Origin of the sequence: Cupriavidus sp. SK-4 (assembly GCF_000611125.1) — a bacterium.
Classification (GTDB): Bacteria; Pseudomonadota; Gammaproteobacteria; order Burkholderiales; family Burkholderiaceae; genus Cupriavidus; species Cupriavidus necator.
Window position 1 is genome coordinate 110,499 of sequence record NZ_JFJW01000057.1, and the last position, 56,660, is coordinate 167,158.

The 56,660-nt window shown below is 64.2% G+C and carries 52 protein-coding genes and 1 pseudogene (1 of these 53 only partly in view); 23 read left to right on the top strand and 30 right to left on the bottom strand.

Annotation, left to right across the window (positions count from 1 at the left end; genetic code table 11):
• Positions 1-33: 33 nt before the first annotated feature.
• From CF68_RS11770 to CF68_RS11780, 3 genes are read right to left on the bottom strand one after another with little or no spacing between them, the layout of a single operon-like run.
• Positions 34-1,971 (bottom strand): acyl-CoA synthetase, encoded by a 1,938-nt coding sequence (locus CF68_RS11770; RefSeq protein ID WP_051591500.1) that lies wholly within the window; start codon positions 1,969-1,971, stop codon positions 34-36.
• A 2-nt stretch (positions 1,972-1,973) separates the two neighbouring features.
• Entirely contained in the window at positions 1,974-2,765 is a 792-nt protein-coding gene (locus tag CF68_RS11775) for an enoyl-CoA hydratase/isomerase family protein (protein WP_035818772.1), read from the bottom strand.
• A 28-nt stretch (positions 2,766-2,793) separates the two neighbouring features.
• Positions 2,794-3,978 (bottom strand): acetyl-CoA C-acyltransferase, encoded by a 1,185-nt coding sequence (locus CF68_RS11780; protein ID WP_035818774.1) that lies wholly within the window; start codon positions 3,976-3,978, stop codon positions 2,794-2,796.
• A gap of 474 nt (positions 3,979-4,452) precedes the next feature.
• On the opposite strand from CF68_RS11780, the gene CF68_RS11785 reads away from it, so the two are divergent.
• From CF68_RS11785 to CF68_RS11800, 4 genes are all read left to right on the top strand, one after another.
• Positions 4,453-4,932: a carbon monoxide dehydrogenase subunit G gene (locus CF68_RS11785; RefSeq protein ID WP_035818777.1), complete on the top strand. Its 480-nt coding sequence runs from the start codon at positions 4,453-4,455 to the stop codon at positions 4,930-4,932.
• A gap of 119 nt (positions 4,933-5,051) precedes the next feature.
• The gene (locus CF68_RS11790; protein ID WP_035818780.1) at positions 5,052-5,543 is read left to right on the top strand and encodes a (2Fe-2S)-binding protein; all 492 of its coding nucleotides are present in this window, start codon (positions 5,052-5,054) and stop codon (positions 5,541-5,543) included.
• Between the two features lies 1 nt (position 5,544).
• On the top strand, positions 5,545-7,917 hold the full coding sequence (locus CF68_RS11795; protein ID WP_035818782.1) for a xanthine dehydrogenase family protein molybdopterin-binding subunit: 2,373 nt from the start codon (positions 5,545-5,547) through the stop codon (positions 7,915-7,917).
• Positions 7,914-8,780, top strand: coding sequence for a xanthine dehydrogenase family protein subunit M (locus CF68_RS11800; RefSeq protein ID WP_035818784.1), 867 nt, complete (start codon positions 7,914-7,916; stop codon positions 8,778-8,780). The genes CF68_RS11795 and CF68_RS11800 overlap by 4 nt, the downstream gene beginning before the upstream one ends.
• 17 nt (positions 8,781-8,797) lie before the next feature.
• On the opposite strand, the gene CF68_RS11805 is transcribed toward CF68_RS11800, so the two are convergent.
• From CF68_RS11805 to CF68_RS11815, 3 genes are all read right to left on the bottom strand, one after another.
• Entirely contained in the window at positions 8,798-9,505 is a 708-nt protein-coding gene (locus CF68_RS11805) for a TetR/AcrR family transcriptional regulator (RefSeq protein ID WP_035818786.1), read from the bottom strand.
• A 65-nt stretch (positions 9,506-9,570) separates the two neighbouring features.
• Positions 9,571-10,017, bottom strand: a complete 447-nt coding sequence (locus CF68_RS11810; RefSeq protein ID WP_051591501.1) for a helix-turn-helix domain-containing protein — start codon at positions 10,015-10,017, stop codon at positions 9,571-9,573.
• A gap of 33 nt (positions 10,018-10,050) precedes the next feature.
• On the bottom strand, positions 10,051-10,602 hold the full coding sequence (locus CF68_RS11815; protein ID WP_035818789.1) for a TetR/AcrR family transcriptional regulator: 552 nt from the start codon (positions 10,600-10,602) through the stop codon (positions 10,051-10,053).
• Positions 10,603-11,030: 428 nt separating this feature from the next.
• On the opposite strand from CF68_RS11815, the gene CF68_RS11820 reads away from it, so the two are divergent.
• Entirely contained in the window at positions 11,031-12,398 is a 1,368-nt protein-coding gene (locus CF68_RS11820) for an MFS transporter (RefSeq protein ID WP_035818792.1), read from the top strand.
• 157 nt (positions 12,399-12,555) lie between these two features.
• Positions 12,556-13,521: an XdhC family protein gene (locus CF68_RS11825; RefSeq protein ID WP_235205745.1), complete on the top strand. Its 966-nt coding sequence runs from the start codon at positions 12,556-12,558 to the stop codon at positions 13,519-13,521.
• Positions 13,522-13,608: 87 nt separating this feature from the next.
• On the opposite strand, the gene CF68_RS11830 is transcribed toward CF68_RS11825, so the two are convergent.
• From CF68_RS11830 to CF68_RS11840, 3 genes are all read right to left on the bottom strand, one after another.
• Complete coding sequence (locus CF68_RS11830; protein ID WP_035818794.1) at positions 13,609-16,728, bottom strand: efflux RND transporter permease subunit; 3,120 nt, start codon at positions 16,726-16,728, stop codon at positions 13,609-13,611.
• Positions 16,725-17,849, bottom strand: coding sequence for an efflux RND transporter periplasmic adaptor subunit (locus CF68_RS11835; protein WP_035818796.1), 1,125 nt, complete (start codon positions 17,847-17,849; stop codon positions 16,725-16,727). The genes CF68_RS11830 and CF68_RS11835 overlap by 4 nt, the downstream gene beginning before the upstream one ends.
• 93 nt (positions 17,850-17,942) lie before the next feature.
• Complete coding sequence (locus CF68_RS11840) at positions 17,943-18,560, bottom strand: TetR/AcrR family transcriptional regulator (protein ID WP_035818798.1); 618 nt, start codon at positions 18,558-18,560, stop codon at positions 17,943-17,945.
• Between the two features lie 94 nt (positions 18,561-18,654).
• Between CF68_RS11840 and CF68_RS11845 the strand changes: the two genes are divergently transcribed.
• On the top strand, positions 18,655-20,100 hold the full coding sequence (locus CF68_RS11845; RefSeq protein ID WP_035818800.1) for an efflux transporter outer membrane subunit: 1,446 nt from the start codon (positions 18,655-18,657) through the stop codon (positions 20,098-20,100).
• Between the two features lie 12 nt (positions 20,101-20,112).
• Here CF68_RS11845 and CF68_RS11850 read toward each other — a convergent pair whose 3' ends face one another.
• A complete protein-coding gene (locus CF68_RS11850) occupies positions 20,113-20,436 on the bottom strand; it encodes a putative quinol monooxygenase (protein ID WP_035818803.1) in 324 nt (107 codons plus the stop codon).
• Between the two features lie 72 nt (positions 20,437-20,508).
• Positions 20,509-21,258, bottom strand: a complete 750-nt coding sequence (locus CF68_RS11855; protein ID WP_035818805.1) for an SDR family oxidoreductase — start codon at positions 21,256-21,258, stop codon at positions 20,509-20,511.
• Positions 21,259-21,371: 113 nt separating this feature from the next.
• On the opposite strand from CF68_RS11855, the gene CF68_RS11860 reads away from it, so the two are divergent.
• Together CF68_RS11860 and CF68_RS11865 are read left to right on the top strand one after the other, a co-directional pair.
• Positions 21,372-22,289 carry a LysR family transcriptional regulator gene (locus tag CF68_RS11860; protein ID WP_035818807.1) on the top strand — a complete coding sequence of 306 codons (918 nt, stop codon included), beginning with the start codon at positions 21,372-21,374 and terminating at the stop codon, positions 22,287-22,289.
• A gap of 68 nt (positions 22,290-22,357) precedes the next feature.
• Complete coding sequence (locus CF68_RS11865) at positions 22,358-23,737, top strand: FAD-containing oxidoreductase (RefSeq protein ID WP_035818809.1); 1,380 nt, start codon at positions 22,358-22,360, stop codon at positions 23,735-23,737.
• A 12-nt stretch (positions 23,738-23,749) separates the two neighbouring features.
• On the opposite strand, the gene CF68_RS11870 is transcribed toward CF68_RS11865, so the two are convergent.
• Entirely contained in the window at positions 23,750-24,382 is a 633-nt protein-coding gene (locus CF68_RS11870) for a malonic semialdehyde reductase (RefSeq protein ID WP_035818811.1), read from the bottom strand.
• Between the two features lie 443 nt (positions 24,383-24,825).
• Here CF68_RS11870 and CF68_RS11875 point away from each other — a divergent pair, with 443 nt between their 5' ends.
• Positions 24,826-25,764 carry a S1C family serine protease gene (locus CF68_RS11875; RefSeq protein ID WP_051591502.1) on the top strand — a complete coding sequence of 313 codons (939 nt, stop codon included), beginning with the start codon at positions 24,826-24,828 and terminating at the stop codon, positions 25,762-25,764.
• 43 nt (positions 25,765-25,807) lie between these two features.
• Positions 25,808-26,452: a response regulator transcription factor gene (locus CF68_RS11880; protein ID WP_084187193.1), complete on the top strand. Its 645-nt coding sequence runs from the start codon at positions 25,808-25,810 to the stop codon at positions 26,450-26,452.
• Positions 26,453-26,484: 32 nt separating this feature from the next.
• On the opposite strand, the gene CF68_RS11885 is transcribed toward CF68_RS11880, so the two are convergent.
• Positions 26,485-27,081 carry a DJ-1/PfpI family protein gene (locus CF68_RS11885; protein ID WP_035818817.1) on the bottom strand — a complete coding sequence of 199 codons (597 nt, stop codon included), beginning with the start codon at positions 27,079-27,081 and terminating at the stop codon, positions 26,485-26,487.
• A gap of 82 nt (positions 27,082-27,163) precedes the next feature.
• Positions 27,164-28,288 carry a nitronate monooxygenase family protein gene (locus CF68_RS11890; protein ID WP_035818819.1) on the bottom strand — a complete coding sequence of 375 codons (1,125 nt, stop codon included), beginning with the start codon at positions 28,286-28,288 and terminating at the stop codon, positions 27,164-27,166.
• Positions 28,289-28,554: 266 nt separating this feature from the next.
• On the opposite strand from CF68_RS11890, the gene CF68_RS11895 reads away from it, so the two are divergent.
• Complete coding sequence (locus tag CF68_RS11895; RefSeq protein WP_051591508.1) at positions 28,555-29,454, top strand: hypothetical protein; 900 nt, start codon at positions 28,555-28,557, stop codon at positions 29,452-29,454.
• Positions 29,455-29,559: 105 nt separating this feature from the next.
• Here the strand turns inward: CF68_RS11895 and CF68_RS11900 are convergent, their stop codons facing one another.
• Positions 29,560-30,228 (bottom strand): GntR family transcriptional regulator, encoded by a 669-nt coding sequence (locus CF68_RS11900; protein ID WP_035818821.1) that lies wholly within the window; start codon positions 30,226-30,228, stop codon positions 29,560-29,562.
• Positions 30,229-30,562: 334 nt separating this feature from the next.
• Between CF68_RS11900 and CF68_RS11905 the strand changes: the two genes are divergently transcribed.
• Genes CF68_RS11905 through CF68_RS11920 form a run of 4 tightly spaced genes read left to right on the top strand, consistent with a single transcriptional unit; the run spans position 30,563 to position 36,077 of the window.
• On the top strand, positions 30,563-31,822 hold the full coding sequence (locus tag CF68_RS11905) for an MFS transporter (RefSeq protein ID WP_035818824.1): 1,260 nt from the start codon (positions 30,563-30,565) through the stop codon (positions 31,820-31,822).
• A gap of 28 nt (positions 31,823-31,850) precedes the next feature.
• Entirely contained in the window at positions 31,851-32,663 is an 813-nt protein-coding gene (locus CF68_RS11910) for a putative hydro-lyase (RefSeq protein ID WP_035818827.1), read from the top strand.
• Between the two features lie 27 nt (positions 32,664-32,690).
• Positions 32,691-34,319, top strand: coding sequence for a 5-oxoprolinase subunit PxpB (gene pxpB / locus CF68_RS11915; protein WP_035818829.1), 1,629 nt, complete (start codon positions 32,691-32,693; stop codon positions 34,317-34,319).
• Between the two features lie 27 nt (positions 34,320-34,346).
• Positions 34,347-36,077, top strand: a complete 1,731-nt coding sequence (locus tag CF68_RS11920; RefSeq protein ID WP_035818831.1) for a biotin carboxylase N-terminal domain-containing protein — start codon at positions 34,347-34,349, stop codon at positions 36,075-36,077.
• A 39-nt stretch (positions 36,078-36,116) separates the two neighbouring features.
• Here CF68_RS11920 and CF68_RS11925 read toward each other — a convergent pair whose 3' ends face one another.
• The 11 genes and pseudogenes from CF68_RS11925 to CF68_RS11970 all read right to left on the bottom strand — a co-directional run bounded on the left by CF68_RS11925 (position 36,117) and on the right by CF68_RS11970 (position 44,192).
• Positions 36,117-36,920 (bottom strand): BPL-N domain-containing protein, encoded by an 804-nt coding sequence (locus CF68_RS11925; protein WP_035818835.1) that lies wholly within the window; start codon positions 36,918-36,920, stop codon positions 36,117-36,119.
• Positions 36,921-37,177: 257 nt separating this feature from the next.
• The gene (locus CF68_RS11930; RefSeq protein WP_035818973.1) at positions 37,178-37,915 is read right to left on the bottom strand and encodes an amino acid ABC transporter ATP-binding protein; all 738 of its coding nucleotides are present in this window, start codon (positions 37,913-37,915) and stop codon (positions 37,178-37,180) included.
• A gap of 33 nt (positions 37,916-37,948) precedes the next feature.
• Positions 37,949-38,614, bottom strand: a complete 666-nt coding sequence (locus tag CF68_RS11935) for an amino acid ABC transporter permease (RefSeq protein WP_035818838.1) — start codon at positions 38,612-38,614, stop codon at positions 37,949-37,951.
• A gap of 3 nt (positions 38,615-38,617) precedes the next feature.
• A complete protein-coding gene (locus CF68_RS11940; protein WP_035818842.1) occupies positions 38,618-39,343 on the bottom strand; it encodes an amino acid ABC transporter permease in 726 nt (241 codons plus the stop codon).
• 157 nt (positions 39,344-39,500) lie between these two features.
• Positions 39,501-40,403: a transporter substrate-binding domain-containing protein gene (locus tag CF68_RS11945; protein WP_035818847.1), complete on the bottom strand. Its 903-nt coding sequence runs from the start codon at positions 40,401-40,403 to the stop codon at positions 39,501-39,503.
• A 150-nt stretch (positions 40,404-40,553) separates the two neighbouring features.
• A complete protein-coding gene (locus CF68_RS11950; RefSeq protein ID WP_035818849.1) occupies positions 40,554-41,015 on the bottom strand; it encodes a RidA family protein in 462 nt (153 codons plus the stop codon).
• A gap of 60 nt (positions 41,016-41,075) precedes the next feature.
• Entirely contained in the window at positions 41,076-42,053 is a 978-nt protein-coding gene (locus CF68_RS11955) for a threonine/serine dehydratase (protein ID WP_035818976.1), read from the bottom strand.
• A 2-nt stretch (positions 42,054-42,055) separates the two neighbouring features.
• A pseudogene (locus CF68_RS39160) lies at positions 42,056-42,190 on the bottom strand (aspartate transaminase); the annotation flags it as partial.
• Positions 42,187-42,831, bottom strand: a complete 645-nt coding sequence (locus CF68_RS11960; protein ID WP_035818850.1) for an RraA family protein — start codon at positions 42,829-42,831, stop codon at positions 42,187-42,189. The pseudogene CF68_RS39160 and the gene CF68_RS11960, both read right to left, overlap by 4 nt.
• Positions 42,831-43,511 (bottom strand): RraA family protein, encoded by a 681-nt coding sequence (locus CF68_RS11965; protein ID WP_035818852.1) that lies wholly within the window; start codon positions 43,509-43,511, stop codon positions 42,831-42,833. The genes CF68_RS11960 and CF68_RS11965 overlap by 1 nt, the downstream gene beginning before the upstream one ends.
• 21 nt (positions 43,512-43,532) lie before the next feature.
• Positions 43,533-44,192, bottom strand: coding sequence for an RraA family protein (locus CF68_RS11970; protein ID WP_035818855.1), 660 nt, complete (start codon positions 44,190-44,192; stop codon positions 43,533-43,535).
• 183 nt (positions 44,193-44,375) lie between these two features.
• Here CF68_RS11970 and CF68_RS11975 point away from each other — a divergent pair, with 183 nt between their 5' ends.
• On the top strand, positions 44,376-45,287 hold the full coding sequence (locus tag CF68_RS11975) for a LysR substrate-binding domain-containing protein (RefSeq protein WP_035818859.1): 912 nt from the start codon (positions 44,376-44,378) through the stop codon (positions 45,285-45,287).
• A 64-nt stretch (positions 45,288-45,351) separates the two neighbouring features.
• Here the strand turns inward: CF68_RS11975 and CF68_RS11980 are convergent, their stop codons facing one another.
• A complete protein-coding gene (locus CF68_RS11980; protein ID WP_035818978.1) occupies positions 45,352-46,056 on the bottom strand; it encodes a TetR/AcrR family transcriptional regulator in 705 nt (234 codons plus the stop codon).
• A 226-nt stretch (positions 46,057-46,282) separates the two neighbouring features.
• On the opposite strand from CF68_RS11980, the gene CF68_RS11985 reads away from it, so the two are divergent.
• The 4 genes from CF68_RS11985 to CF68_RS12000 all read left to right on the top strand — a co-directional run bounded on the left by CF68_RS11985 (position 46,283) and on the right by CF68_RS12000 (position 51,243).
• Positions 46,283-47,392, top strand: a complete 1,110-nt coding sequence (locus CF68_RS11985; RefSeq protein ID WP_035818860.1) for an NAD(P)-dependent alcohol dehydrogenase — start codon at positions 46,283-46,285, stop codon at positions 47,390-47,392.
• Positions 47,393-47,421: 29 nt separating this feature from the next.
• The gene (locus CF68_RS11990) at positions 47,422-48,714 is read left to right on the top strand and encodes a cytochrome P450 (protein WP_035818861.1); all 1,293 of its coding nucleotides are present in this window, start codon (positions 47,422-47,424) and stop codon (positions 48,712-48,714) included.
• 35 nt (positions 48,715-48,749) lie between these two features.
• Entirely contained in the window at positions 48,750-49,715 is a 966-nt protein-coding gene (locus tag CF68_RS11995) for a PDR/VanB family oxidoreductase (protein WP_035818862.1), read from the top strand.
• A 106-nt stretch (positions 49,716-49,821) separates the two neighbouring features.
• The gene (locus tag CF68_RS12000) at positions 49,822-51,243 is read left to right on the top strand and encodes an aldehyde dehydrogenase family protein (protein ID WP_035818866.1); all 1,422 of its coding nucleotides are present in this window, start codon (positions 49,822-49,824) and stop codon (positions 51,241-51,243) included.
• A gap of 345 nt (positions 51,244-51,588) precedes the next feature.
• On the opposite strand, the gene panP is transcribed toward CF68_RS12000, so the two are convergent.
• Positions 51,589-53,241 carry a pyridoxal-dependent aspartate 1-decarboxylase PanP gene (gene panP, locus CF68_RS12005; protein WP_035818979.1) on the bottom strand — a complete coding sequence of 551 codons (1,653 nt, stop codon included), beginning with the start codon at positions 53,239-53,241 and terminating at the stop codon, positions 51,589-51,591.
• Positions 53,242-53,541: 300 nt separating this feature from the next.
• Here panP and CF68_RS12010 point away from each other — a divergent pair, with 300 nt between their 5' ends.
• Positions 53,542-53,727, top strand: a complete 186-nt coding sequence (locus tag CF68_RS12010) for a hypothetical protein (protein WP_010810228.1) — start codon at positions 53,542-53,544, stop codon at positions 53,725-53,727.
• A 216-nt stretch (positions 53,728-53,943) separates the two neighbouring features.
• The gene (locus CF68_RS12015) at positions 53,944-54,819 is read left to right on the top strand and encodes an EamA family transporter (RefSeq protein ID WP_035818981.1); all 876 of its coding nucleotides are present in this window, start codon (positions 53,944-53,946) and stop codon (positions 54,817-54,819) included.
• 24 nt (positions 54,820-54,843) lie between these two features.
• Here the strand turns inward: CF68_RS12015 and CF68_RS12020 are convergent, their stop codons facing one another.
• Together CF68_RS12020 and CF68_RS12025 are read right to left on the bottom strand one after the other, a co-directional pair.
• Positions 54,844-55,536 carry a GntR family transcriptional regulator gene (locus CF68_RS12020; RefSeq protein WP_035818870.1) on the bottom strand — a complete coding sequence of 231 codons (693 nt, stop codon included), beginning with the start codon at positions 55,534-55,536 and terminating at the stop codon, positions 54,844-54,846.
• A 119-nt stretch (positions 55,537-55,655) separates the two neighbouring features.
• A protein-coding gene (locus tag CF68_RS12025; protein ID WP_035818872.1) for a glucan biosynthesis protein crosses the window boundary here: on the bottom strand, positions 55,656-56,660 show its 3' portion. Its footprint extends 609 nt past the window's final position; the window shows 1,005 of its 1,614 coding nt (coding positions 610-1,614); the start codon falls outside the window, past its right edge; the stop codon is at positions 55,656-55,658.

The window sequence follows — 56,660 nt, forward strand, 5'->3', positions numbered from 1 at the left end:
TGCCTCTGGCGAGGCCCTGCTTCGGTGAACGGACTATTCGTAGGCCACCGCGTATTTGATGGTCAGCGTCGAGAACGCCTTGCCGATGGTTGCCACCGCGATCTCCCGATCTTCGTTGCTCAGCGTGGCGGGCAGCACCAGCGTGGACAGGATGCCCTGGTCGCCCCGGTCTTCGATGCGGATATCAACCAGGGGCACCGGCGTATCCGTGTTGACCTCGGCAAGCATCTGCCGCTGCGCCCGCAGTACTGCGTCGCTGCGCAGCGTGTTCTTCTGGATCTTGCCGACGGCAGTCTTGGGGATGGCGTCGACCAGGTAGAACTGCTTGGGCACGGCGGCGCGTTCCGGGATCACCTCATAGGCGTAGTGCTTGATGCGGCCGAGCGGGAAGGTGCTGCCCGGCTTGAGCGCGATGTACGCGACCGGCAGTTCCCCGGCATGCGCGTCAGGCAGGCCGACCGCGGCGGCATCGAATACCTCGGGGTGCCGATACAGCGCCTCTTCGATCATGCGCGGATCGATATTGTTGCCGCCGCGGATGATCAGGTCCTTGGCCCGGCCGGTCAGCCAGAAGTAGCCATCCTCGTCCACATAGCCCAGGTCGCCCGTATTGAACCAGCCGCCTTCGAACCAGATGCTCTTGTTCTGCTCGGGATTCAGGTAGCCGGAGAAGACGTTGGGACCTCGCACCACCACGATGCCAGGTTCGCCCGGCTCGCAGTCGCGCTGGATGTGTCCGGCCGCGACCTTGACGACCTTCATCTGCTGGTAGGCCATGGGCAGGCCAATCGAGCCGATGCGCCGCTGGCCATAGCGCGGGTTGGTTGCACTGAGCGCGGTGCCTTCAGTCAGCCCGTATCCCTCGAAGATCATCGCGCCGGTCTTCTGCTCGAACGCCTCGGCCACGGCCACCGACAGCGGCGCCGTACCGCAACTGGCCGCCTTGAGGGAGCTGATGTCGGCGTCGCCGATCGGGATGTTCAGCGCCATGTTGACCACGCTGGGGACCATGCCCAGCGCGGTGACCCCGAAGTGATCGACGATCTGCCAGAGATTGCGTATCACCGAGGGATCACGCCAGCCGCTGGACGTCAGCAGCACCACCGATGCGCCGCGGGCCAGCGGCATCAGGCAATTGGTCAGCACCCCTGTCACGTGGAACATCGGCACCCCGCAGACGCGCACGTCCTCAGGCTGCACGTCGATCTGCATGGCGCTGACCCATGCCATCGCCACTTCATTGCCATGCGTGTGCAGCGCAAGCTTGGGCGTGCCGGTGGTGCCCCCGGTATGGAACATCGAAGCCGTATCCTGCGGCGAGAACACCCGTCTGCTGTCAAGCGCCCCGTCATCGAAACGGTCAACACTGGCGTCGAGGTCGAAGATCCCTTCCTCGCTTGCCTTGCCGCCGCCGGCCTTGATCCAGTGCTTCACGTCAGGCAGCTCACGCCGCACCAGCATGGCCTTGTTCCAGGCTTCGATATCCGGGTCCGGGCCATAGGCGATCACCGCCTTGGCCCCGGCATTGCGCAGCAGCGCCGCGATAATCTCGGGCTCCAGCATCCAGTTGACCGGGCAGGCGATGCCGGTCGCCTCGCTGCCCCAGATCGCGTACTGCGACTCAGGCGTCACGGGCATCAGCACCCCAATGACGTCATCCGGGCCCAGGCCCAGCGAGTGCAGCAGATTGGCGGTCTGGGTGATGCGCCCGAACATCTGCGCATGGGTGATGGTGACCGACCTGGCCAGCTCGTCTCCGGAGCTGAAGTAATGCAGGGCGGGCGCCTCGGGCGCACGGTCGCGCGCCAGGCGCAGCAGCTCGTAAGTGCTGTCGGGCAGGCTCCGGTCGGAAAGCGGCGTCTGCTCGAAGCGCCGGATATCGGCAAGCGCGGTCACTGTCAGCCGGGGGCGGTAGGGGTCTGCTTGCGCGAGGGTGGCCGCAGCCTGCACACGTGTGTTGAGCTGGGTCATGATCAGACTCCCCGGTAGACCGGACGGCGCTTGTCGAGGAACGCTGCGCCGCCTTCGTGCATGTCTTCCGTGCTGAAGAGCGTGGCAAAGGCCAGCTGTTCCAGCATCAGCGCCGTATCGAGCGTGGCATCCTGGCCGTTGTTGATCATCAGCTTGGCCATCGCGATCGAGTGCGGAGACTTCTCGGCAATACGGTGCACGTAGGCCTTCGCCTCTGCCAGCAATTCGCCCGCAGGCACCACCTTGTTGACAAGGCCGATGCGGTAAGCCTCGTCCGGCTTGATGATTTCGCCGGTAAAGATCATTTCCTTGGCGCGCGTCGCGCCAACCAGCCGGGTCAGCCGCTGGGTACCCCCGCGTCCCGGTATCAGGCCGACGTTGGTTTCGGTCTGCCCCAGCAGGGCGTTGTCCGCAGCCACGCGCAGGTCGCACGCCATCGCGAGCTCCAAGCCACCGCCAAAGCAAGGCCCGGCAATGGCGGCGATCACGGGGATGGTGCTGTGGTGGACCAGCGCCCACAGGTCGGGCGCGCCGCTGGTCGGGACGAAGGCTTCAATCGGGCGGCGCGCCAGCATCTCAGGGATGTCGCCGCCGGCCACGAAGGCCTTGGTGCCGCCCCAAAGGACGATCCCGCGGACCGTCCGGTCGGCCATCAGCGACGACAGCGCCGCGTAAAGGTCGGTGCGCAGCCCGGTGTTGAGCGCGTTGTACTTTTCCAGCCGGTTCATGGTGACGACGGCGCAGGGACCGTCGCGGTCGATAAACACGGTGTCGTATTCGGTGATGTCGGGCATCGGTGTCTCCGTTGTCGCTCTTGGATGCTTAGTGGATGAACTCGAACAGGCCGGCCGCGCCCATGCCGCCGGCGGCACACATGGTCACGACGCCATACCTGGCCTTGCGGCGGCGTCCTTCCAGCAAGATGTGGCCGGCCTGGCGCGCGCCCGTCATGCCATACGGGTGACCGACGGCAATCGCGCCGCCGTTGACGTTGACGCGCTCGAGCGGCAAGCCGAGCTGGTCAATGCAATACAGCGCCTGGCAGGCAAAGGCTTCGTTGAGTTCCCACAGGTCGATGTCATCGATGGAAAGCTCGTTGCGTTCCAGCAGGCGCGGGACTGCGCGGACCGGGCCGATGCCCATTTCGTCCGGCTCCACCCCAGCGGTGGCCAGGCTGACGAAGTAGCCCAGCGGTTCCAGGCCACGCCGTTCGGCCTCACGTTCGGACATCACCACCAGCGCCGCGGCCCCGTCAGACAACTGGCTCGAATTGCCGGCCGTCACCTGGTAACCCTCGCCCTTCACGGCAGGCAGCACGCTCAGTCCTTCCAGCGTGGTGTCGGCACGGACACCTTCGTCCGCCTCGAGCAGGAACTCCGCCGTCGAAGTCTCGCCGGTCACCTTGTCCTTCACCGACTTGACCGATGCCAGCGGAACGATTTCGTCCGCGAAGCGGCCAGCCTTCTGGGCTGCCACGGTGAGTTGCTGGCTGCGCAGCGCGAACTCGTCGGAGCGCTGCCGCGTCATGCCGTAGCGCTCGACCAGGATTTCGGCGGTATCGATCATGTGCAGGTAAACATCGGGGCGATTCTTCGCCAGCCACGCTTCCTGCTGGGCAACCTTCAGCGTGACCGGTTGTGACAGGCTGATCGATTCGACGCCACCCGCCACCATTACCGGCACCTTGTCGATCAACACACGCTGTGCGGCAAAGGCGACTGCCTGCAAGCCGGACGCGCAGAAGCGGGTCAGCGTCGTGCCGCTGACGGACACCGGCAGGCCCGCGCGGATGCCGCCTTGCCGGGCGACGTTGCCACCGGTGGCGGCGATGGGCTGGCCGCAGCCGAAGATGATGTCCTCGACTTCCGCGCCGTCAATCCCCGCGCGCTGGACGGCATGCTGAATGGCATGGCCCGCCATGGTTGCGCCATGGGTCATGTTGAAGGCGCCTCGGGTGGCTTTGCCGATCGGGGTGCGGGCAAATGAAACGATCACTGCGCGAGACATGGGTTCTCCTTGGACGTGGATGGGGCCGGCGTTCGAAGTCGGCAGAATCAAATATAGACAGTGGATACATTAGGCGAGCGTCCGGGACTGGAACGAAGGTGAGCAGAGCTGAAAGGGCTGGATGCCTGCCCTGCCTTATTCCGTTAGTCGTTCTGTGGTGCTCGGTGTATCCACTGTCTACATACTAGGATTGCGCTCTCGGCCGCGTCAAGAAAACATTGGGCAGTTTCGGGTTTACCAGCCTGATCATGCATGGGCATCGCAGTGCTGGCCGAATGAGCGAAAGGGCTTCGCTGCTAGGGTTACCACTAGGCGTAAACGGCTCCCCGTTCCTTGACGCTGGCCGACGCGCTCCCTACGATATAGACGCTGGATAGATTGGTGTTCAGCCAGGCGGTGACGAAGCGGCGCGGGCGTTCGCGGTTTCGGGCCGGCCGCTGTGACGGAAGTAGCAGAAACCGAAAGGGGGAAACATTGGAATTCACTGGCGCACAGGTAATCAAGGCTTCCAGGGCAGAGGTCTGGAAACGGTTGAACGATCCGGCGACGTTCCAGCGGTGTTTGCCGGGATGCGAGCAATACCAGCAGGGGGATGACGGTGACTATGACGCAGTCATCGTTGCGGCCGTCGGACCGATCAAGGCACGCTTCAAGGGCACGGCCCGATTCACCGGCCACCAGGAGGGCATCGGCTATCACATCGAAGGCAGCGGAAACGGTGGCGTCGCGGGATTCGGCAAGCTGGGCGCCGATATCCGTCTGGAAGACGTCGAGGGCGGCACTTCCCTGCACTACGTGGCCGCAGCGCAGATGGGAGGAAAGCTCGCACAGATCGGGTCCCGTCTGGTGGGATCGGTGGCGAACAAGTTCCTGGCGGAGTTCTTTTCCCGCTTTGAAAAGCTGGTAAGCCAGGAGGCAAGTCCTGGTGGTTCGCTGGCAACTTCCGCTGAATGAGCTGCGGCAGGTCGGGAAGGACACCGGAATTTTTTTTGCCCCTTTAGTATGATGATCGTAATACTATAGGCACCACGGGTGCCGATGCTGAAGGTGCTAACGGAGACACAGAGGCGACTGTGAAAATAGAAAACACCATCAATGGCGTAACAGGTACCACCGAGATCGAGCCAAGGCGGCTGCTGGTGCACTTGTTGCGGGACCAGAAACGCCTGACCGGCGTTCACATCGGCTGCGACACCTCCCAGTGCGGAGCCTGCACGGTGCTGGTGGACGGAACGACGGTGAAGTCGTGCACCGTGCTTGCCGCACAGACCGACGGCTGCGAGCTTCACACGATTGAAGGCATGGAGCACGACTGCACGACAGCCGTACTCAAGCAAGCCTTCAACGAACTTCATGGCTTGCAGTGTGGCTTCTGTACGCCGGGGATGCTGCTTGCGGCACGAGCGCTGCTTGTGCACCAGCCTGAGCCGGCCGAAAGCGATGTCAGGGAAGCGCTGCACGGCAACCTGTGCCGCTGCACCGGGTATCAGAACATCGTCGATGCTGTGCTTCTTGCCGCGACCAGGCTGCAGCGAACGCCGTCCGTCACACATGGGGAGGCCTGAGATGAGCGAAGCACTGAACGGAAGTGCAACGAAGTACATTGGCAAATCGGTCAGGCGTCGTGAGGACAAGCGGCTGATGAGCGGCCAGGGCAGGTTTACGGATGACCACCAGTTCCCGGGCATGGTCTTCGCGGCTTTCGTCAGGTCGCCCTATGCCCATGCCATTGTCAGCGAGATCGATACCTCGGCCGCGCGCGCGCTTCCCGGCGTGATCGGTGTCCTGACCTATGCGGACATCCAGGGCAAGGTTGGCGACATCCGGCCGAACTGGGTAGTGGGCAATTCGAAGGTGCCGCCGCATCCTCCGCTTGCGGCCGAGCGGGTGCGGTACGTAGGGGAAGCCGTGGCGATGGTGGTGGCCCGGACCCGCGAGATTGCCGCGGACGCTGCGGAACTTGTCGCAGTCGGCTACGAAGCGTTGCCACCCGTCGTCGATGCGGAAGCAGCACTGTCAGACACCGCGCCGCAGCTTCACGATAACGTGCCCGGCAATCGCATCGGCGTTTTCCGGCTCAAGGGCGGCAGCTACGAGGACGCATTGAAACGGGCCGACCGCGTCGTCTCGATCCGCCTGGTCAACCAGCGCCTGATTCCGAGCCCGCTCGAACCGCGCGCCTTGTGCGCGAGCTTCGACCCGGTCGACGAGCGCCTGACGTTTATCGTCCCGACCCAGGTTCCGCATATGTCGAGACGCTGGCTGGCGGAGACCCTGCGCTGGCCCGAGCACCGGGTCCGGATCGTGGCGCCCGATATCGGTGGCGGATTCGGCGCAAAGATGCACTTCTATGCGGAAGAGGTGCTGGTGGCGTTCGCCTCCAGGCATTTTGGACTTCCGGTGAGCTGGACGGAGACGCGCAGCGAAAACTTCGTCGCGACCACCCATGGCCGCGCGCATACCGAGTATGTGGAGGCGCCCGTCACCAGCGACGGCAAAGTGCTGGGGATCCGCTTGCGGTCCTTCGCCAACCTCGGCGCCTACCTGTCGAACATGGCGACGGGGATCCCTACCGTCAATACGGTCAACTACATCACGGGCAACTACCAGATAACGTCGGTCGACGCGGAAGTGAATCTGGTGACAACCAATACCACGCCGGTCGATGCCTATCGCGGCGCCGGACGGCCAGAAGCCGCATACATTATCGAGCGGCTGATGGACGCTGTAGCGGGGGAGCTGGACATGGATCCGGTCGAGCTGCGGCGCCGCAACCTGGTGCAGCCCGATCAGTTTCCCTATTTGCCGCATGACGGTGCGCGCGGCAAATGGGACTCCGGCGACTACGAAGCCTGCCTGAACAAGGCGACCGAGCTGATCGGCTACCGGCGCTGGTGTGAGGAGCAGGTGGCGCTGCGCGCGCAGGGCAAGTACATCGGCATCGGCGTGACCTGCTATCTCGAGCTGGTCGGCATGGGCATTTCGCCGATGCTGGAAAAGGTCGGCTTCAACCGCGGCGGCTGGGAGAGCGCGCATATCCGCGTGCATTCCGACGGCAAGGTCACGCTGTTCAGCGGCTCGATGCCGCAAGGCCACGGCCATGCCACCAGCTTCGCGCAGATCGTTGCGGAAGCCCTGCAACTGCCGATGGAAGATATCGATGTGGTGCAGGGTGACACGGATCGCGTGCTGGCGGGTCATGGCACCTTCAATTCACGCTCCGTGCCCGTAGGCGGCAGCGCTGCCTATGTGGCAGCGGGCAAGATTCTCGCCAGGGCAAGGCGGATCGCCGCCTTCATGCTCGAAATCCCGGAAGAGGAGGTGCACTATGCAGATGGCCATTTCTCAAGCGCAGCAAATCCGACCGTCATCCCGTTCTCGCGGGTCGCAAGGATGGCATACCTTGCGCACCAGCTGCCCCGGGATTTCGAAGCAGGGCTGGATGAGCGCGTCTTCTATGAGCCGGTCACCCTGGGAGCGCCGAATGGCTGCCATGCCGTGGTCGTGGAGGTGGATGTGGAGACCGGCGTGGTGACGATCCTGGACTATGTGGCAGTCGACGACGTGGGCGTGCTGATCAACCCGATGCTTTGCCACGGCCAGATGCACGGCGGCATCGCACAGGGCATCGGCCAGGCCCTGTTCGAAGAAGCCACGTACGACGACTCCGGGCAACTGCTGTCCGGCTCGCTGCTTGACTACGGCTTTCCGCGTATCGAGCAGATCCCGCGCATGCGCACCGGCTTCCATGTCTCTCCGGCGCCGTCGAATCCGCTTGGCGTCAAAGGCATCGGGGAGGCGGGCTGCGTCGGTGCGCCGCCCGCCATCGTCGCCGCGGTATGCGATGCACTGAAGCCATTTGGCATATCCCATCTCGATATGCCGCTGACGCCGCCGAAGGTCTGGCGAGCCATCCAAGAGAGCCGGAGCGCGACATGATTCCGTACGAAGTCGAATACCTCAGGGCGAGCAGTGTGCAGCAGGCGCTTGCCATCCTTGCCCATAACCCCGAGGCGAAGATCCTGGCCGGGGGCCATACCTTGCTGCCGATGATGAAGCTCAGGCTGGCGAAACCTGGACTGCTGGTGGATATCGGCCGCCTGCCTGAACTTCGCGGGATCGTGGTCCATGAGGACTCCGTTTCCATCGGCAGCGCCACCACCCACGCCGAACTGGAGGCGAGCGCGGAACTGAAGCAGCTGGCCCCGCTGTTCCCACTCGCCGCCACGGTGATTGCCGACCCGACAGTCAGGAACCGTGGCACGATTGGTGGCGCGCTGGTGCACGCCGATCCGTCGGCCGACTGGCCGGCGGTCGCGCTTGCGATGGATGCCCAAATGGAAGTGGCAGGCGGGCAAGGCAGCAGGCGCATTCCCGCGCACGAGTTCTTTGTCGGTTTCATGTCCACGGCCGTTGAGCCGGACGAGGTCCTTACGCGCATCCATGTGCCATTGCCGGCTCCGGGCCGGGTCGCATACCGCAAGTTCCGTCATCCGTCGTCAGGCTATGCGGTGGCTGCGGCGGCCGTTGCTATCAGCGTTGCCAAAGATGGCTATGCATGGGGACGGATTGCCATCACTGGTGTTGCCGATGCGGCATTCCGCGCATGGGAGGCGGGGGCTTTGCTGGAAGGCAGCTTCGCCGACTTGCCGGACAAGGTAGATGCCATTGTCGAAGCCGCGTTCGCCAACGTGACGCCGCTGGAAGACAACTTCGCCGACGGGGCATACCGGCTGCAGCTTGGCCGGGTGATGCTGAAGCGGGCACTGGTCGATGCGCTGGAGCCGCGCGGCGAAGACTGAAATACCGAGGGGGAGGCTTACGCCTGCGCTGCGCTGCGTGACCTCGCCTTCGGCTTGCTTGCGGCGGCATCGGTAGCCGCCGCGGCCTTTTTCTGGCCCGCTGCCAACAGGCCGGTCAACACGAATTGCTGTACGCTCTGCCGCCATTGGGCCAGCGCGACGCGCGGGCGCGGGCTGGGTCCGGTCGGCTTGGCACTGAAGAACATGCTCACACCGTGCATGGCCGACCACGCGCAGCGCACCATCATGTCGTCGAACTGCTCGGCAAGATTGTTTTCCTGGAAGTAGTCCCGGACTGCACCCGACAAGAGCTGGTAAGACGCGCTGCCCGCTTCCAGCAGTTCTGGGTATCTCTCCTTGTCCTCGATCTGCGGCCCGAACATCAGGTAGAAGAGCGCGGGATGCTTGACGGCGAACTCGATGTAGCCGTCCATGATCGTGAGCAGCCGCGCCTCGGCGGACATCTCCGGCGAGAGCCGGGCCCGCCGCACGGCGACCAGTTCACGGAATCCTTCGGCGGCGATTGCGGCAAGCAGGCCCTCCTTGTCGGCGAACTGATTGCGCGGCGCGCCATGCGAAACCCCGGCCAGCTTTGCCGCGGAGCGTAGGGTCAGTCCATGGACGCCCTTGGTGGCCAGGATTTCCCGGCCACAGCGGATCATTTCTTCCCGCAGGTTGCCATGGTGATAGCTTTGGCGGGCCGGGCGCGTGGTGGAGGTGGTCATGAAATGGCGGGTCGAGATGTCGTCAGGCCTCCATATTAGCGCTAACCCATCCGGTGACCCACCAGCTACCGCACCTGGGCGTCGATGACCTGGACGTCTTCGAAGGCGATCGGCGATCCATCGGGGCGCGTCAATGGTGGCGCCACGATCTCGTTTCCCGTGTGCTTGTCCACGAAAAGCTTGGCGCGCCGCTTCGGCTCCGCCACCCATCGCTCCGCCCACGCCTTGAGGCTCAGGTAGGTCGGCAGGAAATCGCGTGCGCTGTCGCTCAGGACGTAGGCGCAGCGTGTGCTGCCCTCGATCGGCCCGCGTATCAGCAGACCATGCTCTGTCATTGCCTGAAGCCTGGCGCTCAGGATGTTGGAAGCAATGCCGAGCCGGCGCTCGAACTCCTCGAACCGCGTCGCGCCGTAATACGCTTCACGCAGGATCAGGATGACCCAGCGCTCGCCCAACAACGCCGAGGCATGTGCAACCGGGCATGGCATCTTGAGGAAGCGGGATTGGCTCATATCGGCTCCGGCGCTGGTGCAAGGGCGGCCGCACTACAGGGAGGTCTGGAGTGCGTCCAGAATCTCGGTGGATAGCGCTTCCGAGCGCACGGAGCGCGCCAGCACCATGCCGCCGACCATTGCCGCCAGCGTGACAATGGCGTCCTTGCGTGCTGTCTCATCATCGCCCCCGGCAATGGCTTCGATGAGCGATGTGACGCGCGCCTCGAAACGCCGCCGCGTCTTGGTGTCCAGGCGCGACACATCGGCACCGAGCGCCGCGATGGCGCAACCTGATCCGGGATGGTCGCGGTGCCTTTTGTTCACATACGCCTGCACCACGGCTTGCCTGCGCTGCCTGGGTGATGCCACCGACGTCGCCTCTTGGAGGAGTTCCATGGTCTGGTCGAAGGCTGCGTCGATGGCCTCGGCAACCAGGGCGTCCTTGGACTCGAAGTGCGCGTAAAACCCTCCATGGGTCAGGCCGGCGCTCTTCATCAGCTGGGCTACGCCGATGCCGTTGACACCGTGCTTGCGGAACTGCGTCGAGGCAGCCTTGACGATGTGCTTGTGGGTTTCAGCCTTTTGGTCGAGCGAGTAGCGCATGATCAGGTGACAGGAAGAGTAGGGCGAGTGTGTCTCTGCAATATATAACATTACGATCATCATTGCATCGGGTGCGTGCCGCAGGTTGTTGGCCGCGTCGTTACATGTGGGGGCCAATGGACGCGCGCCACGCGATTCACTAGGGATAGCACCAAGGCAGCAACAGCGTGTTCCTCCTTGACCATGCCGGTTCGCCTGACTAGCATGTAGACGCTGGATACATAGGCGGGTGTTGCAAACGGCTGACTGGGAGCGGCATGGGAGCGTCACGGCCACTGCGGCCGTTCGTCATTTGATATGACGACCATCATTTCATAAGCGCTGCCTTGAAAGGAGGGAGGGGAATGCGGGGCGGCGCGAAAGGCTCACGAGCAGAGAACACCATCAATGACATGGAGCCACGTGCTCAGATAACGGAGACAAAGCGCATGAAACCACAGCAATCCAGCTCGCCGGGGACCGTGGATGTCCAGGCATTCATCGACAACCAGAGATTCTCGCCCTATCAATGGATGCTCCTCATCGTTTGCTTTCTGGTGGTGGCCGCGGATGGCTTCGACACGGCCGCGATCGGCTATGTGGCGCCATCGTTGACCACGGAGTGGGGCGTTTCGAAGCTGGTACTGGGCAATTTGCTGAGCGCTTCGCTGGTTGGCCTTGCACTCGGCGCGCTGGTCGCCGGACCCTGTGCGGACCGGTTCGGCCGCAAGCCTGTGCTCATCGTATCGGTGGCGGCCTTTGGCCTGTTCAGCCTCGCCACTGCGTCCGCTGTATCCGCCGTGGAGCTGTCCGGCTGGCGTTTCCTGACGGGCATGGGGCTTGGTGCCGCGATTCCCAACGCGACCACGCTGCTGGCCGAGTATGCCCCCGCCAGGCGTCGGGCCTTCCTGGTGAACAGCATGTTTTGCGGCTTTACGCTGGGCGCAGCGGGCGGTGGCTTCCTGGCCGCGGTCATCATTCCCGAGTTCGGGTGGCGCAGCGTCTTCATTGTCGGCGGAATCGTTCCCTTGGTCCTTGCCGTCATGGTGCTTGCACTGCCGGAATCGATCCGGTTCATGGTGCTGCGCGATTGGCCGGCGGAGAAGATCAAGGCGGTGTTGAGACGGCTGGCAGGTTCCGCGGAAGTCCATGCGTCGCGGTTCACCTTGCCGGATGATCAGGCCGACAAGTTGCGCTCGCCGCTCGGGCTCATCCTGTCGCAAAAGTATCGGATGGGAACGTTCATGCTCTGGACTACCTATTTCATGGGTGTACTGGTCTTCTACCTGGTGACCAGCTGGATGCCGACGCTTGTCAGGGAAACCGGTGCGACCCTGGCCGAGGCCTCTCTGATCGCTGCGCTGTTCCCGCTGGGCGGCACGCTGGGCGCGATGGCTTGCGGCTGGCTGATGGATCGCATCAATCCCCATCGCGTCATCGGCTTCGCCTATTTCTTCACCGCCGTATTCACGCTGGCGATGGGACACGCAACCAGTGGCGCATACCTGGTGCTGCTGACGCCGATCGCCGGGCTGTTCATGGGGGCCGGCCTGGTATCCATGCCCGCGCTGGCGGCTTCGTTCTATCCGACCCAGGGCCGTGCCTGCGGGGTAGGCTGGATGCTTGGCATCGGGCGTTTCGGTGGCGTCCTCGGAGCCGTTTCCGGTGGCACGCTGCTGCAGCTTGGCCTGGGCATGAGCTCGATCCTCAGCATCCTCGCCGTGCCATCCTTGCTTGCGGCCATCGCGGTCGCCGCGAAGGGAAGGGCGGGCGCGGCGAAGCCGTCGGAGCAGGCAACCGTTGCCAGCGAAGCGTGATCTGGCGCCTGGCCCCGGACTGTTGACTGGAACCTCAGCCCGCTACGCTTGACCCGGGGCAGCGGACGCAGGCTGGACGGCAGGAAGAATCATGGAAAGCGTGGATCTCGAAGTCTTGAGAAGCAGTGTCCGCTGGAACGAGTAAGGACACCGTTGCCTGTTGGTGACGGTCGTCCATACCTGGGGTTCGTCGCCACGGCCGGCCGGCGCGATGCTGGCCGTGCGCGGCGATGGCCTGGTAGTGGGTTCGGTTTCGGGCGGCTGCATCGAGGACGACATCATTGACCGAACCCGCCGCGAAGGCATTGGCTACCGTAGTCCCGATGTGATCCGGTACGGCGTTAGCGCCGAGGAAGCACACCGGTTTGGCTTACCCTGTGGCGGCACCATCGAACTGGTGGCGGAGCCGGTATCTGCGGCGAGCGGATTGCGCGAACTGCTGCAGGCGGTGGAGGGCGGCAAACTGGTGACACGTACGCTCGATATGGCCACCGGCATCGCGACGCTCGGGCCGGCCGCTGCCGCTGACGGCCTGACCTTTGACGGCAAGTCGCTGTCAACCATCCATGGGCCACGCTATCGCATGCTGGTGATTGGCGCCGGGCAGCTTTCGAAGTATCTCTGTGAGATCGCCGTCGGGCTCGGCTTCGACGTGACGGTGTGCGATCCGCGCGAAGAATATACCGAGACCTGGGGCGTTCCGGGCATTACCATGGTGCGCACCATGCCGGACGACACGGTGGTGGAGATGAACTTGGACGAACGCAGTGCGGTGGTTGCGCTGACACACGACCCCAAGCTCGACGACCTGGCGTTGATGGAGGCGCTGCGCACCCGGGCCTTCTACGTCGGTGCGCTGGGTTCGCGCCGCAACAACCAGGCGCGGCGCGAACGCCTGAAGGAATTCGACCTGACCAGCCAGCAACTGGCCCGTATGCATGGCCCGGCCGGCATCTATATCGGCAGCCGTACGCCGCCGGAAATCGCCATTTCGATCCTTGCCGAGGTGGTGGCAGCGCGGAACCACGTCCGCTTGCCCGTTGACCTGGGGGTCGAACGGGCCAAGTCCGCACGGGAGGTGCCGGCAGATACCAGCGGTGCATGCGCGATGGTCAATGCATAACGGCGCCCCGGCGCCTCGCATGCAGTTGTGGGCGCGCTAGCGCCCACACTGCTTTTTGTCGTCACCAACAGGCCGCGGCCTGTCGGATCAAGTGGTGGCCGCGGGCGTGTTCGCGCCGCTGTCGTTCAGATCCGCGGGCTTCATCTGGCTCGCATCGGCAGGCATCCTGATCCGGTACCAGATGGCATACATCGCTGGCAGGAACACCAGGGTCAGCACCGTGCCGGCGAAGGTTCCGCCGATCAGCGTATAAGCCAGCGTCCCCCAGAACACTGAATGCGTCAGCGGTATAAAGGCCAGGATTGCCGCCAGCGCGGTCAGGATCACCGGCCGCGCCCGTTGCACCGTGGCTTCGACGACAGCGTCGAACGGCGCCAGTCCCGCGCGCTTGTTCTGGTCGATCTGCCCGATCAGGATCAGGGTGTTGCGCATCAGGATGCCGGACAGTGCGATCAGGCCGACCAGGGCGTTGATGCCGAATGGCTGCTGGAACAGCAGCAAGGTCGGGACTACGCCGATCAGTCCCAGCGGGCTGGTGGCGAGCACCATGACCATGGCTGAGATCGAACGCACTTGCAGGATGATGATCAGCAAGGTCAGGGCAAGCATGATCGGGAACAGCGGCAGCAGGGCCTTGGTGGCCTTGTCGGATTCCTCGGTGGCGCCTGCCTGCTCGATGCGGTAGCCGGCCGGCAGCCTGGCGATGATCGGTTGCAGTTGCTGCAGCACCGCTGCGGACACATCGGGTGGCTGCAGCCCCTCGGCGATGTCGCCGCGCACCGTAATGGTGGGCGTTCGGTCGCGCCGGCGCAGGATCGGGTCTTCCATGCGGACATCGACGGTGCCTACCTGCGACAGCGGAATGCGCTGTCCTGCCGCACCGGTCAACGTGAAGCCGGAAATCTTCTCCGGGTCCAGGCGTATGTCTCCCGCGGCGCGTGCAAGGACCTGCACCGAGCGAATGTCCTCGCGGACTTCGGTGACCGGCAAGCCGTTGAGGAGGAGCTGCAATTGCTGGGCGACGCCGCTGGAAGTCAGGCCGACGGCCTGCAGCCGATCCTGCTGCAGCGTAAAGTGCAAGGCGGGCGCGCGCGGTCCCCAGTCGGTATTGACGGTTCTCATCAGCGGACTGGTGTCCATCACCCGGCGCACGTCCGCCGCAATGGCACGCAGCTTGTCCGGGTCCGGCCCGGCGACGCGGAATGCCACAGGGAAGGGCGAGTAAGGGCCGAATACCAGTTGATTGACGCGCACGCGGGCCTCCGGCGCCAGTCCGTCGGCGATCGCCTGGCGCAGCCTGAGCTTCAGCGCCTCGCGTTCGTCCTGGCTACTGGTCAGCACCACGAGCTTGGCGAACGAGGGATCCGGCAGCTCGGGCGACATGGCGAGGTAGAAGCGGGGCGCGCCCTGGCCGATGTAGGCCGTCACGATCTTCGCCTCTGCCTGCCTGGCGAGCCACGCTTCCACCTTGGACGTGGCCGCGCTGGTCTGGGCGATGGAAGTGCCATAAGGCATCTGGACTTCGACCAGCACCTCGGGGCGGTCGGAAGTCGGGAAGAACTGCTTTTTCACCATGCCCATGCCCAGCACGGACACCACGAAGCTGCCAACCACGACCGCAGCCACGATCCATTTGCGCTGGATCACGCGCCCTAGCACACGTCGGAAGCGGTTGTAGTTCAAGCTGCCGTAGATGGCATCGTGGCCGCCTTCGGCCTTGCCGATCTCAGGCAGCATCTTGACGCCCAGATAAGGCGTGAAGGCGACGGCGACGATCCAGGACACGACCAGTGCAATGCCCACGATCCAGAACATGTTGCTGGTGTATTCGCCGGCCGTGGAACGGGCAAAGCCGTTGGGCATGAAGCCCACCGCCGTCACCAGCGTGCCGGACAGCATCGGCGCGGCGGTGTGGCTCCAGGCGTAGGCGGAGGCGGCAACGCGGCTGTAGCCTTCCTCCATCTTGACCACCATCATCTCGATCGCGATGATGGCGTCGTCCACCAGCAGGCCCAGCGCAAGGATCAGCGCGCCAAGGGTGATGCGGTCAAAGTTCTTGCCGGTGGCCGCCATGACGACGAACACTGCGGCCAGCGTCAGCGGCACAGCCGCTGCCACGACGATGCCGACGCGCCAGCCCATGCTCAGGAAACACACCGCCAGCACCACGAGCAGGGCGACAAAGAACTTGACCATGAACTCATCGACCGATGCGCTGATGTTGACGGACTGGTCGGTCACTTTGGTCAGGCTCATGCCCAGCGGCAACGCTTCATTGATTGCAGACACTTCCGTATCCAGCGCCTTGCCCAGGTCCAGGCCGTTCCAGCCGTCGCGCATGACGATGCCCAGCAGCAGTGCGGGTTCGCCGTTGTTGCGGATCTGGAAGGTCGCCGGATCCTCGTAGCCGCGTTCAACCGTGGCGACATCCGAAAGCTTGAGGGTCCGGCCCTGCGCCACCACTGGCGTGTCCCGGATCTTCTGCAGTTTGTCGAAGGCGCCGTCGAGGCGAATGAAAACCTGGGGACCCGAGGTGTCGATCGAGCCGGCCGCCGTGAGGGCGTTCTGGCTGTTCAGGGCGGCGAAGATGTCCTGTGGCGAGATACCCAGCGTGGCCAGTCGATCATGGGAAAAGGAAACGAAGATGCGTTCGGACTGTTCCCCGATGATGTTCACCTTCTTCACGCCCGCGACGTGCAACAGGCGCTGCCGCAGCGTTTCGGCGTCGCGTACCAGCACCCGCTGTGGCTCGCCTTTTGCCTTCAACGCAAACAGGGCGAAGGTCACGTCCGAATACTCGTCGTTGACGACCGGGCCGATCACGCCGGCAGGCAGGCTACCCGACTCGTCCCTGAGTTTCTTGCGCGCCTGATAGAACTCTTCCTGGACCTCCGAAGGCGGTGTGCTATCGAGCAGGGTCACTGTGGTGAACGCCAGGCCAGGCCGCGTGTAGGTTTCCGTGCGGTCATACCAGCGCAGTTCCTGCATGCGCTTCTCCAGTCTTTCCACCACCTGGTCCTGCATTTCCTGCGCCGTCGCCCCCGGCCAGGCCGTGATGACGGTCATGGTTTTCACCGTGAAGGCGGGATCTTCGGCCCGGCCCAGCTGGAAGAAGGCGATAACGCCGGCCAGCGACACCAGGATGATCAGGAACAGCGTGACGGACCGTTCACGGACAGCGAGTGCCGAAAGATTGAACCCACTCATTGCTGCACTCCACGACCAGGAATCGGGTTGGCCCCGCTTCCGTTTGCTGCGATGCGAACCTGCTCGCCTTCGTGCAGAAGATGGGCGCCGAGGGCAACGATCCGGTCCCCGACCCTGAGTTCACCCGCGACCCGCGCGGCGTCGTCATCCAGACCGCGGACCTTCACCGGGCGCCAGGCGACGCGGTTGAGTTTTTCGTCCAGCACCCACACGCCAGGACCTTTGCCCGGGTCGAAGAGGGCACCGATCGGTACCTGCAGATCGGCTTGCTTCGATGGGCGGATTTCCGGAATCTGGAGGGTAACGGTGGCGCCGAGCGGGGCCTCGGCCAGCGCGCCTTCGAGCACGTACCTGGCTTCGTAGGTGCGGGTCAGCCGGTCCGCCGAGTCGGAAAGCTGCCGGAGTTTCGCCGGTACGGTCAAGGTGTCATTGCCGTATAGCGTCGCCTGGCTTGCTGAACCCACCGGGGGCCGGAGGGTTTCCGGCAGGTGGACGATGGCTTCGCGGCGGCCGGCATGCGCCACGCGTACCACGACCTGGCCGGCGTTGACGACTTGTCCGGCATCGGCCAGCGTCTCCACGACTACGCCGTCGGCGTCAGCGAGCAAAACCGCGTAGCCGGTTGCATTGCGTGCCACATCGGCCTGGGCTTCCGCTGCGTTGAGCTGTGCCCTGGCCGACTCCGCCGCGGCCTTGATCTGGTCATAGGACGACGCCGATACGGCGCCGGACCCGACCAGGTCGCGATACCGGGCCTCATCCTCCGCGGTTTGCCTGGCCCGTGCCCGCGCGGCGACGACTGCCTCCTGCTGTGCGTGCGCCGCCAGCTTCAGGTCGTTCGGGTCGATGCGCATGAGCGGCTGGCCGCGCTTGACGGTCTGGCCGGTGTCCACCAGCCGCTCCAGCACTTTGCCGGAGACACGAAAGCCCAGATCTCCCTGGACCCGGGCGGCAACGATTCCCGTGAATGAACGTGTCGCGGCGGCCGGGTCCTGAACGGTCCCGATTCTGACCAGCGGCGGCTGGCTGCGCGGATCGGGGGGCGCTGTATCGCCGCAGGCGGCTAATACGAGTGGCAACACGCACGCGGCGGCGGATGAGGCAAATCGGCGCTGAAGCATAAGGTCCTCTCAAGCGAGACTGGACCTGGATTATTGTTCTTGTGACCAATTTAGTCAATGGTCACAATAAAAAATGCGCTTGCGATGTGCGCCTTAAGGAGCAAGGCTGCGCAGTATCAGGCCGGAAAGCTGGACGTGGGCTTCCGCGGCAAGATCGAGGTTGTGCTGTAGCAGCAGCGGATCGATGTAAGGGCGCATGACGAGATAGATGCCGTTGGCAGTCTCGTCCAGTGGTGTCTTGCGCTCGAACTCCCCGGACTTGCGACCTTCCAGAACAATCCGCATGACCACTTGCCTGATGTGGTCCTCATAGGTGAGAACAGGCTGCCACCGCTCCTGGGCTGCCGCCGAAGCAATGGCGTAAAGTTTGCGGTCCTGGAAGAAAAGACGGGCGCTGGCCTCCACCAGGGCCTTGAACAGGCGTCGCAGACGTTCCGACGCGGTCGGGACGTCGGCAATGGCTGCATCGACCTCGTCCGTGATGGCGCACAGGCAGTTCGCGCAGATCACTTCCCCGATCGCCTGCTTGGAATCGAAGAACTTGTAGATGTAAGCCTTGGAAAAGCCGATCGCCTTGGCCAGGTCGGAAACCGTCGTCTTCTCGTAGCCGTACAGGCTGAAGTGCTCGGTGGCCGCCTCCACGATCTGGGAGCGGACATTGTGGTCGGCAGGCCCTCGGGAGGGCAGGGTGGTGGGTGTGGTTTCGGTCATGCAGCGAGCTTAACGCTCCAGATGGCGGTTGACAACCAGTGACCATTTTATAATATAGTCACACATTCCTGTTCGCCCTGGATTCGGTGATACCATGCTTACCCATCGCTTTCTTGCCCTGCTGCTGAGTGTCGGCGTATCGACGGGTTGCGCCGTCGGCCCCGACTACAGACAACCGGACGCCCCGCTCCCCGACCGCTACCTGGGCCAGTCCGGCGTCGAACAAAGGCATGCGTCATCCGCTGCCGAGCTCGTCACGTGGTGGGAAGGATTCGGCGATCCGCTGCTGACCCGGCTGGTGTCCTTGGCATTGGATCAGAACCTGGACCTGGCGCAAGCGTCGGCGCGCGTCACCCAGGCACGCGCGGGGCTCGGCGTGGCCAATGCGGCCTTGCTTCCTTCGGGCAGCGCCAGTGCGCAGGCGGCCAGAAACTATCAGTCGATCGAGACGCCCCTTGGGAAGCTGCTCGATGCCACGCCTGGCTTTGACAGGTATGGCAACAGCTACGAGGCCAATCTCGGCGCGACCTGGGAACTGGACGTATTCGGCGGGCTGCGCCGTGGGCGGGAAGCCGCCCTGGCGGAGTACCAGGCATCGACTGCGGGCGCGACCGCGACGCGTCTCGCTGTGGCCGCGCAAACTGCAGATCTCTATATCACCGTGCGCGGACTGCAGTCCCGCATTGCCATCGCCAGGCAGCAAGTGGAGACCCAGCAGAAGCTGCTCTCGACGGTGAGCCTGCTTTACAGCAAAGGGCTTGCAGCCGAACTGGAGGTACGACAGGCCGAAGGCGCGCTCGCTCAGGTCCGCGCTACCGTCCCGGTGCTGGAGACAGGCCTCGATGCAGCGTTGAATGCGCTGGACGTAATGCTTGGTGTTCCGCCCGGCACGTATCGCGCCGAACTGGCCGGCCCTGAAACGATTCCCGCCGCACCGCGGCTCGCCGGAACGGGCTCGCCGGCGGATCTGCTGCGACGCAGGCCCGACCTCATCGTCGCGGAGCGCCGGCTGGCGGCGGCGAACGCACGAATCGGCGTAGCCATTGCGGAGTACTACCCAAAATTCTCGCTCAGTGCCCTGTTGGGCAGCGCCACAACCGTAGCCAGCGGGAACCTCTTTTCCGCGGGAGCAAGCCAGGCAGCAGGCGTGCTGGGCCTGCGCTGGCGTCTGTTTGACTTCGGCCGCATCAATGCACAGATCGAACTGGCCCGAGGGCAGGAGGCAGAAGCGCTGGCGGCATACCGTCAGGCTGTGCTGCGCGCGACCGAAGACGTCGAAAATGCCTTCTCCGCGCTGATCAAGCGTGAAGATCAGGCAGGCACGTTGGCACAAGGCGAGACCTCGCTGACCCAGGCGCGCAATGCATCGCTTGCCGCCTACCAGAAAGGCGTGGTCCGCTTGATTGAGGTCTTGCATGCTGACGAGAGTCTTCTGCGGACGTCCGACGCCAGAGCACAGGCACAGACCGAATCAGCCCGCGCCGCCGTGGCGGCATTCAAGGCGCTCGGCGGGGGGTGGGAACCGGCAGCTACCCTATAGGGCAATACCGCTTTAGTTGCCGGCTTTCTGGTAGTCGCGCACTGGCGTTAGAAACTCCAGCGTGCGTGGTGCTTTCAGCAGATCGGCCAGCACCGCCTCGTATTCGCGCCGGTAGGACGCTTTCAGGTGGTGGTCCCTGAAATGCTGCTCGGTGCAGGCCCAGTTCTCATAGAGAACAAGGGTGTCAGGATCTTCGAGCGAGCGGTGCAGGTACGTGTTGATAAAGTCTGGCTCCTTCGACATCTGGTCGAGGACATAAAGCAGTTTCGACTCGAGCTCGGCGCGCCGCTCGGGCTTGCCCGGCAGATGGACGATAAAGGCAATGGATTGGTTCATGGTGCTGCTCAGGCAGGATGGGCCATCTCATGCGCTGACCGCGCTCATGCCGCGGCCCGCAAAGGCATTGACTTACAGCTGGCTCATGCCACCGTCGGTGATGATTTCCGTGCCGACGATGAAGGCCGATTCCGGCGCCGACAGATGCAGCACCGTCGACGCAATCTCCGCCGGCTGGCCGAAGCGGCCCAGAGGGATCTGGCTCTGGATCTGCGCGGCAGTGGCCGACAGGGTGGCGGCATCCAGGCCCAGCTTGCCGTACAGTGGCGTCGTCACCGGCCCGGGGCTGACCACATTTACCCGGATGCCTGAGCTGAGCAGCTCACCCGACAGAGTCTTGGCCAGCGAGATCAGTGCTGCCTTGCTGGCGGCATACACGGAAGACATCGGCATGCCGAGGCGCGCATTGATCGAGCCGTTCAGCACGATCGACGTGCCCGGGTTCAGCAGCGGCAGCAGCGCCTGGATCTGGAAGTACGCGCCCTTCACGTTGGCGTTGAAGGTGGCGTCCCACAGTGCCTCGTCCACATCGGCAACGGCGGCAAATTTGGCAATGCCGGCGTTGATGAAGACGGCGTCCAGGCGGATGCCGGCGTCGTTCAGTTGGCGAGCCAGGTCGCGCGAGGCCTGCACGGTGCCGGTTTCGTTGCGGATGGCGACGGCCTCGTTGCCGAGCGTGGCGCGGGCGGTCTCCAGTGCCGCTGCGTCGCGGCCGGTAATGACCACGCGGGCCCCTTCCTGGGCGAATGCCTGGGCAGCCGCCAGGCCGATGCCGCTGTTGCCGCCAGTGACCAGAACGGTCTTGCCTTCGAAGCGATTCATGATGTCCTCCAGTTGGAAAAGTTGAACTTGAACAATCGCGTGAGTGCAGTATGGACGCTGGCCTCCGCTTTGCCATACGATCGGTCCGACGAACACGTTCGAAGGAATTGCACATGTTGTCGGAAGACGAATTGGCCCTGCTGGAGGCCATCCGCGAGGCCGGCAGCTTGTCGCGCGCGGCGGCCAGGCTGGGCAAGGCGCCGTCCACGGTGTCGCACGCCGCGCGGCAGCTGGAGCAGCGCTTCGACGCACTTCTGTTCGACCGCCGCCGCTACCGCCTGCAGCTGACGCGTGCCGGCGAATTGCTCACAGAAGAAGCCGCGCGGCTTGCGCAGGATGTCTCGCGCATCACACAGCGCGTGCGGCAGGTCGCCAACGGGTGGGAAGACCGGTTGTGGATCGTGACCGACGAGCTGATGGAATTCGAGTCGCTGATGCCCGTCATGCACGCGTTCGACGCGCTGGAATCCGGCGTGGCGCTGCGCGTCACGCACGAGGTGCTGGCCGGCACCTGGGAAGCGCTGCGGGACGGCCGTGCCGACCTGGTCATCGGTGCCACCAACGAGCCGCCCGCCATCCCTAACCTGGGGTGGTTCGAGCTGGGCGTGATCGAATGGGTGTTTGCGGTCTCGCCCCGGCATCCGCTGGCGGCCGCGCGCGAACCACTGACGCGCGAGGAGATCGCCCGCCATCGTGCAGTGGTGGTGGCCGATTCATCACGCCTCACGGGCGGCCGCGCTTATGGCATGGTGGGCGGACAGCGCTTGCTGGCCGTGCCGAGCATGCGAGCCAAGACCCTGGCGCAGCGCGATGGCCTGGGGATCGGCTGGCTGCCCAGGCACCGGGTCGGCTCGCTGCTGCAGCGCGGCGAACTGATAGAGAAGCGCACCGCCGACCCGCGCGAGCCCAACCTGCTCTACGTGGGCTGGCGCGGCGATCACGAAGGCCGCGCGCTGCAATGGTGGCTGGAGCAGTTGCGACGGCCTCGGCTGGCCAGGCTGCTGGTGCGGGGCGTCGACGCCTACGCGTAGCTGGCAGGGCAGCGTCCTACCACCTAAAGTAGCTTGTGGCTTTGCGGTACCAGGCAAGGAGAATCGTGATGGCTCAAGGATTCGACGCGATCATCATCGGCACCGGCCAAGCCGGCCCCGCACTCGCCGCGCGGCTGGCCGGCGCGGGCATGAAAACGGCCATCATCGAGCGCGCGCGCTTTGGCGGCACCTGCGTGAACACCGGCTGCATTCCCACCAAGACCCTCATCGCAAGCGCGTACGCGGCGCAACTGGCGCGGCGGGCTGGCGAGTACGGTGTGACCATCGGCGGGCCGGTCGCCGTCGACATGAAGCAAGTGAAGGCACGCAAGGACGAGATCTCCGGCCGTTCCAGCAATGGTGTGGAACAGTGGATGCGCGGCTTGGAGAACGGCACGGTCTATCAGGGTCACGCCCGCTTCGAAAGCGCGCATGGTGTGCGGGTCAACGGCGAACTGCTGGAAGCCGACCGGATTTTCGTGAACGTCGGTGGCCGGGCCCTGGTTCCGCCCATGCCCGGGCTGGACCAGGTGCCGTACCTCACCAACTCGGGCATGATGGAGGTGGATTTCCTGCCGGAGCACCTGATCGTCATCGGCGGCAGCTACGTGGGCCTCGAGTTTGGCCAGATGTTTCGGCGTTTTGGGGCCAGGGTGACCGTTGTCGAAAAAGGCCCGCGCCTGATCCAGCGCGAAGACGAGGATGTATCGCAGGCAGTGCGGGAGATCCTGGAAGCCGAGGGGATCGAAATCCGGCTCAATGCCAACTGCCTGAGCGCACGCAGGGAAGGCGATCACATTGCGGTCGGGCTGGATTGTTCGGATGGGGCGCGCGATGTCCACGGCTCGCACCTGCTGCTGGCGGTGGGGCGCGTGCCCAACACGGAGGACCTGGGGCTGGACCAGGCCGGGGTCGAGACCGACGCTCGCGGTTATATCCAGGTAGACGAACAGTTGCGCACCAACGTCCCTGGCATCTGGGCGCTTGGCGATTGCAATGGCCGCGGTGCGTTCACGCATACCTCATACAACGACTATGAGATCGTCGCTGCCAACCTTCTCGACAACGATCCCCGCAAGCTGACGGACCGCATTGCAGCCTATGCCATGTTCATCGACCCTCCGCTCGGCCGCGCCGGCATGACCGAAGCAGAAGCCCGGCAATCCGGACGCAGGCTGCTGGTCGGCTCCCGCCCCATGAGCCGCGTCGGGCGAGCCGTGGAGAAGGGCGAGAGCCAGGGCTTCATGAAGGTCGTGGTCGACGCCGATACCCGCATGATCCTGGGTGCCGCGATCCTCGGCGTGACCGGCGACGAGGTTATTCACTCACTGCTCGACATCATGTATGCCAAGGCCCCCTATACCATCATCAGCCGCGCGATGCACATCCATCCCACGGTGTCAGAGCTGGTACCGACGCTGCTGCAGGAGCTGCGGCTACAGGCCTAGGTACTGCGTCCTTCAGAGCAGTTTGCACGCCTCGTCGAATTCCAGGCGGGGGCTGCGCGGAAACAGCTTGGCAGGGTCGCCATAGCCGAGATTGCACAGGAAGTTCGATTTCACATGACTGTCCGGGAAGTATTCGAGCTGGAAGGTATTCTCCTTCGGGGCCGCGGGAAAGAACTCGTGATCGACCTTGGCATTGTCGAAGCCGGACATCGGCCCGCAGTCGAGCCCCAGCGAGCGGGCGGCAATCATGAAGTAAGCGCCCTGCAGGGAGCTGTTTCGCCTCGCGGTAGTCAGCGCAAGCTCAGGGGTTTCGGCGAACCACGAGCGTGCATCCGCATGCGGAAACAGCTTGGGCAGAAGTTCGTAGAACTTGATGTCATAGGCGATGATGGCTGTGACCGGAGCAGCCATGGTTTTCTCGACATTGCCCGGCGCCAGCGCGGGCAACAGGCGCTGCTTGGCCTCAGGGGTACGCAGGAACAGAATACGCGCGGGAGAGCAGTTGGCGCTGGTCGGCGCCCATTTCATCAAGTCATAGAGCTGCCGCAGGGTTTCGTCGCTCACGGGCTGGTTTAGCCATGCGCTGTGCGTGCGAGCCTCGCGAAAGAGCAGATCCATGCCTTCTTCACTCAAGCGCTTGTTCATGGTTATCTCCTGAAACGAAATGGGACCACGCGGCCGCCCGGCCGGGCCGCCGCTTCCGTCTAGCATAGGCAGCGCCGCTCGCCGCCGCACCGCCGGCTTTCGCATGGATCCGCAGGGCTTGTCCGCGCCATTGGCATGTGCCGCGCGGGCAGGGGCTCAGGTATCCGAAAAGCCGCTTTGGCACGCCGGGCGAAACGCGCAGTGATCCGGTCGAAGTGACGATTGCCGGCCCTGGGGCTCGGGGCGATCCTGGCGAACACCTGGTGCACCTGTGCCACGAAAAATGGGGGAGCAATGGGCGAGAAGACAAAAGCTCGTACAAACACATACGCCGCGCGCCTGTCATTGTGAAACCACTCGTCTGCGCTTGCCTGCCTGGCTTCCTCAAGCTGGCCGGGCGCGCGACGCATCGGTTCACGTAGCAAATGGCAGGAGTCATCACCATGGAAACCCCAACCCCCAGCGGAAATCCCTTGCAGGATCTTTCCGCCAATCTGGCAGCCATTGCCGAGCGCGTCGGCCAGAGTGTCGTCGCGGTGCACGGGCGGCATCGCTTTCCCTCCAGTGGAGTCATCTGGCAACCCGGCGTGGTGGTCACGGCCGCGCATACGCTCAGGCAGGAAGACGGCATTGAAGTCACCCTGGCCGATGGCCGTACCGTGGCGGCCGTCCTGGCGGGACGGGACCCTGGCACCGACCTGGCCGTACTGAGGCTCGATGGCGTGGCGTCGAACCCGGTCGAGACCGGTGATGCGCGCTCCCTGAAGGCAGGCCACCTGGTGCTCGCGGTGGCGCGAGTGGACCGGCTTGGCACCAGCGCGGACTTCGGCGTTGTCGGCACTGCCGGCGGTCCATGGCGTACCTGGCGAGGCGGGCAGTTCGACGCCTTCGTGCGGCTGGACGGCGGCCTGCGCCCCGGATTCTCCGGAGCGGCCCTGGCGGATATGCAGAGGCGGGTCATGGGCCTGTGCACATCGGCGCTCGCGTCTGGCGCCGGCATCCTGATTCCGGCTGCGACCGTGGCGCGCGTGAGCGGCGAACTGCTGAGCAAAGGACGTGTCTCGCACGGTTACCTCGGCGTGGGCACGCAGCCGGTGAACCTGTCGGAGTCTTGGGTGACGAAGCTGAATCTGGCGTCCGGGCGCGGGTTGCTGGTGGTATCGCTTGCGGCGGGCGGGCCCGCGGAGCAAGCCGGGGTGCTGATCGGGGATGTGCTGGTCGAACTGGATGGCAACCCATGCCAAGACATGGACGACGTCCATGCCGCGCTGGGCGGCGACCGCATCGGGCAGTTGCTGAAGATCGGGCTGATCCGGGGTGGCGAGCGCAGCGAGTGCTCGGTCACGGTGGGCGAACGCCAGCAACGGAAGTCGTGCGGCTGAGATTCATGCAAGCCGTCGCATGCCGGATGCCAGGATGACACCGATGAGCCCGGTCAGGGTCGCCGTGGTCGCCGCCTCGCCGCAGGCGCGCGCAAGCCTGCAGGCGCTTGTCGAGGCGGCGCCGGCGCTGGATTTCGCAGGCTGCGCGGCCGACGCCGCAGGGATCGCCGACCGCTTTGCCGGGGACGTGCCGGATGTGGTCGTGGTCGAACTTGAGCCGCAGGCCGGTGACCTGCCGGCGCCGGAGGCGGGCCGCGATCCCGCAGCGCCGGCGCTGGTCCTGCTCACCGACGAGACGGACAGCGACTGGGCCCATGAGGCACTGGGAGCCAGCGCCACGGCACTGCTGCCGCGCGACGCGACGCCCGGCGAAATCATCGCCGCGATCGAAGCTGTGGCCGCGGGACTTTGCGTGCTGTCCCCGGAGATCCTCGCCAGGCTGCTGGCGCAGCGCAGGGCACCTCGCCAGACGGCATCCGCGGCTCTGACCGAAACGCTCACCCCACGTGAGCTTGAAGTGCTGGCCATGCTCGCCGAAGGGCTTGGCAACAAGGAAATCGCGCGCCAACTCGACATATCGGACAACACGGTGAAGTTCCACCTCTCCACCATTTTCGGCAAGCTCGGCGCAAGCAGCCGTACCGAGGCTGTATTGCAGGGCATGCGGCACGGCCTCATCATGGTGTAGGAGGCTCAGCCCGGAGTCACATCACCAGCGCATCAGAGGAACGGCGCAATGTTCGCCATCGCGCGCGTCACGTAGGCCTCCTTCTCGCCCACTGGCGCCACATAGTCGATCGCGCTGCGTGCAGCCTCGACGCCTTCCAGGCGGGCGATGAACCAGGCGGCCAGGTACTGCGACGCCAGGCACCCGCCGGCGGTTGCAACGTTTCCCTTGGCGACAAACGGCTGATCGAGCACAGCCACGCCGGCCTCCACTACCCATGGCTTGGAGATCAGGTCCGTACAGGCCGGAACGTCGTTCACCAAGCCCAGTTTGGCGAGTATGAGCGTGCCCGAGCATTGCGCGCCCAACAACTGGCGCGCCGGGTCGAAGCGGAGTTGCGACATCAGCGCGGCATCGGCGACGACGTCCCGGGTTCGGATCCCGCTACCCACCAGCACAGCGTCCGCGTCGCATGCGTCCTGCAGCGATGCTTGCGCCTCCATCACCACACCATTCAGCGAACGCACCTTGGCCGCCGGACTGGCGATCGAAACCCGCCAGCCGGGCCGCCTGACCCGGTTGAGGATGGCGAGCGCGACCAGCGAGTCGAGTTCGTTGAAACCTTCGAAGGTCAGGATGGCGATGTGCATGGGGGCCTCGTGAGTGGAGACGTTGGGTTGCGCCATCGTAGAGCCGACAATCAGTACATTCAAATAATTGTTATAGATACGCTCAGGCTGCGTCCTGCGGGTCCGCAAACGTAGCCATTCGCAGGATCGCTTCCCTGAGCTCCGACCTGAGTTGCGCAACCAGCTCCGCGGCCGGCAGGGACCTGGCCAGAGGCGCTGCCTGCCCGGCCCACTGCGCTGCGTACTCCGCGCTGCCCGTGGCCTTGGCCGCGGCGTGAAGCGCCTTTCCCGCGTCATATGCGATCGGGTAGTCCGGCACCGGAGGTGCGTCGGCGGCGATGCCGAGTGCCGTGAGCCGGTTGGTGAAGCCCCTGGCCGCGCGGCCCGATATGGCGCGGGTGAGCGTGGTCGGGCGCGGTTGGGGTGCGGTCAGCGCCGCGCGATAGGCGGCATCGGCAGATGACTCCGGGCAGGCGACGAATGCCGTGCCAAGCTGGGCGGCTTGCGCCCCGAGAGCCAGCACCGCGGCAATGCCTGCCCCGTCCATGATGCCGCCCGAGGCAATCACCGGTAGCTTCGTGCCCAGCACCAGAAGACGCACCAGAGCCAGCGTGCCGAGGCCTTCGTCGTATCCATCGGTGTCGAAGGCGCCGCGGTGTCCCCCGGCTTCAATGCCTTGCGCGACGATGGCGTCCACGCCGGCGGCCTCTATCTGGCGGGCCTCATGCAGGGACGTTGCACTGGCCAGCAGCACAACGCCGGCCCCGCGCAGCGCGTCAATTTTCTGCTGGGCGGGAAGGCCAAAATGAAAGCTCACAACCGCTGGCTTTTCTTCCAGCAGCATCTGGTACATGGCGTCGTCGGCCACGAAACTCTTGTAGATCTCGCGCAAGCTGGCGGGGGTGGTCGCGCCGTGCTCGGCAAACTGGGCGGCAAGGTAGCTGAGCCAGGCCTGCTCGCGGACCTCATCGGCCTTGGCGGGGGCGTGGCAGAACAGGTTGACGTTGAATGGTTTCCCGGTCAGCGCTCTGGTCTCGCGGATGGTCTTGCGTGCGGCTTCGGCGTCCATTGCCCCGACACCAAGCGAGCCCAGCCCGCCGGCCTCTGACACGGCTGCAGCCATGGCCGCTGTGCTGACACCGGCCATGGGCGCCTGGATGATGGGCGTGGAAATGCGCAGGATCGAAAGAAGGTTGCCGCGGTGGCTGGAAGGCCTGGAAGTGTCCATGAGAGTCTCTTTCTCTTTTGAAGTGCAGGATTCCGCTCGGGAAATTATCGAAGGCGAGGCTGTATCGGAGGGTATCGAGAATGCCACGAAATCTCGCGGCGTGAGAAGTTGCTGCGGCATTCGCAATGCATTGTTCATCGCGCGACGCATCCGGACCTGTCGGTGCGGGGCAAGGTGGCTTACCGCACGCGCCCCGCATTGCATGCTTGGGATACCCGGCAACTATCGACTAGCTTGGAAGCCTTGGGGCCGCTTCAATGGGGATCATGATGAAGACGATCACAGGGCGCCTGGTCACGATTGTTTCCGTGGGCATAGCAGCGGGCCTTCTTGCCGCAAGCGGCGCGTGGGCCTCTGACATCGTCTGCAAACCAACTGCGCGCGAAACCCCCGTCCGCTGCAACAACCCGGATGGCTCCGGGGTGAGATGCAACCTTGCGACGGACGAGGCCGGTCCGCGGGTGCGTCCGCGGCACCTGATCTGCGATTCGTCCAGGCTGTCAGAGCGCTACGAGCGCATCTACGCCGAGCAGCAGAGGATGCTGCGCAAGGGCAGGATCGTGGACTCGGACATCGCGGCGTGGCGCAGCCGGCGCGATGCCTGCGACTCGGTACGCTGCCTGGAAAGCATGTTTGCCAAATTCTGGCGGGAGCGGGATTCGATGCGAATCGCGCCGGGCCGGTCCGACGCTGCGAATCAAGCTGCAACGGCCAGGTCGACCCCGGCCAGCCAGGAGGCGCCACAGCCGCCTGCGGCGGCTTCCGCACCGGCCCCACAGGCCTCAACGCAGATCCCTGAGCCGACGCAGCGCGTGCAAGAAGAGCCGCCGCCGGCAGAGCCGCTTGCCATGTCGGCCGGAGCGGAACCCGTAGAACCAGTACGGCCGGCGGCTCCCGCTGTCGAAACGCTGCCGGTCTGGCAAGGCACAACTCCTCCCATTGCCGAGAACAAGAACAGCACCCCGGCCAAGTCCTATCCGGCAGCACTTGCCGTGGAGAGCCTGGTTTCCGGACTGGTCGTGATGGGCACGGGTTTCCTGTGGACGCGCCGTGCCGCGCGCGCACAGGATCGGACGCGTTTCGCCATCCCCGCGGCCGTGGTGGTCGTCTATGGCTTGCTGCTTGTGAATGCGCTGCTGCTGCCGTTTACGCTTGCCGTGAAGTGAGGACACTGGCGCGTTACCGACAATGCATGGCTCCGCATCTTGAGCAGGCAGTGGCCATCGGGGCCCGGCGCGCAGCAGCTACGCATGGATACGCTGCACCGGCGTTCAACGCCCCTTGAAAATCGGGTGCCGGGCGCAAACCGACAGCACGATGCGCTCGGACTGCGCCAGGTAGTCGTTGAGGGCTGCGGCACACTCTGCGAGCTTGCCCGACTCGAACAACTGCAGGATGTGCTGGTTCAGCTCGACATATGGGCCATGCAGGAATTCCGGATCCTGCAGCATGCCGAATGCCAGGCGCAGCTCGGCGAGCAGGTGGGAGAACATCACGTTCAGCCGCTCGCTGTCGGCCAGTTCCACGATGGCCATATGGAACTCCATATTGGCGGTGCCCGCGCCTTGCCAGTCGCCGCTGTCGCGGCAGCGCAGCCCCATTTCCACCGCTTCGCGCAGGTGCTTCCTGGCCGGATGGCTGGGGTAGGCCTGGGCGATGGCCTGGCACTCGATCATGCGGCGCACGCGGTAGATGTCGATGATGGCCGCGATGCTGGGAATTGCCACCGATACCCCGCGGTTGGGTTCGTGCTTGAGCAGGCCCTCCTTGGTCAGCACGCGAAAGGTCTCGCGCAAGGTATTGCGCGAGATCTGCAGGCTCTCGCTAAGCGCGGCTTCCGACAAGCGCTGCCCGGGCGCGAATTCGCCATGCACGATGCGCTGGCGAATCTGCTCCGTGACCCGCTCGGCCAGATTTCTTACGTCAGTACTGGATGTCATGTTGGCTTGCGTCGGGGCGACAGGTTCCGGCATGCCCCCGTGCGGCGATGTTATCTCACTTTGTTGAACAATAGGCACAAGATTGGTGCGAAGGATGCCCTGCAAACGTGACTTAGGTGTATACGAGAATCGAACAACAGCCAATATTGTTCAACAATAAGTCACGGTGGTTGAGTCATACGTGCAGATAAATGAACATGGCATGTGTTTTGCTAAACAGCGGTTGGTGTGCAGGGCCGCTGGATAGTGGTCTTGCTCGCTACCGGAACTTCGTCGTGAAGACAGCGCGACGAGCCTTGTCCACGATTTGTCCTTATCCATAGTGAGCGCAACCATGTGGCTTAAAGAAACAAACCAGGCGGAGCGCAAGACGCTCTTTGCCGCCTTCGTCGGCTATGGGGTCGATGCCTTCGACTACATGATCTACACCTTCATGATCCCCACCTTCATCCTGGTGTGGGGCATGACCAAGGCCGAGGCGGGCTACATCGCGACGGGCGCGCTCATCAGCTCGGCCATCGGCGGCTGGCTGGCCGGCATCCTGGCCGACAAATATGGTCGCGTGCGGATCCTGCAGCTGACCGTGCTCTGGTTCAGTTTCTTTACGTTCCTGAGCGGCTTCACCCAGTCCCCCGAGCAACTGTTCGTGACCCGCATGCTGCAAGGGCTGGGCTTTGGCGGCGAATGGTCGGTCGGTTCCTTGCTGATCGCCGAGATGATCCGGGCCCGCCACCGCGGCAAGGCGGTCGGACTGGTGCAAAGCAGCTGGGCCATCGGCTGGGGCCTGTCGGCGATTGCATTCTGGGCGGTCTATGCCGTGTTCGAGCAGCAATACGCATGGCGCGTGCTGTTCTGGGCCGGCGTGCTGCCGGCGATCTTTATCCTGTATATCCGCCGCAATATCTCCGAGCCCGAGGTGTATCAGGAAACCAGGGCCAAGCTGGCCCGCACCGGGCAAAGCAATAACTTCATGCTGATCTTCAAGCCCGGCGTGCTGCGCGTGACGGTGCTGGCAAGCCTGCTGGCGACCGGCATGCAAGGTGCCTACTATTCGGTGACGACCTGGCTGCCCACCTACCTCAAGATGGAGCGCAATCTCTCCGTGCTCAACACCAGCGGCTACCTGATGGTGCTGATCGCCGGGTCCTTCGCCGGCTACCTGACCAGCGCCTGGCTGTCCGACCGCCTGGGGCGCCGGCGCTGCTTCATGCTGTTTGCGGTGAGCGCGGCCTTCCTCGTGATCTGCTATACACAGTTGCCGATCACCGACGCTGCGATGCTGGTGCTGGGTTTCCCGCTGGGCTTCTTCCTGTCCGGCATCTTCTCGGGGATGGGGGCCTACCTGACGGAGCTGTATCCGAGCCATATCCGCGGCTCCGGCCAGGGCTTCTGCTACAACTTTGGCCGTGCGGTCGGTTCCATATTCCCGGCCATGATCGGGCATATGAGCGCATCGATGTCGCTGGGTGTTGCCATCGGCTATCTCGCCGCCGGTGCCTATGGGCTGGTCGTCATCGCCTGCCTGCTGCTGCCGGAAACGCAAGGGCGCGAACTGCTCGCCGAAGCCGGGGCCGAGGCCGAGGCTGCGCATTGATCTGATCCAAGACACTGGAGCAACCCTCATGCAAGATTCCGCACTGGAACGCGCCCGCATCGCCGCCGTGAACGCCGCGCGCGAAGCGCGCGCAAGCTACCGTGCCGGCACAGTACAGCCTACCGCCGGCATTGCACCGGGGATGACCCAAGCCAACATGATCGCGTTGCCGCGCGACTGGGCCTGGGACTTCCTGCTGTACGCGCAGCGCAACCCCAAGGCCTGTCCCGTGCTCGACGTGATCGAAGCGGGTGCACAGCAGACCGTGTTGGCGCAAGGGGCGGATATCCGCACCGACATCCCTCTGTATCGAGTGTGGCGCGACGGCAAGCTGGTGGAGGAGGTGGCGGATGCCACGCCCCTGTGGACTGAGCATCCGGATCTGGTCACCTTCCTGATCGGCTGCAGCTTCACCTTCGAGACGCCGCTGCAAGAGGCAGGCATCGAGGTGCGGCATATCGCCGATGGTTCCAACGTGCCGATGTACCGCACCAACCGTCAGTGTCGCCCGGCTGGCCGCCTGCATGGCGAGATGGTCGTGTCCATGCGGCCCATCCCTGCGCATCGGGTTGCCGATGCGGTTTCCATCAGCGCACGCTTCCCGTCGGTGCACGGCTCGCCCGTCCATGTCGGCGATCCGGCCGCGCTCGGCATTGCCGACCTCGCCAGGCCTGACTTTGGTGACGCCGTGCGTATCGAGCCGGGCGAGATCCCGGTGTTCTGGGCTTGCGGCGTCACGCCCCAGGCGGCCGTGATGGCGTCGGGCGTGCCGTTCGCCGTGACGCATGCGCCGGGCCACATGTTCATTACCGACGTGCCAGACAGCACGTATCACGTCTAGGACCCCCGGGTCATTGCGGAGCTCGTTTTGCGTTTTCTGCCCGTCACTTCGAATGCGCTGCTGGTGGAACTGGTCGACCTGGACCAGACCCTGGCCTTGCTGGCCTCGCTGCAGCGCGATCCCCTGCACGGCGTGGCGGAGCTGGTGCCCGCCGCGCGCACCATCCTCGTTCACTTCCGCCCAGTGGCCACCAGCACCGCCGCGCTGGTACGGGCCATCGCCGCGCGCGACCTGTCGCAGCGCGTCGAGCGCAGCAACATCCTGGTCGAGATTCCGGTGCGCTATGACGGCGAGGACCTGGCCGAGGTGGCCCAGCTGCTTGGCATCACGCCCGCGGAAGTGGTGCGCCGCCACACCGGCAGCGAATACACCGTTGCCTTTACCGGCTTTGCGCCAGGCTTTGCCTATCTCAGCGGCGGCCATCCCAGCTTCGACGTGCCGCGCCGCAGTACGCCGCGCACGCGTATTCCCGCCGGCGCCGTGGGCCTGGCGGGCACCTTCAGCGGCGTGTACCCGCAAGCCAGCCCGGGCGGCTGGCAGATCATCGGGGTCACCCCCGTGGCCATGTGGGACCTGAATCGCGAACAGCCTGCGCTGCTGCAGCCCGGATATCGCGTGCGGTTCATCGACATCGCCACGCTCGATGGCGTGCTCGATGCGGGCAGCGCTATCGCCGCCGGCGCTCCGGCGCGCCAGCCGTTGCCGACGGACCAGGCGCCTGCTGCCGCGGCGCTGAAGGTGAAGGCCACCGGGCTGCAGACCGTGTTCCAGGACCTGGGCCGGCACGGCCAGGCGGGGCAGGGCGTCTCGGCCTCGGGTGCGATGGACCAGGCCGCCCTCAAGATGGCCAACCGACTGGTCGGCAACCGCAGCGACGGCGCGGCGCTCGAAACCGTGGGCGGCGGACTGCAACTGCAGAGCGTGGGCGAGACCGTGCTGGCTGTCACCGGCGCCGATGCGGCGCTGACGGTGCGCACTGCCGATGGCCGCCAATGGAGCGTCCCGAACCACCAGGCCGTGGCGCTGGCCGATGGCGACACGCTGAGCATCGGTCAGCCTCTTGCCGGCGCCCGCAGCTATGTGGCTGCACGCGGCGGGTTTGCCGTCGCGCCGGTCCTGGGCAGTTGTGCGACTGACACCCTGGCCAAGGTCGGCCCCGCGCCGCTGGCCGTGGGCGATGTGCTGAACCTGCTGCCCGCACCGGCCGGCGCCGTCGTGGGCACCCCCGGCTTGCCTGCCGCCGACCTGCCCACGGTGGAGCAGGACGTCGTGCTGGACGTAGTGCTCGGTCCCCGCACCGACTGGTTCACTGCCGAGTCCGTGGCGCGCCTTGCCGCGCAGCGCTGGCAAGTCACCCCGCAATCCAACCGCGTGGGCCTGCGCCTGGCCGGCGAGGTGCCGCTGGAGCGCGCCATTACCGGCGAGCTGCCCAGCGAGGGCACCGCCCTGGGTGCGTTGCAGGTGCCGCCAAGCGGCCAACCCGTGCTGTTCCTGGCCGACCACCCGCTGACCGGCGGCTACCCCGTGATCGGGGCCGTGGCTCCTTACCACCTGGACCGCGCCGGACAGATTCCGGTTGGCGCCTGGCTGCGCTTCAACCCGCTCGGCGCCTTCGAAGAACTTCAACCGTCGGCGCAGCAACTGTCTGCCGCCTGAGCGCACAAGCCCTAACAGAGATTCGCGATGAAGAAAGTCCTGATTGCCAACCGCGGCGAGATTGCCGTCCGCATCATCCGCGCCTGTGCCGACTACGGAGTCGGGTCGGTGGCCGTGTATGCCAATGCTGATATCGACGCGCTGCACGCGCGGCTGGCCGACGAGGCCTACGGCCTGGACGGCGACCGTCCGGCCGACACCTACCTGAACATTCCCAAGCTGCTCGAAATCGCCCGGCGCAGCGGGGCAGATGCCGTGCATCCAGGCTACGGCTTCCTGTCGGAAAGTGAAGCCTTTGCCAAGGCAGTGATCGATGCCGGCCTGGTCTGGATTGGCCCGTCGCCCGCCACGATTGCCCGGCTGGGCGACAAGGTGGAAGCGCGCAAGATCGCCTTGCAGGTTGGTGCCCCGCTGGTCGCCGGCACGCCCGACCCGGTCGTGGACGCCAGCGAGGTACTGGCCTTTGCTGAGCAGAACGGCCTGCCGATCATCATCAAGGCCGCCTTCGGCGGTGGCGGCCGCGGCATGAAGATCGCATGGCGCATGGATGAGGTTGAAGAGCTGTACGCCTCCGCCGTGCGCGAGGCTGTCACTGCCTTTGGCCGCGGCGAATGCTTCGTTGAGCAGTTCCTCGACAAGCCTCGCCATATCGAAGCGCAGGTACTGGCCGACCAGCATGGCAATGTCGTGGTGCTGGGCACGCGCGACTGTTCGCTCCAGCGCCGCAACCAGAAGCTGGTCGAAGAAGCCCCCGCGCCGTTCCTGACCGACGCGCAGCGCGCGCGTATCCACGCCGCCGCCCGCGACATCTGCGCGGCGGCCAACTACACCAGTGCCGGCACCGTGGAATTCCTGCTCAGCGCCAGCGGCGCGATCTCCTTCCTGGAGGTCAACACCCGCCTGCAGGTGGAGCACCCCGTGACCGAGCAGACCACCGGCGTGGACCTGGTGGTCGAGCAATTGCGCGTGGCGGATGGCTTGCCGCTATCCATCACCGAAACCCCGGCGCCGCTGGGCCATTCGATCGAGTTCCGCATCAACGCCGAGGACGTGGGCCGCGGCTTCCTGCCCACGCCCGGGCCGGTGCAGACCTTCGAGGCTCCGTCGGGTCCCGGGGTGCGCGTGGACTCGGGCGTGCAGTCGGGCTCGGTGGTCCCCGGCACATTCGACTCGCTGATGGCCAAGCTCATCGTCACCGGTGCCACGCGCGAACAGGCGCTGGCGCGCGCACGCCGTGCGCTGCGCGAGTTCCGTATCGAGGGGGTGGCGTCGGTGCTGCCGTTCCACCGTGCGGTGATCGACCACGCAGATTTCCTCGGCGCGGATGGCTTCAGGGTCCACACGCGCTGGATCGAGTCCGACTTCGCCGAACCGCTGGCGGCAGCCACCCGTGCCGAGCCCCGGCACGATGCCAGCCTGCGGCGCACCGCCATCGAGATCGACGGCCGCCGCATGGTGCTGGGCCTGCCGGCGCAGCTGCTGCGCGGCCTCGCCGACGCGCCCGGGCAAGGCAGCGCCGCGGCGCCGGCCCAGGCCGCCGCTACCGACCCGGCCGACCTGCCATCCCCGATCGCCGGCACCGTGCAGACCTGGAAGGTGGCAGTTGGCGACGAGGTCAAGGAAGGCGATCTGATCGCCGTGATGGAAGCAATGAAGATGGAGATGCAAGTCCATGCTCATCGCGGCGGCCGCGTAACGTGGCAGGCGGCCGCGGGCACTTTCCTGACGGCGGGGACGCGGCTGGTTAACATTGTGTGAATTCACCAAGAATGCCGGCCAAAGGGTAGGGCGTGCCGCTCAGTTCAGCGCAAGCCCCGCGTGCGCCAGCAAGCGGCGAAACACCGCCAGGCGTGTATCGCCGGTCTCCGCCAGCCGGTCGCAGACATGGAGGTGTTCAGGCATATCGCTGTGTCCGCGCAGCGCATCCTTGCACTCCCGCTCGGAGATCTCCAGGTGGACGCCGGCGAGCACCGCGCGGCCCTTGCCAACCCGTGAACTGACGATGGCGGGCGGCGTGCCATCGATATCCGCATAGACGGCCAGGACCTGCGTGTCGGGGCCGGGGGTGTCGCCGAAGTCAAAGCGGCAGCCGCCATGGTAGTGGGTGTATAGCGACATCGGGGCATCGGTCAGGCTGTCCGTGGTGCGCAGTTTCACCGCGGCCGTGGTACGCGGCGTGCCGTCATACAGCATGCCGTCGGTAAGTTCCGGCAGCGAGCCCACTGCCACCGCGTCGACAAAGCACAGTTCGCGCGGGCCGCAGATTGCGCCCCTGGTGCCGGCGTGAAACGCCAGTTCCCGACATGCGTAGTAAGCGCCCGCGCAAATCCCAAGGTAGGCGCCGCCCTGCTCGACGAAATGCCGGATGCGCGCGTTCGGGGCACCGTTCAGCATTGCACAGTAGGGAAGGTCGGCGCCGCCCGGCATGACAAACAGCACCGCCCCATCGAACAGCGTGGCGTCGTGCCGGATGTCGTCTGCCATCACCGCACGGATCTCGTAGGTGCTGGCATGGAGTTGGTGCCCGATGGTCCGCATCAGGCATGCGGTCCAGTCGGAAGCGCCGGCGTCGACATAGGTCAGGATCTGCGGCCTTGGCATATCGGCATCCGTTTTTGAATAACGAACGGGAACTCACGGGACGGCTCAGGTACCGGTCTCGGATAGGAAGTTGGGCGATCCAAAGTGCTCTTATTGTGCATTGACAAGGCATATCGTTGCCCTGAATGAATTCAAGCACAACGCCGCCGATCGGCAAGATTTCGGTGACATCGCCAACTGGGAAATTCGGAGAATCGTGGCCGCGAAGCGTCGCGCCAACATCAGGTGGCCAGGCGGCCGATCTTCCGACACATCCTTTAGTGCTGCAGGATCTTGTCCAGGAAATCCTTGGTCCGAGGCTTGCGCGAGTTCGGGTCACCGAAGAATTCTTCCTTGCTGCAGTCCTCGAGGATATGTCCACCAACGTCGATGAAGACCACCCGGTTGCTCACCTTGCGAGCGAAGCCCATCTCGTGGGTGACGACCATCATGGTCATGCCCTCATTGGCTAATCCCACCATTACGTCGAGCACTTCGCCCACCATTTCGGGATCGAGTGCCGACGTCGGCTCGTCGAACAGCATGACCACAGGATCCATGGACAATGCACGCGCGATGGCCACACGCTGCTGTTGGCCTCCCGAAAGTTGACCGGGAAACTTGTCCTTATGTGCCATCAGGCCAACGCGGTCGAGCATCTTCAGGCCACGGGCCTTGGACTCTTCCGAACTGCGCCCCAGCACTTTCATTTGCGCAATGGTAAGGTTGTCTGTCACCGACAGGTGCGGGAACAGTTCAAAGTGCTGGAACACCATCCCGACCTTGCTTCGAAGCTTGGGAAGGTTCGTTTTCGGATCGTGCAGCTTGATGCCATTTACAGTAATCTCGCCCTTTTGGAATGGTTCAAGCGCGTTGACTGTCTTGATAAGGGTGGATTTGCCAGAGCCAGAGGGGCCGCATACCACTACCACGTCGCCCTTGTTGACGCTGACTGAGCAGTCATGGAGTACCTGGGCGGAGCCATACCATTTGGAGACGTTCTTAATTTCGATCATGGATTGAGACATAGCTGTTTCCTCAACGTCCGCTCAGCGGATGATGGCGATTTTCCGATGCAGGCGCTTGACCAGGCAGGACAACGCAAAGCAAACGACGAAGTAGAAGACGGTCGCCAGCACGTAACTCTCCACCGGACGGCCCCTGGTTGTACCAGCGACTACAAAGCCCTTGAGGGCGTCGTTGGCACCGATGGCGTAGACCAGCGAGGTGTCCTGAAACAGGATGATCGTCTGCGTCAGCAGAACAGGGACCATGTTCCTGAATGCCTGCGGCAGGATTACCACACGCAAATTCTGAGCGTAGGTCATGCCTAGTGCGTGACCGGCAGATGCCTGGCCGCGGGGAATGGATTGAATGCCGGCTCGCATGATCTCGCTGAAGTACGCAGCTTCGAAGGCGACAAAGGTGATGACTGCAGCAGCTTCTGCGCCAATCGGTTTGCCGATCAGGAGCGGCACAAGTAAGAAAAACCAAAGCAGCACCATGACGAGCGGTATGCTGCGCATACCGTTGACATAGACAGTCGCCGGGATTCCGAGAACCTTCGAGCCCGACATGCGCATGAGGGCCAGGAGGGTGCCGAACAGGATGCCGCCTGCCGTAGCGACCACGGTCAGGATCACACTGAAGTACAACCCCTTGAGGACGTAGTTGCTGATGATCTCCCAGCTATAGAAGGAAAGGTCGAGTTCCATCGTTCAATGCCCTCCGCTGCCTGCCAAAGAGATAAGGCCTGGAACGCGAGAACGCCTTTCGACGATGGCCATGATCCGGTTGATGGATAAAGCGGAGATGATGTAAAGGACCGTCACCGCAGCATAGATTTCGATAGGACGTGATGTCTCTTCGCCTGCCTGCATGGCGAACCAGGTCAACTCGGTTACCGACACAGAGAAGGCCACCGAGGAGTTCTTAAACACGTTCATGGCCTCGCTCGTAAGCGGCGGGATGACGATCCGATAGGCCATCGGCAGCAGCACGTAGCGGTAGTACTGCAAGGTGCTGAACCCCAGCGCCATGCCGGCGTAGCGTTGGCCACGCGGCAACGATTGGATCCCTGACCGAACCTGCTCGGCAATCCGCACCGAGGTGTAGACGCCCAGCGCGATGACCACCAGAGTGAAGTTGTCGAAGCCCTTCATCGCGGGCACGACGACCGGCATGACGTGGTACCACAGGAAAATCTGCACCAGCAGCGGAATGTTTCGAAAGAGCTCCACCCAGGAGGCGCCGAATCCAGACAGCACGGGGCTGTCGGGAAGCGTGCGCAAAATGCCGATAATCGACCCCAGGATGAAGGCGATAATCAGCGCCAGCAAGGCGACAGAGGCAGACCAGCCCCAGGCCGACATCATCCATTGCCAGTACGTGGGAAATGTTCCGGGATCCTGAAAATAGACTTGCCAATCCCAATCGATTCCCATAGGACGCTCCTGATTGTGTTGGTAGTGTGGCGTGCCCGCGAGGGCACGGTGTCGCAGCATGCATGCACAGCCACATCCGGCTGGTAGATAGGGTGTGTGGCGCTTCTACCTGCAACGCTTCGGCTCAGCCTGCTGTTCAAGTAGTAGCCGGACCCGTCTAGTCGGCCTTGTAGGCCTCCGCAGGTTTGTCGTTGGGATTTTCCCAGGCGGCCTTCGTGGCGGCGGATGCTGGCAGATTGAGCGAGGTGTTCGAGGGAGGGATGGCCCTCATGAACCACTTGTCATAGAGCTTGGCGACCGTGCCGTCTTTGACCTGGCGAGCGATGCTGTCGTTGACCGCCTTCTTGAAGGCCGGATCGTCCTTGCGGACCATGATGGCAATAGGCTCGACCGACAGAGCCTCACCGACGATCCTGAAGCTCCTTGGGTTTCTCGACATTGCGATACTGCCGGCCAGGACCTGGCTGTCCAACACAAAGGCATCGGCGCGACCGGTTTCGAGGAGCAAGAAGCTATCGGAGTGATCCTTGCCGCTGATTTCACGGAAGTCGATGTTCCTGGCACGCTTGTTCTGACGCACCACTTGCAACGCCGTCGTACCGGTGGTGGTAACGACCGTCTTGCCGCTGAGGTCGGCTAGTGAGTTGATACCGGAATCGGCTCTAACGGCCATGCGTACCTCCTCGACATAGAGCGTATTCCCGAAAGCCACTTCTTTCTGTCTGGCCTGGGTGTTGGAGGTCGATCCGCACTCGATGTCGACGGTACCGTTCTTCACAAGAGGTATCCGATTGGCCGAAGTCACAGGAACGTACTTGGTTTCCAGGTTCGACAGACCCAGCTGCTTCTGGATATCGCGGATGATGCTGGTGCAAACGTCATAGTGAAAGCCGGCATATACACCGTTGCCCAGCGTATAGGCCAGGGCACCTGAAGCCTCGCGCACGCCTTGGGTAACGCTGCCAGAGGCCTTGATTTTGGCAAGCGTGTCGTTGCTCTGCGCACAGGCCGCGCCCATGGTCAGCAGGGCCACCGAGAAAGCAAGGCTATGTTTCTTCATTTCTGAATGTCTCCGAGATGATGTATCCGTCGAATGCGTCTATCCGGCTGTGATTGAATTCAGTCGCGCCTGGATACGGTGGAGGTGTCTTCCTGCGACACCCCAGGCAATTGATGGACAAGCTTGTAGCAGTTCATGCGTCTCTTTCTTTTAATCCTGTACGAGAAATACCGCTTCCACCTCCACCGTCATTCCATGTGGCAGAGATGCCATGCCCACGGCAGAGCGCGCGTGTTGACCAGCTTCTCCAAATGCAGCGACCAGCGTGTCTGAGCAGCCATCGATCACCTTCGGATGCTGTTTGAAATCCGCGGTGCAGTTGACAAGCCCCAGGACTTTCAAAACGGCCTGCACCTTGCCAAGGTCGCCCACCGCCAGCTTGACGGCGGCCAGCATGTTAAGTGTCGCGAGTTGAGCAGCCGCATAGCCGGCCGGCACATCGTCAGGCGTAGCGAGTTGGCCAGCAACGTAGATTCCGTTATCGAGCCGCGGCCCATGGCCGGAAACGAAGAGCAACTGTCCGGCGCGCCTGAAGGGAAGGTAATTTCCCGACGGCGAATAAGCGGCGGGCAGCGACAGGCCGGCGGCCTGGAGTCGTTGTTCAGGGTTCATGATGGTTTGAGTCGTTCGCGATTGAGAGTGTCTGCGGGTCGGATCTGGCGACAAGGCGCGTCAGCTCCGTTCCAGTGCCGAGGAGAAGACGGCGGGATCAACGTTTCCACCAGAGGCGATGACCACGACGTTCTTTCCCGCGACATCGACCTTTCCTGCCAGTACGGTGCCCAGTGCCGCGGCACCCCCCGGTTCGACTACGATCTTGAGCATCTTGAATGCGGCGGCAACGCCGGCCAGCCCTTCGCTATCGCTTACCCCTATCCCCTTGGCTTGGTGTCGACGCAGCACCGCGACCGTTTTCTCGCCTGCAGTCGGACCGGCAATGCCGTCCAGAACCGTCTTCGGCACCGAAGGATTGCTCTGCGGTATGCCAGTGGCCAGGGAGCGCGCGACTTTCTCGTAGCCGAGTACCTCCGCGATCAAGATCGTGGTGTCAGGGAAAGCATCCTTAACGGCTTCGGCCACGCCGGAGGCGAGCCCGCCGCCGCTGCAATTGATAATGATCGTGTCTGGCGTGACATGCAGGTCGTTCAACTGTTCAACGATCTCCAACCCACACGTCCCTTGGCCGGCCATGATGTCGTAGTCGTCGAATGGCGGGACAACGGTCATTCCGCGTAGCCGGGCGACACGGTCCGCAACTTCGACGCGGTCTTCCGTTTGCGGGTCGTATGTCACGACTTCCGCGCCCCACCATCGACAGTTGTTCACCTTGATACGCGGAGCCGTGTTTGGCATCACGATCACAGCCGGGCAACCAACTGTGAGGGCAGCTGCGGCAACGCCTTGACCATGGTTTCCCGCAGAGAATGCGACGATGCCCGTATTCCTTGACGCCTCATCCATCGACAGCATCTTGTTGAGCGCGCCACGGATCTTGAAGGACCCGGTCAGTTGCAGAGCTTCCGCCTTGACGAACAGACGGCAGCCCGCGCGCTCGCTGAGCATTGGTGACTCAAGCAGTGGGGTACGCACCACTCGACCTTGCAAGCGAGATGCGGCCTGGCGGATTGCTGCGATATCGAACTCACTCATGCCGGCTCCCCTGCGCATAGCGAGATGACCTTTGCGCCGCTGGCACGGCGCGTTGCCACGCGGTCCATGACCTTGCAGGTCGCCGATGGATGCGCCACAGCGAGGAACCGGTTCAAACCGTAGCCCGGCTCGGTCACTTCTCGTTCCTCCAGCTGGTAAGGCCCATCAGCTCCAGCGTGCTATGGCCGTCGCGCAAGGCGGCCATCATCTTCGCCTCCTTGTCGGCGCGGGCCTGGCCTTGAGCCAGCGTGTATTCGACGCGGGCTGCTGGAATGACCAGCACGCCGTCATCATCGGCCACTATCAAATCACCGGCCGCGACCGGCGTGCCCGCAAAGCTGATCGGCTGGCCGACCGAAGGCGAGCTGGCTTTAATTGTTCCGCGCATGGAGATGCCACGGGTGAACACCGGAAAGCGCCGCGCCGTAAGGGCTGCGATGTCCCGCACGCCGCCATCAATGACCAGACCAATCACGCCGGCGGCTTCGGCGGCCACAGTCAGCACTTCGCCCCAGTAGCCGGAAACGAAGCCGCCGGTCGAGACAACGAGCACGCTGCCACGTGGCACCTTTTCCATGGCAATGTGGATGGACAGATTGTCACCGGGCGAGCATTCCAGGGGATATGCGGGGCCGGCGATCGAAGCGCCAGGCCATACCGGGCGGATAGCCGGGTCGACCGAACTGATGGTCAGGCCGGCAGCCTCGTACAGCGTGGAGGTGCCCAACTGGCATGCCTGCTCCAGCGTTGCTGCTTCATAGCTCTTGATCGTAGACATCAGGCCTTCCTTTGCAGTGTGTGGTAACCCAGCGCCGCCCGGGCTTCGCCCAGCGTCTTGCCCTGCGCCAGTTGCTCGCGAATGCGTGATTCGGTCTCTTCAATCTTGCGAGCTGTCTCGGCGACGTCGCGCGCCCGGCTGCGCGGCACGATGACGACACCGTTGGCGTCCGCGACGATGATGTCGCGTGAAGCCACGCGCACGGTGCCAATTGCCACCGTGGTCTTTACCGATTCGACCTGTACGCGGTCCTTGCCGGTACGCATGAAGCGGCCTGCCGTAAACAACGGGTAGTTGTCGCCCAGCGCCTTGTTCACATCGCGGCAGACCCCGTCGATGACCGTGCCAGCGATGCGGCGCAGCCCTGCGTACTGGGTCATGATGTCGCCCCAGACCGTGCAATCCGTGCGGCCGTCGTTGTCGATAACCACCACATCGCCTTCCGCGACTTCGTCGATAAAGTCTCCGACGGTGCCCGGCGGCACGCTGGCTGGCACGTACTTGACGGTGAACGCCGGACCCACAACAACCTTCGTGTAGTCAGTCAGGGGCATGATGCCGAGGGCTTGGCCGTGCAGGCCCAGCTTGTCCATGGCGTCCGAGACGCCGGGCGTATCCAGGCCGGCGAAGAGGGCGACCAGTTCCTGGTCTTCGACACTGGCTTTGAGGGGATTTGTCATGGGAGCTCCAGGGAAAGTCTGTTATCGGGCGCGGATGGCTTCGAACTCCTTGTCGTGCATAACCTCAGCCACAGAGCGGCCGGCGCAGACAGCGGCCACCATGCCGTCTTGGCGCTTGGCGATGCGCTCGCTCAGGTCAAGGACTTCTTCAATGCGCGAGGCGGGAACGAACACCGTGCCGCAGCGGTCGGCAATCACGTAATCGTCTTCATGGACGGTTACGCCAGCCATCTGGACAGGCGTGCCGGAGTCAACTTGAATCACCCTGTTGCGAGCACTGATCATGGTCACGCCCCGCCCATAGACCGGGTAACCGATGGCCTCACTGCCCTCGATGTCGCGGCTCATCCCGTCAATGACCGATCCGCGGACCTGCTTGACATGCGCCGCGTTGGCCAGGATGTCGCCCCAACAGGAGATGCCATCCACGCCTCCGGCGATCACCAGCACGCGGTCATCCGTGGTTACCGCGTCGATAACCGGCGAGATGAGATGTACCGTGGGATTCGTATCGGCCTTCGGGCCGAGCTGGATCGTGCTGGCGCGTCCGATGATCTTTGGGCAGTCCCAAAGAGGGCGAAGCCCATAAGTCGCGCCTGAAATTCCAAGAAAATCGAGCGCATCGGAGACAGTGTTCGTATCGAGCGATGCAAGGCGGTCGAGTAGCGAGAGCTGGGTCATTGCACTGGGTCTCATGAAGGTACCCAGGCATAATCGGATCGACCTGCTAATATGTAAATTCTGAACTAAATATCTCTGTGATACGATTTTCGGAACAGGGCTGATGAGGTTGGCGCGCGCCGGAGACATCGCCTGTTTCAGATTCCGAGCCTGGAGCCTGCGCAAGGCTGTCGCGTAACACCTATGAACAATACGATCGACTTTCGGCTGATACGGCAACTGTGGATGTTCCTGGCAGTTGCCGAAGAGCAGCACTTCGGGCGCGCAGCGCAGCGACTAAACATGTCGCAGCCCCCACTCACCGAGCAAATCAAGGTGCTGGAGCAGGCGCTCAAGCTGCAACTGTTCGAGAGATCCCGGCGCGGCACCCAGCTTAGTCCTGCGGGGGCGGCGATCCTGCCGGCCGTGCGTCAGTTCGCCGGTCAGGTAGAGCGATTGGAGCGGGTGGTGCGCGAGGTCGCCTCCGGCCAGTCCGGCGTCCTGCATATCGGAGCCGTGACCTCGGCTATGCTCGAAACGCTGCCCCCTTTGCTTGAAGCGCTCAAGCAGGCGCACCCGCACCTGACCGTGTTCGTCAAGGAAATCGACAGTGTGGAAGCAATCCCGGCCCTGGAGGCAGGGGAACTTGACCTGGCTTTCGTTCGCCTCGATGGCGAGGTGGGGAATGGCATCGCCACGATGCCGCTGGCGGAAGACCGGCTCGCCGTGGCACTACCTAAAGATCACGCACTTGCTGCGCTGTCCAGGGTGAGTCTTCGGTCGCTGGCGACCGAATCGCTGGTGATGTCGTCCCGGGAGCGGAGCCCTGTCTACTTCGATCTGTTGACGTCAGTCTGCCGTTCCCACGGGTTCAATCCACGAGTCTTGCATGAGGTCCGCTCAATCACCTCTCAGATCGCTTACGTCGGATGCGGCCAAGGCGTGGCCTTGGTGCCCTCGTCAATGCGCAAGTTGGCTCCGGAGAGTGTCGTCGTTCGCCCGTTGAAAGAGCGCATCATGGTGGTGGCAGCGGCGCTGGCGTGGAATGCCAACCGCTACCACCCGATGGTCGAGGTGGCAGTGGGGTGGCTGAAGAAGCAAAGTGACCGGCGATGATCCACAGTTGGTAGCTGAGGAAAGACTCGACACTTTCGCTTTGCCGACGCGCTCCGGGCGGAAATCAAGGCAACAGCAAGAAACGCTGCATCATCTCCGTTAGTTTTGCCTCGATTAAATCCCCGTCAAAACGTAAAGGCCCCGGGTCGGTCAGCAGGGTCAGGGTAAGCGTGCCCACCACCATCTGCATGGCGATCCGGACTTCTGTCTCGGAAGCCTTCAGGCCCTGGGCCTTCATCTTCTGCGCGAGGGCCGGCGCGACCATGCTCTGGATGTTGCGATTCAGCCGGCGCATCGGGTTGGCTTCCGGGTCGAGCGCGCCGAAGTGGCGCAGCACGGCCTTGAACATGCCCTGGTTCCGTCGGCACATGTCGACGTAGTACCGGACGATGAGGGCGGCGAACTCCGATGCCGTGCCTTGCGCCCAGGCCTCGTCGTCCCGGATGGTCTTGTCCGCCTCGGCCTCCATCTCCACAAAGGCGGCCTCGAGGACCGAGTCAATGAAGGCGTCCTTGTCCTTGAAGCGGCCATAGAACGCACCGGTAGAGGTGCCTGCGGTGCGGATGACATCGCTGATCAGGACCAGATCGAAATTCGCGTGCTGCTGGATCAGGTCTCGTCCGGCCAGGATCATCTTGGCAAGGGTTTCCTCACTGCGTAGCTGGCGGGGAGGGCGCAGCGCCGGCGCCGCTTCTGTCTGGCTTGCGGCATGCGTGGCGCGGGGCAGGCGCCTCTTGTGGTCTTCTTGGCGCTTGAGGGTGGCAGCCATGGGAACGGCAATCCTGATTCTGGACAGGTCAGCATTATGCAGCACAGGCGCCACCTGGCCCGGGAGCCGCATCCGCTGGTGGTCGCGCCCACTTCGATTTCTGCCGTAGGGGAAAGCCCGCATTGAAGCGGGTTCGTCGTCTTCCAATAATAGAACCAGAGTTCTGATTCTTATAAAGCAGCGGGCGCACCACGCCGCCCAGCCAATACAACCAAGCGGAGACACCATGAAAATCACTGCTGCAGTGACACGGGCGCCGTGCGCGCCATTCGTCCTCGAAGAGGTCGAACTAGACCCTCCGGGGGCAGGGGAAATCCTGGTCAGGATTGTCGGCGCCGGGCTTTGCCATACCGATCTTGTCGCTGCCGAAGGCTTGCTCCCCGTCGCCATGCCGGCCGTGTTCGGGCACGAAGGCGCCGGCGTTGTCGCGATGGTCGGCGCCGGCGTAACCAAGGTGAAGCCCGGGGACAACGTGGCCATCACGTTCTCCTCCTGTGGCCATTGTCCGCAGTGCGATCGCCATGCCCCGGCCTATTGCCACGCGATGGCAGCGCTGAATTTCGTCGGCCAGCGCGCCGATGGCTCCAAATCGATGCGCGACGGCAATGGCGAGATCTCCGGCAACTTCTTCGGCCAGTCCTCATTCGCGACGCATGCAGTGACAACCGAACGCAACGTGGTGAAGGTGCCGGACGGCGTTCCGCTGGAGATCGCCGGCACCCTTGGCTGCGGCATCCAGACCGGCGCGGGCGCGGTCATGCGCTCGATGGCATGTCATGAAGGCGCATCGCTGGTGGTGCTGGGCGCAGGCGCGGTCGGGCTCAGTGCAGTGATGGGCGCCGTGCTGCAGAAATGCGGGACGATCATCGTGGTCGAGCCCGACGCCAGCCGACGCGACCTGGCCTTGTCGCTCGGCGCCACGCATGCGATCGATCCAGCCCAGAGCCCCGACCTGGCTGCCGCCGTGCGCGCCATTGCGCCCCATGGGGTCGACTTTGCGCTGGATACCAGCGGCATCCCAGCCGTCATCGAAGCGGTGCCCAAGTTGCTGGCGCCGCGCGGCACCTTCGGCTTTGTCGGCGTGCCGCCCGCGCATGCGACGAGCCTGGGCCTGCCGGGCACGCTGCGCGAGGTCATGCGCGGCGGCTTCACCTACCGCGGGATCATCGAAGGCGACAGCGATCCCGATGTGTTCATCCCGCAGTTGATGGCCCTGTATCTCGAGGGACGCTTCCCCTTCGACAGGCTGGTCAAGGCCTATCCCCTTGCCGACATCAACCGCGCCGTCGCGGAGCAAAAGCAGGGGCTGTGTGTCAAGCCCGTGCTGCTGCCCTGAGCCCCAACCCCACCATCCAGTTCGATACCATGAACCACACCGATTTCGATCTTCCCGGCGACGTGGCGCAAGTCCTGGTCGATCCCAGCGCCTATGCCGATCCCGCCCGGCTGCACGCGGCCTATACGTGGGCGCGTGAGAACAATCAGCTGGGGCGCGCCGTCAATGACGGTTTCGATCCGTTCTGGGTCGTGACCAAGCACGCCGACGTGACCGCCATCTCGCGCGACCACAATCTCTTCCACAACGGGGACTACTCCGTCGTCTGCCGGCCCAAGGCTTCGATAGACCATGTGATCGCGACCACCGGCCGCCCGAACATCGTCAAGGCGCTGGTCCACGTGGATGGCGACGAGCACAAGGGCCTGCGTGCGCTGACGCAGTCGTGGTTCATGCCTAACAGCATCCTGAAGCTGGATGAGCGCATCCGTGGGCTGGCGCGGCAGATTGTTGACAAGCTGCAGCAAAGCGATGGCAACACCATCGATTTCGCCAAGGACATTGCCTTGCATTATCCGCTGCACGTCATCATGGACATCCTCGGCGTGCCGCCTGAGGATGAGCCACGGATGCTGCTGCTGACCCAGGAGCTTTTTGGTAGCGAGGATCCTGAACTCAAACGCGCCAAGCAGGAAAAGAGCGCGGATGACGGCGCCATGGCAAAGAACCTGATGGCGGTGGTGGCGGACTTCCGGGACTATTTCGAGAAAGTCACCGCCGAGCGGCGGGTCAATCCGCGCAATGACGTGGCAACGCTGCTCGCCAACGCCGTCGTCAACGGCGAGCCGATCAGCGAGGTCAGCCGGCTGGGGTATTACGTCATCATTGCCACGGCAGGCCACGACACCACATCGTCCTCGTCCGCGGTCGCGATGTGGGCGCTGAGCCAGTATCCGGAGTTGCTGCCCCGGCTCCAGGCCGACCCGTCGCTGATTCCGCAGTTCATTGACGAAGCGGTGCGCATCGCCTCGCCGGTCCGGCATTTCATGCGGACCGCGACGGCAGACACCGAGATCCGCGGACGCACGATTCGCAAGGGCGACTGGCTGATGCTGTGCTACGGCTCGGCCAATCGGGATGAAGAGGTCTTCGACCAGCCCTTTGACTTCAACATCGACCGCAAGCCCAACCGCCACCTGGCGTTCGGCTTCGGCGCCCATGTCTGCCTGGGCCAGCACCTGGCCAAGATGGAAATGCGCATCCTGTTCGAGGAAATGATTCCGCGCCTGCAACGCGTGGAAGCGGCAGGCGAGATGGAAATGATCGCCTCCTGCTTCGTCGGCGGACCCAAGCATCTTCCCGTTCGCTGCGTCATGCAGTAGCCATCCCTTCGCAGTCTGCAGCAAGGCATCGCGCCATGAATTCCCAAGACACACTTTTCGTACGCATTGCGCAACGCAACCGCGAAACCGACGACATCATCAGCCTGGAGCTGCGCGACCCGAACGGGGGCGAGCTGCCACCGTTCGAGGCCGGCGCCCACATCGATGTCCACGTTGCTCCCGGAGTCGTGCGGCAGTATTCGCTTTGCAATGCGCCGTCGGAACGCCACCGTTACCTGATCGGCGTGCTTCGGGATCCCGCCTCGCGCGGCGGTTCGGTCGCCATCCATGAGCGGCTTGAGGCGGGCGCTGTCATCGAGATCAGCGCGCCGAGGAACCATTTTCCGCTGAAGGCGGGCACCCGCAGCATCCTGATCGCCGGCGGGATCGGCGTCACGCCGATGCTATGCATGGCCGAGGCCTTGCACGCGTCGGCAACCGGCTTTGCCCTGCATTACTGCGCGCGCAGCCAGGACAAGGCAGCGTTCCGCAGCCGTATCGGGCAATCCCCGTACAGGCAGCAAGTCGCCTTCCACTACGACGATCAGGGCGATGCGCAGAAGCTGGATCCTGTCATGCTGTTCGCCCAGGCGGGAAGCGATGACGAGATCTACGTCTGCGGACCCTCGGGTTTTATCGAATGGGTTTGCCGCGCGGCCGAGCAAGCGGGAATCCCGAAGCAGCGAGTGCGATACGAGTACTTCAGTGCCAGGCCCGTCGATACCTCGCAGGACAGCACCTTCGACGTCAGGATCGCCAGCACCGGCCAGGTCTTCCATATTCCCGCGGACCGCTCGATCACTTCGGTGCTGCTCGAAGCCGGCATCGACATCTACACCTCGTGCGAGGAGGGCACGTGCGGGACGTGCGTGACGCGCCTGCTGGAGGGCGAGGCCGATCATCGGGACGTCTTCCTGACCGATGAAGAACACGCTTGCGGCAACCAGTTCACGCCTTGCTGCTCGCGCGCGAAATCCTCGTTGCTTGTCCTCGATCTTTGAAGCGCCAATCCGCCACCCGGCGACGCAGGCCCGGCTTCGGACAGCCGCGTGTCGTCGGAGTGGCCTGTCGAACAATCCGTTTGGTTAAAAAGAGGTCCCAATCATCATGGGTGACACCGCTGGATTCAGCATGACCATTGATGGCAAAGCCGCGCCCACGCTGGCCGGCTTTGATGTACTCAACCCCGCAACGGAACGCGCCATTGCCGCAGCACCCGACGCGACCCCGGCGCAGTTGGACGAGGCCGTTGCCAGCGCGCGGCGCGCCGCGCCGGCCTGGGCTGGCTTGCCGCTGCACGCGCGCCAGCAATATGTCGTCAGGATCGGCGAGACCATCACCGCCAACCTGGAGGAACTGGCGCAACTGTTGACGCGGGAGCAGGGCAAGCCCCTTGCCCAGGCGCGGCAGGAAGTGCAAAGGGCGGCGATCTGGTGCACCGAGATGGCCAGGCTCGAACTCCCGGTGGAGACGGTCAGCGAGTCTGCCACCGAGCAGGTCCGTGTCCTGCGCGTGCCGCTGGGCGTCGTTGGCGGCATCGTGCCCTGGAACTTCCCGCTGGCACTCGCCATGTGGAAGGTGGCGCCGGCCCTGCTTGCCGGCAATACGATGGTGCTCAAGCCATCGCCATTCACGCCACTGACGACGCTGAAGCTGGGCGAACTGCTGCGCGATGTCCTGCCGGCTGGCGTGCTCAATGTCATCAGTGGCGGCGATGCCCTTGGGCCGTTGATGTCGGCCCATCCGGGCATCGACAAGCTGAGCTTTACGGGCTCTACCCAGACCGGCCGCGCAGTGATGGCCTCAGCGGCGGTCAACCTGAAACGGCTGACGCTGGAGCTGGGTGGCAATGACGCCGCCATTGTCCTGCCCGATGCCGATGTCGAGGCCATCGCGCCCGCGATCTTCTGGGGGGCGTTTGCCAACAACGCGCAGTACTGCCTGGCGATCAAGCGGCTGTATATCCATGAGGATGTCTACGACCGGCTGGCGCAGGCGCTGGTCCGCCTGGCGCGGGAGACGCGCATTGGCCCGGGTGACATGGAAGGCGTCCAGCTTGGCCCGGTGCAGAACCGCCGCCAGTTCGAGCGGCTCAAGGCGCTGCTGGAGGACACGCGCAGCGCCGGCTATCGCATCCTCGCCGGCGGCGACGTGGCGGACGGAAGCGGCTATTTCTTCCCAGTCACGCTGGTGGACAACCCGCCGGACAGCGCACGCGTGGTCCGCGAAGAACCCTTCGGCCCGATCCTGCCCTTGCTCAAGTTCCGCGACGTGGACGAGGCCATCTCGCGGGCGAATGACAGCGAATATGGACTGGGAGGTTCGGTCTGGGGCCGCGACGCGGAGGCCGCCATGCAAGTCGCGTTGCGGCTCAACACCGGTACCGTCTGGGTCAACCAGATTCACACCCTTGGGCCCCACAAGCCCATGGCCGGCCACAAGCAATCGGGCGTCGGCATCGAGAACGGCGTCGAGGGGCTGCTGGAATATACGGTGCCGCGGACGGTTTCGCTGAAGCGCTCGCAATAAGCCGCCTGCCACACGCCCAGGCGCCTGACCAGCACCCAAGTCGTCCGCAGTGCCGAGTCGGTTTCGCGCCCGTCTGCGAGCACGAAGCGGAAATTTGCATGCCCCTGCGCCAGCAGCGTGTCCGCGCCAAGCTCGACCAGGGTCTGGTCGGCCAGGGACATCGATGCCGAGCGCAGCGTCCCGGTGTACGAGGCAAAGTACCCCAGGATGCAGCCGCCCATTGACACTGCATTCGCCTAACTTCCGACGAGCCCACCGAATCTACGAGTCAGTCAATGACAGTACTCGGCTGACCGTGACCAGCGACACACGGTCGACGAATCGCGCGCACCAGTTGCAAATGCCTCACGCGGCGTCCGGCGCCCCCACCAGCGCCATCAGCGGCGCCATGCATGGGCTGGCCGCCGCCAGCGCGCGCTGTTCGTCGAGGATGTCCTGCAGCATGGCATGCGTCGTATCCGGGTTGGCCAGCACCACGCGGAAAACGGCAATCGGGCGGCCACCCCACTGCGCCGACATCAACTGCGTGCGCGATACGAACGAGCGGCCGGCATCGCGCTGCATTTCCTGAATGCTGATGGTCAGCGCATCCAGCGCGTCCAGGATCTTCTCGCGCCTGTCGGCCGAAGCCGTTGCCAGCGCGGCACGCACGGTCTCGGGCACATAGCGATAGGTCAGGATGCAAAGCTGCGGGTGGCTGTCGAGCTCGAAATCCGGCTGCTGCGCAATCAGGGATGCAAAGTAGTGGGCGTTGTCGATGCTACGATCGATCAACTGCGCCAACCCCTTGCGACCGAGCAGATGAAGGTTCGCATAGAGCATGACTGCCGCCGCGCCGCGCGATCCTTCGAGTGTATGGCGCCCCAGGTCCACCGAGCCCTTGCGCACGATGTAGTTCGCATGCTGGATGATTTCCTGCGTCCACGCGGGGCTCCGGAACAGCACCATGCCGGCACCCATCGGCACGTAGAACTGTTTGTGCGCATCGATGACGACGGAATCGGCACGCTCGATGCCCGCGAAGCGCCAGCGCTCGCGCTCCGACAGCAGGGTTGCGCCGCCCCATGCGGCATCCACGTGGAAATGGCAGCCGGCCTCATGAGCAACATCCGCAATCCCGTCAAGCGGATCGACCGCGCCCGTCTCCGTCGTCCCCGCTATGCCGACGATCGCCATCGGCCGGATGTTGCGCTGCTGCAGGTCACGCATGGTGTCGCGCAGCAGGTCGATGCGCATGCGACCGTCTGCATCGACCCCGACCGGCACGAGATTGTCGCGCCCGATGCCAAGGACATCGGCTGCCTTTCGCAACGAGTAGTGCCCGCGCTCCGAGACGACGATTGCAAGCCCGTCATGGCCGTAATGGCGTAGCGCCGCCACCAGTCCGGCGCGATGGATGCCGGCGAAGCCATCACGCGCGCCTAGCAAGTTGTTGCGGCTCGCCCATAGCGCGGTGAGGTTGGCGACCGTGCCGCCAGAACAGATCGCGCCGAGCGCGTGGTCGGCATCGTGCAGCCATCTCGCATAGAACACGCTGTCCTGGGCAAACACCAGCTTGTGCAGCATGCCGATGACCTGGCGCTCGAGCCCTGTCAGCGCGCCCGACGTCTCGCGCTTCACGACATTCTGGTTCAGCGCTGCCAGCACCTTGGCCAGCGAGGGCATGAACGACGGCAGCGACGACGTCATGTGTCCGACGAAAGTAGGCGATGCCACGGGCATCACGTGCCGAAACACGTCATTGAGCAAATGATCGGCATGCGCTTGCGGCGATGTCGGAGTCTCGGGCAGCTCAACCGACGCGAACACCGCCTCGCGTGTGGCGCAGGCGCCAACCGGATCAAAACGCTCACCCGCAAAGAAATCCGCCGGATGCTCGGCGATCAATCGCTCGAGCGATTCGAATGCACCCAGATCCGCATCGAACCAGTGCAAGGGGCAGTCGTCGCCCCCGTCCGTGCTTTGTGAGGTCTCTTCGCGAGAGCTGTCCGGCTTCATTTGCATTACCCAGTTCAATCCCGTAGCGCCATGGTGCACCGGGCATTATGCCGGATCGGACGGATGCGGATGGCCGACGGCCCCCGACCGGCACCTTTGATGACGTCGCCGCTCCCCGTTGACGGTAAGCCCCCGGCGAACCCGTCTTGACATAGCTATGCTGCAGCGTGAAGGGGCCTCGGGATACCGCCCAACCGTTGCTCTCCCACATACGTACTTTCACCTAATGCTGCAGCGCGACAATTCCTCTGCTACAATCAGGGAAAACCCCATGAGGGTAATCCCGAAAGGAAGGACGCCATGAACACCCAATCCGATATCAAGCTGACTGACCAACTCGAACGCGAACTGATCGACCGTGAACTCGGTACGCAAAGCCTGGGCTTCGCCCACGACGTGAAGCGCGCCATCGCCTTCGTCCAGAGCGCGATCGAGCGCCTGCAGACCCAGGCCCGCAAGGCTCACGTGGTCTACGCCAACGGCTAAAGAGTTGTTTGCAGCATAGTAGTTGCGGCCCGTTCCGGGCTGCGTTGTAGAACCGGCCATACGTGCGCCCGCCCGGGCAGACGCGGCCGGTTTTGTTTCGCCCGCGGTTTTTACGTGCTTTGTGAACAACTTTCGCAAGGCTTGCCAGACCTTTTCGTTTTGCCGGGACGTGGCAGGGGGCTATCGTGGATGCCTTCGCAATACGCCTTCCCGACCATGCCCCCGCTTGTGCTGCTGTGCCTGCTGATCACCTATGTGGTCTGGGGCACGACCTACCTGGCGATCCGCTTTACGCTGGAGAGCTTTCCGCCGCTGTTCATGATGGGCACACGCTTCCTGTGCGCGGGCCTGCTGCTGGCCGCCTGGCTGGCGTGGCGGGGCACGCCGATGCCGTCGTGGCGGCTGTTGCGCAACTGCGCGGTGCCGGCGCTGTTCCTGCTGGTGGGCGGCATGGGCTTGACCGCGATTGCCGAGCAGACGATTTCTTCCGGTGCCACCACGGTGATGATCGGGTCGATGCCGATCTTCGCGCTGATCTGGAGTGCCTGCTTCGGCAACCGGCCAAAATGGTATGAGTACGTGGCGATCGCGATCGGCAGCCTGGGCATCCTGGTGCTGACCGCGGGTGCGGAATTCCGCGTCAGCACCGGGGGCGTGGTGGCGCTGATGCTGGCAGTGGCGAGCTGGTCGTTCGGCTCGCAGCTGGCGCGCCGGCTGGAACTGCCCCAGGGCGCCGCTGCATTTGCCGCGGAGATGCTGATCGGCGGCGCGGTGCTGATGGTGCTGTCGGCATTGCGGCAGGAGCCGTGGCCGGCATCGGTCAGCGCGCAGGCCGGCTGGGCCTGGGTCTACCTGGTGGTGGCGGGGTCGCTGGTGGCGTTTTCTGCCTATATGTACCTGGTGTCAACGGTCAGCCAGACGCTGTCGGCCAGCTATGTCTATGTGAACCCGCCGGTGGCGCTGGCGATGGGCGCGTGGCTGGGCGGCGAGCAGATCGCCCCGCAGACGTTGGGTGCGGTAATGCTGATCCTGGTGGCGCTGGCCGTGCTCAGCCTGGGCACGCTGCGCACGGCGCGGGCCCAGGCGGCCTGATACTGCCGGCTGCTGCCGGGCAGATCAACTGCCCGACTGTTCCTGGATCCAGAGCGACAGCCGCACCTTGTAGGCCTGCTGGATATGCCGGCGCGCGATCTGTTCCGCCAGCGCCGGGTCCCGCTGTTCGAGCGCCTCCACCAGCGCGATATGTTCCTCGTACGAGCTGCGCGCGCGTCCCGGCACTGAGAGCGTAGTGCGCCCCAGCAGCGCCATCGACTCATGCAGCGAGCGCAGGTTCTTCAGCAGGTAGCGGTTATGCGCGCAGCGGTGCAGGGTTTCGTGGAACAGGCGGTTGTTCTGCGCCAGCCGGTCCGGGTCGTCGGCGAACGCCAGGTCGCGCTCGACGATATCGCGCAGCAGCGAGATCTCCACGTCGGTGGCATGGCGTGCGGCCAGCGCGGCGGCGGTGCCTTCCAGCACTTCGCGCATGACGTAAAGCTCGCTGACCATGCTGGCGTCGAGCTGGGTGACCATCATGCCGCGGTTGGGCTCGTTGACGACCAGCCCTTCGGACTCCAGCCGCGACAGCGCTTCACGCACCGGCGTGCGCGACAGGCCCAGGGATTCGGCCAGTTCCACTTCGCGCAGCCGCGTGCCGGGGGGCAGCTGGCCGGCCTGGATGGCGGCGCGCAGTTGCTGGTAGGCGCGCTCTGAGCGCGGGAGCGATGCGGCCTGGCCACTCTCGGCGGCGCCGGCGAACTCTTGAGAAATCATGTGAGGCTGGCTGATGCGGTTGAACTGTCGTAGCCAGCCATCATACCCGCTCGTGCGCGCCTGACATCACGGCGACGCAATATGGTGTAAAGGGCCCGGCGCGCGCCGGGCCGGGCGCCTCAGCCCGCCGGCGACTGGAACGGGTGGTATTGAAAGAGCCAGGTCTCGGACAGCGGCTTGCCCTTCAGCCTCAGGAACAGGCGGATATCGACCGGCTGGTTGCCGTCTGCGGTCAGGTCGAACTGGGCACGCCAGTGGCCCGGCACGCCGTTGGGAACGGCCTCGGTGAAGACGTAGGAGAAGGTGCCGCGCGAGGCGGTCAGCACGGCCTCGGGTTTGACGCCGAAGGGCAGTTTCTCCAGCGACGCGCCCTTGAACTCGACCATGAACTTGCGCACGCCATTGGGCCGCGGCTGGCCCGGCTGGCCGCCATTGCCCAGGCGCGTGGCCACGCAGCGCGCCAGCGGCGAGGGAAAGGGCTCGTCGGCCTGCCAGTGCAGCCGGTAGCGCAGGCGGTAGGTGCTGCCGGCCTTGGCCGGGGCCTTGGGCACCCACATGGCGACGATGTTGTCGTGGATCTCGTCATCGGTGCGCAGCTCCACCAGCTGCACCGAACCGGGGCCCCAGCCGTCGCGCGGCTCGACCCACAGGCTCGGGCGGCGCTCATAGTTGACGCCGTCCTGGTAGTGGTCGAACAGGCGGTCGCGCTGCAGCAGCCCGAAGCCCTTGGGGTTGTCGTCGGAAAACGCCGAGGCCGTGGTCTGCGGCGGGTTGTTCAGCGGGCGCCAGATATGCTCGCCGGCACCGTTCCACAGCGCCAGGCCGTCGGAATCGTGCACCTCCGGGCGCCAGTCGACGGCGGTGCCCTTGATGCCTTCGGAGAACCAGAACATCGAGGTCAGCGGCGCCAGCCCCAGCCGGCCCACATCCTTGCGCAGGAACAGCGCGCATTCCACATCCATGATCACGGCCTTGCCACGCTGCATGACGAAGCGGTAGGCGCCGGCGATGCTGGGGCCATCCAGCAGGGCATAGACCGTGACGGTATCGCCGTTGCCCTCGGGCGTCTCGAACCAGAAATGGGTGAAAGCCGGGAATTCCTCGGACTTGCCGGCTTCGGCCAC

Bases quoted from the DNA above. Each gene is read 5' to 3' on its own strand.
- CF68_RS11770 (WP_051591500.1), bottom strand. From the start codon at position 1,971: ATGACCCAGCTCAACACACGTGTGCAGGCTGCGGCCACCCTCGCGCAA.
- CF68_RS11775 (WP_035818772.1), bottom strand. From the start codon at position 2,765: ATGCCCGACATCACCGAATACGACACCGTGTTTATCGACCGCGACGGT.
- CF68_RS11780 (WP_035818774.1), bottom strand. From the start codon at position 3,978: ATGTCTCGCGCAGTGATCGTTTCATTTGCCCGCACCCCGATCGGCAAA.
- CF68_RS11795 (WP_035818782.1), top strand. From the start codon at position 5,545: ATGAGCGAAGCACTGAACGGAAGTGCAACGAAGTACATTGGCAAATCG.
- CF68_RS11800 (WP_035818784.1), top strand. From the start codon at position 7,914: ATGATTCCGTACGAAGTCGAATACCTCAGGGCGAGCAGTGTGCAGCAG.
- CF68_RS11805 (WP_035818786.1), bottom strand. From the start codon at position 9,505: ATGACCACCTCCACCACGCGCCCGGCCCGCCAAAGCTATCACCATGGC.
- CF68_RS11810 (WP_051591501.1), bottom strand. From the start codon at position 10,017: ATGAGCCAATCCCGCTTCCTCAAGATGCCATGCCCGGTTGCACATGCC.
- CF68_RS11815 (WP_035818789.1), bottom strand. From the start codon at position 10,602: ATGCGCTACTCGCTCGACCAAAAGGCTGAAACCCACAAGCACATCGTC.
- CF68_RS11820 (WP_035818792.1), top strand. From the start codon at position 11,031: ATGAAACCACAGCAATCCAGCTCGCCGGGGACCGTGGATGTCCAGGCA.
- CF68_RS11830 (WP_035818794.1), bottom strand. From the start codon at position 16,728: ATGAGTGGGTTCAATCTTTCGGCACTCGCTGTCCGTGAACGGTCCGTC.
- CF68_RS11835 (WP_035818796.1), bottom strand. From the start codon at position 17,849: ATGCTTCAGCGCCGATTTGCCTCATCCGCCGCCGCGTGCGTGTTGCCA.
- CF68_RS11840 (WP_035818798.1), bottom strand. From the start codon at position 18,560: ATGACCGAAACCACACCCACCACCCTGCCCTCCCGAGGGCCTGCCGAC.
- CF68_RS11845 (WP_035818800.1), top strand. From the start codon at position 18,655: ATGCTTACCCATCGCTTTCTTGCCCTGCTGCTGAGTGTCGGCGTATCG.
- CF68_RS11850 (WP_035818803.1), bottom strand. From the start codon at position 20,436: ATGAACCAATCCATTGCCTTTATCGTCCATCTGCCGGGCAAGCCCGAG.
- CF68_RS11855 (WP_035818805.1), bottom strand. From the start codon at position 21,258: ATGAATCGCTTCGAAGGCAAGACCGTTCTGGTCACTGGCGGCAACAGC.
- CF68_RS11860 (WP_035818807.1), top strand. From the start codon at position 21,372: ATGTTGTCGGAAGACGAATTGGCCCTGCTGGAGGCCATCCGCGAGGCC.
- CF68_RS11865 (WP_035818809.1), top strand. From the start codon at position 22,358: ATGGCTCAAGGATTCGACGCGATCATCATCGGCACCGGCCAAGCCGGC.
- CF68_RS11870 (WP_035818811.1), bottom strand. From the start codon at position 24,382: ATGAACAAGCGCTTGAGTGAAGAAGGCATGGATCTGCTCTTTCGCGAG.
- CF68_RS11875 (WP_051591502.1), top strand. From the start codon at position 24,826: ATGGAAACCCCAACCCCCAGCGGAAATCCCTTGCAGGATCTTTCCGCC.
- CF68_RS11880 (WP_084187193.1), top strand. From the start codon at position 25,808: ATGAGCCCGGTCAGGGTCGCCGTGGTCGCCGCCTCGCCGCAGGCGCGC.
- CF68_RS11885 (WP_035818817.1), bottom strand. From the start codon at position 27,081: ATGCACATCGCCATCCTGACCTTCGAAGGTTTCAACGAACTCGACTCG.
- CF68_RS11890 (WP_035818819.1), bottom strand. From the start codon at position 28,288: ATGGACACTTCCAGGCCTTCCAGCCACCGCGGCAACCTTCTTTCGATC.
- CF68_RS11895 (WP_051591508.1), top strand. From the start codon at position 28,555: ATGATGAAGACGATCACAGGGCGCCTGGTCACGATTGTTTCCGTGGGC.
- CF68_RS11900 (WP_035818821.1), bottom strand. From the start codon at position 30,228: ATGACATCCAGTACTGACGTAAGAAATCTGGCCGAGCGGGTCACGGAG.
- CF68_RS11905 (WP_035818824.1), top strand. From the start codon at position 30,563: ATGTGGCTTAAAGAAACAAACCAGGCGGAGCGCAAGACGCTCTTTGCC.
- CF68_RS11910 (WP_035818827.1), top strand. From the start codon at position 31,851: ATGCAAGATTCCGCACTGGAACGCGCCCGCATCGCCGCCGTGAACGCC.
- CF68_RS11920 (WP_035818831.1), top strand. From the start codon at position 34,347: ATGAAGAAAGTCCTGATTGCCAACCGCGGCGAGATTGCCGTCCGCATC.
- CF68_RS11925 (WP_035818835.1), bottom strand. From the start codon at position 36,920: ATGCCAAGGCCGCAGATCCTGACCTATGTCGACGCCGGCGCTTCCGAC.
- CF68_RS11930 (WP_035818973.1), bottom strand. From the start codon at position 37,915: ATGATCGAAATTAAGAACGTCTCCAAATGGTATGGCTCCGCCCAGGTA.
- CF68_RS11935 (WP_035818838.1), bottom strand. From the start codon at position 38,614: ATGGAACTCGACCTTTCCTTCTATAGCTGGGAGATCATCAGCAACTAC.
- CF68_RS11940 (WP_035818842.1), bottom strand. From the start codon at position 39,343: ATGGGAATCGATTGGGATTGGCAAGTCTATTTTCAGGATCCCGGAACA.
- CF68_RS11945 (WP_035818847.1), bottom strand. From the start codon at position 40,403: ATGAAGAAACATAGCCTTGCTTTCTCGGTGGCCCTGCTGACCATGGGC.
- CF68_RS11950 (WP_035818849.1), bottom strand. From the start codon at position 41,015: ATGAACCCTGAACAACGACTCCAGGCCGCCGGCCTGTCGCTGCCCGCC.
- CF68_RS11955 (WP_035818976.1), bottom strand. From the start codon at position 42,053: ATGAGTGAGTTCGATATCGCAGCAATCCGCCAGGCCGCATCTCGCTTG.
- CF68_RS11960 (WP_035818850.1), bottom strand. From the start codon at position 42,831: ATGTCTACGATCAAGAGCTATGAAGCAGCAACGCTGGAGCAGGCATGC.
- CF68_RS11965 (WP_035818852.1), bottom strand. From the start codon at position 43,511: ATGACAAATCCCCTCAAAGCCAGTGTCGAAGACCAGGAACTGGTCGCC.
- CF68_RS11970 (WP_035818855.1), bottom strand. From the start codon at position 44,192: ATGACCCAGCTCTCGCTACTCGACCGCCTTGCATCGCTCGATACGAAC.
- CF68_RS11975 (WP_035818859.1), top strand. From the start codon at position 44,376: ATGAACAATACGATCGACTTTCGGCTGATACGGCAACTGTGGATGTTC.
- CF68_RS11980 (WP_035818978.1), bottom strand. From the start codon at position 46,056: ATGGCTGCCACCCTCAAGCGCCAAGAAGACCACAAGAGGCGCCTGCCC.
- CF68_RS11985 (WP_035818860.1), top strand. From the start codon at position 46,283: ATGAAAATCACTGCTGCAGTGACACGGGCGCCGTGCGCGCCATTCGTC.
- CF68_RS11990 (WP_035818861.1), top strand. From the start codon at position 47,422: ATGAACCACACCGATTTCGATCTTCCCGGCGACGTGGCGCAAGTCCTG.
- CF68_RS11995 (WP_035818862.1), top strand. From the start codon at position 48,750: ATGAATTCCCAAGACACACTTTTCGTACGCATTGCGCAACGCAACCGC.
- CF68_RS12000 (WP_035818866.1), top strand. From the start codon at position 49,822: ATGGGTGACACCGCTGGATTCAGCATGACCATTGATGGCAAAGCCGCG.
- panP (WP_035818979.1), bottom strand. From the start codon at position 53,241: ATGAAGCCGGACAGCTCTCGCGAAGAGACCTCACAAAGCACGGACGGG.
- CF68_RS12010 (WP_010810228.1), top strand. From the start codon at position 53,542: ATGAACACCCAATCCGATATCAAGCTGACTGACCAACTCGAACGCGAA.
- CF68_RS12015 (WP_035818981.1), top strand. From the start codon at position 53,944: ATGCCCCCGCTTGTGCTGCTGTGCCTGCTGATCACCTATGTGGTCTGG.
- CF68_RS12020 (WP_035818870.1), bottom strand. From the start codon at position 55,536: ATGATTTCTCAAGAGTTCGCCGGCGCCGCCGAGAGTGGCCAGGCCGCA.